41 protein-coding genes and 1 riboswitch (2 of these 42 cut by a window edge) are annotated in these 57,671 nt (G+C 31.7%); of the genes, 33 read left to right on the top strand and 8 right to left on the bottom strand.

Annotated elements, in window-relative coordinates; translation table 11 throughout:
* The 5 genes from ACVBFA_RS03770 to ribH form a co-directional block, all read left to right on the top strand.
* Positions 1-255, top strand: the 3' end of a protein-coding gene (locus ACVBFA_RS03770; RefSeq protein WP_164539685.1) for an FAD/NAD(P)-binding protein. 1,230 nt of this gene lie to the left of the window's left edge; 255 of the gene's 1,485 nt are visible here — the last part of the coding sequence; its start codon lies beyond the left edge, outside the window; the stop codon is at positions 253-255.
* Between the two features lie 148 nt (positions 256-403).
* Positions 404-544, top strand: a riboswitch (FMN riboswitch).
* Positions 545-693: 149 nt separating this feature from the next.
* Entirely contained in the window at positions 694-1,737 is a 1,044-nt protein-coding gene (gene ribD, locus ACVBFA_RS03765) for a bifunctional diaminohydroxyphosphoribosylaminopyrimidine deaminase/5-amino-6-(5-phosphoribosylamino)uracil reductase RibD (RefSeq protein ID WP_002487547.1), read from the top strand.
* A gap of 6 nt (positions 1,738-1,743) precedes the next feature.
* Positions 1,744-2,376, top strand: coding sequence for a riboflavin synthase (locus ACVBFA_RS03760; RefSeq protein ID WP_002457857.1), 633 nt, complete (start codon positions 1,744-1,746; stop codon positions 2,374-2,376).
* A 12-nt stretch (positions 2,377-2,388) separates the two neighbouring features.
* Positions 2,389-3,570 carry a bifunctional 3,4-dihydroxy-2-butanone-4-phosphate synthase/GTP cyclohydrolase II gene (locus ACVBFA_RS03755; protein ID WP_002487544.1) on the top strand — a complete coding sequence of 394 codons (1,182 nt, stop codon included), beginning with the start codon at positions 2,389-2,391 and terminating at the stop codon, positions 3,568-3,570.
* 12 nt (positions 3,571-3,582) lie between these two features.
* Positions 3,583-4,044 carry a 6,7-dimethyl-8-ribityllumazine synthase gene (ribH, locus tag ACVBFA_RS03750; RefSeq protein ID WP_002446718.1) on the top strand — a complete coding sequence of 154 codons (462 nt, stop codon included), beginning with the start codon at positions 3,583-3,585 and terminating at the stop codon, positions 4,042-4,044.
* A 41-nt stretch (positions 4,045-4,085) separates the two neighbouring features.
* Here ribH and ACVBFA_RS03745 read toward each other — a convergent pair whose 3' ends face one another.
* Positions 4,086-5,087 carry a proline dehydrogenase family protein gene (locus ACVBFA_RS03745; protein WP_126122350.1) on the bottom strand — a complete coding sequence of 334 codons (1,002 nt, stop codon included), beginning with the start codon at positions 5,085-5,087 and terminating at the stop codon, positions 4,086-4,088.
* 242 nt (positions 5,088-5,329) lie between these two features.
* Between ACVBFA_RS03745 and ACVBFA_RS03740 the strand changes: the two genes are divergently transcribed.
* Complete coding sequence (locus ACVBFA_RS03740; RefSeq protein ID WP_002446716.1) at positions 5,330-6,157, top strand: alpha/beta fold hydrolase; 828 nt, start codon at positions 5,330-5,332, stop codon at positions 6,155-6,157.
* A gap of 490 nt (positions 6,158-6,647) precedes the next feature.
* Positions 6,648-7,049: a SarA family transcriptional regulator gene (locus ACVBFA_RS03735; RefSeq protein WP_002457854.1), complete on the top strand. Its 402-nt coding sequence runs from the start codon at positions 6,648-6,650 to the stop codon at positions 7,047-7,049.
* Between the two features lie 265 nt (positions 7,050-7,314).
* On the opposite strand, the gene ACVBFA_RS03730 is transcribed toward ACVBFA_RS03735, so the two are convergent.
* Together ACVBFA_RS03730 and ACVBFA_RS03725 are read right to left on the bottom strand one after the other, a co-directional pair.
* A complete protein-coding gene (locus ACVBFA_RS03730) occupies positions 7,315-7,878 on the bottom strand; it encodes a class I SAM-dependent methyltransferase (RefSeq protein WP_046044301.1) in 564 nt (187 codons plus the stop codon).
* Complete coding sequence (locus tag ACVBFA_RS03725) at positions 7,875-8,828, bottom strand: TIGR01212 family radical SAM protein (protein WP_001830802.1); 954 nt, start codon at positions 8,826-8,828, stop codon at positions 7,875-7,877. Before ACVBFA_RS03725 ends, ACVBFA_RS03730 begins: the two co-directional genes overlap by 4 nt.
* A 106-nt stretch (positions 8,829-8,934) precedes the next feature.
* Here ACVBFA_RS03725 and ACVBFA_RS03720 point away from each other — a divergent pair, with 106 nt between their 5' ends.
* The 4 genes from ACVBFA_RS03720 (at position 8,935) to ACVBFA_RS03705 (ending at position 24,676) form a co-directional block, all read left to right on the top strand.
* Complete coding sequence (locus ACVBFA_RS03720; protein WP_002474989.1) at positions 8,935-10,149, top strand: MDR family MFS transporter; 1,215 nt, start codon at positions 8,935-8,937, stop codon at positions 10,147-10,149.
* 288 nt (positions 10,150-10,437) lie between these two features.
* Entirely contained in the window at positions 10,438-12,855 is a 2,418-nt protein-coding gene (gene leuS / locus ACVBFA_RS03715) for a leucine--tRNA ligase (RefSeq protein ID WP_126122351.1), read from the top strand.
* Positions 12,856-12,880: 25 nt separating this feature from the next.
* Positions 12,881-13,192 carry a rhodanese-like domain-containing protein gene (locus ACVBFA_RS03710; protein ID WP_001830891.1) on the top strand — a complete coding sequence of 104 codons (312 nt, stop codon included), beginning with the start codon at positions 12,881-12,883 and terminating at the stop codon, positions 13,190-13,192.
* A gap of 405 nt (positions 13,193-13,597) precedes the next feature.
* Positions 13,598-24,676, top strand: a complete 11,079-nt coding sequence (locus tag ACVBFA_RS03705; protein ID WP_126122352.1) for a SasC/FmtB family protein — start codon at positions 13,598-13,600, stop codon at positions 24,674-24,676.
* Between the two features lie 467 nt (positions 24,677-25,143).
* On the opposite strand, the gene ACVBFA_RS03700 is transcribed toward ACVBFA_RS03705, so the two are convergent.
* Positions 25,144-26,406 (bottom strand): BaiN/RdsA family NAD(P)/FAD-dependent oxidoreductase, encoded by a 1,263-nt coding sequence (locus ACVBFA_RS03700; protein ID WP_126122353.1) that lies wholly within the window; start codon positions 26,404-26,406, stop codon positions 25,144-25,146.
* 271 nt (positions 26,407-26,677) lie between these two features.
* On the opposite strand from ACVBFA_RS03700, the gene ACVBFA_RS03695 reads away from it, so the two are divergent.
* From ACVBFA_RS03695 to trmB, 7 genes are all read left to right on the top strand, one after another.
* Positions 26,678-28,339 carry a putative polysaccharide biosynthesis protein gene (locus ACVBFA_RS03695; protein ID WP_046044296.1) on the top strand — a complete coding sequence of 554 codons (1,662 nt, stop codon included), beginning with the start codon at positions 26,678-26,680 and terminating at the stop codon, positions 28,337-28,339.
* Complete coding sequence (locus tag ACVBFA_RS03690; protein ID WP_002446706.1) at positions 28,336-29,028, top strand: pseudouridine synthase; 693 nt, start codon at positions 28,336-28,338, stop codon at positions 29,026-29,028. The genes ACVBFA_RS03695 and ACVBFA_RS03690 overlap by 4 nt, the downstream gene beginning before the upstream one ends.
* Before the next feature lie 17 nt (positions 29,029-29,045).
* The gene (locus tag ACVBFA_RS03685; protein ID WP_002446705.1) at positions 29,046-29,474 is read left to right on the top strand and encodes a YtxH domain-containing protein; all 429 of its coding nucleotides are present in this window, start codon (positions 29,046-29,048) and stop codon (positions 29,472-29,474) included.
* Positions 29,475-29,776: 302 nt separating this feature from the next.
* Positions 29,777-31,186: a dipeptidase PepV gene (gene pepV, locus ACVBFA_RS03680; protein WP_447158783.1), complete on the top strand. Its 1,410-nt coding sequence runs from the start codon at positions 29,777-29,779 to the stop codon at positions 31,184-31,186.
* Positions 31,187-31,189: 3 nt separating this feature from the next.
* The gene (gene dat, locus ACVBFA_RS03675) at positions 31,190-32,038 is read left to right on the top strand and encodes a D-amino-acid transaminase (RefSeq protein ID WP_002474955.1); all 849 of its coding nucleotides are present in this window, start codon (positions 31,190-31,192) and stop codon (positions 32,036-32,038) included.
* Positions 32,039-32,424: 386 nt separating this feature from the next.
* Complete coding sequence (locus ACVBFA_RS03670) at positions 32,425-33,216, top strand: phosphotransferase family protein (RefSeq protein ID WP_002457844.1); 792 nt, start codon at positions 32,425-32,427, stop codon at positions 33,214-33,216.
* A gap of 13 nt (positions 33,217-33,229) precedes the next feature.
* Positions 33,230-33,877: a tRNA (guanosine(46)-N7)-methyltransferase TrmB gene (gene trmB, locus ACVBFA_RS03665; protein WP_126122355.1), complete on the top strand. Its 648-nt coding sequence runs from the start codon at positions 33,230-33,232 to the stop codon at positions 33,875-33,877.
* Positions 33,878-34,036: 159 nt separating this feature from the next.
* Here trmB and ACVBFA_RS03660 read toward each other — a convergent pair whose 3' ends face one another.
* Positions 34,037-34,351: a PepSY domain-containing protein gene (locus tag ACVBFA_RS03660; RefSeq protein WP_002474691.1), complete on the bottom strand. Its 315-nt coding sequence runs from the start codon at positions 34,349-34,351 to the stop codon at positions 34,037-34,039.
* An 84-nt stretch (positions 34,352-34,435) separates the two neighbouring features.
* Between ACVBFA_RS03660 and ACVBFA_RS03655 the strand changes: the two genes are divergently transcribed.
* The 11 genes from ACVBFA_RS03655 to ACVBFA_RS03605 all read left to right on the top strand — a co-directional run bounded on the left by ACVBFA_RS03655 (position 34,436) and on the right by ACVBFA_RS03605 (position 49,036).
* Positions 34,436-35,521, top strand: a complete 1,086-nt coding sequence (locus ACVBFA_RS03655; RefSeq protein WP_126122356.1) for a M42 family metallopeptidase — start codon at positions 34,436-34,438, stop codon at positions 35,519-35,521.
* Between the two features lie 5 nt (positions 35,522-35,526).
* Positions 35,527-35,838: a thioredoxin family protein gene (locus ACVBFA_RS03650; RefSeq protein ID WP_002446698.1), complete on the top strand. Its 312-nt coding sequence runs from the start codon at positions 35,527-35,529 to the stop codon at positions 35,836-35,838.
* A gap of 137 nt (positions 35,839-35,975) precedes the next feature.
* Positions 35,976-36,830 (top strand): DUF1444 domain-containing protein, encoded by an 855-nt coding sequence (locus ACVBFA_RS03645; protein WP_126122357.1) that lies wholly within the window; start codon positions 35,976-35,978, stop codon positions 36,828-36,830.
* 22 nt (positions 36,831-36,852) lie between these two features.
* Positions 36,853-37,449, top strand: coding sequence for a YtpR family tRNA-binding protein (ytpR, locus tag ACVBFA_RS03640; protein ID WP_002446696.1), 597 nt, complete (start codon positions 36,853-36,855; stop codon positions 37,447-37,449).
* A gap of 20 nt (positions 37,450-37,469) precedes the next feature.
* Positions 37,470-40,979, top strand: a complete 3,510-nt coding sequence (locus tag ACVBFA_RS03635) for a DNA translocase FtsK (protein ID WP_447158782.1) — start codon at positions 37,470-37,472, stop codon at positions 40,977-40,979.
* Between the two features lie 20 nt (positions 40,980-40,999).
* Positions 41,000-42,313: a UDP-N-acetylmuramate--L-alanine ligase gene (gene murC, locus ACVBFA_RS03630; protein ID WP_002457837.1), complete on the top strand. Its 1,314-nt coding sequence runs from the start codon at positions 41,000-41,002 to the stop codon at positions 42,311-42,313.
* A gap of 74 nt (positions 42,314-42,387) precedes the next feature.
* On the top strand, positions 42,388-42,879 hold the full coding sequence (locus ACVBFA_RS03625; protein ID WP_001830868.1) for a DUF948 domain-containing protein: 492 nt from the start codon (positions 42,388-42,390) through the stop codon (positions 42,877-42,879).
* Between the two features lie 77 nt (positions 42,880-42,956).
* A complete protein-coding gene (locus tag ACVBFA_RS03620) occupies positions 42,957-44,180 on the top strand; it encodes a YtxH domain-containing protein (protein WP_164539686.1) in 1,224 nt (407 codons plus the stop codon).
* Between the two features lie 434 nt (positions 44,181-44,614).
* A complete protein-coding gene (locus tag ACVBFA_RS03615) occupies positions 44,615-45,706 on the top strand; it encodes a bifunctional 3-deoxy-7-phosphoheptulonate synthase/chorismate mutase (RefSeq protein ID WP_001830908.1) in 1,092 nt (363 codons plus the stop codon).
* Between the two features lie 255 nt (positions 45,707-45,961).
* Entirely contained in the window at positions 45,962-46,951 is a 990-nt protein-coding gene (gene ccpA, locus ACVBFA_RS03610) for a catabolite control protein A (RefSeq protein WP_002486756.1), read from the top strand.
* A 417-nt stretch (positions 46,952-47,368) separates the two neighbouring features.
* Positions 47,369-49,036 carry a formate--tetrahydrofolate ligase gene (locus ACVBFA_RS03605; RefSeq protein WP_126122361.1) on the top strand — a complete coding sequence of 556 codons (1,668 nt, stop codon included), beginning with the start codon at positions 47,369-47,371 and terminating at the stop codon, positions 49,034-49,036.
* Positions 49,037-49,125: 89 nt separating this feature from the next.
* On the opposite strand, the gene ACVBFA_RS03600 is transcribed toward ACVBFA_RS03605, so the two are convergent.
* The gene (locus ACVBFA_RS03600; RefSeq protein WP_126122362.1) at positions 49,126-50,031 is read right to left on the bottom strand and encodes a transglycosylase domain-containing protein; all 906 of its coding nucleotides are present in this window, start codon (positions 50,029-50,031) and stop codon (positions 49,126-49,128) included.
* A gap of 390 nt (positions 50,032-50,421) precedes the next feature.
* On the opposite strand from ACVBFA_RS03600, the gene tyrS reads away from it, so the two are divergent.
* Entirely contained in the window at positions 50,422-51,687 is a 1,266-nt protein-coding gene (tyrS, locus tag ACVBFA_RS03595) for a tyrosine--tRNA ligase (RefSeq protein ID WP_126122363.1), read from the top strand.
* 190 nt (positions 51,688-51,877) lie between these two features.
* On the opposite strand, the gene ACVBFA_RS03590 is transcribed toward tyrS, so the two are convergent.
* Positions 51,878-53,116: a S1C family serine protease gene (locus ACVBFA_RS03590; protein WP_126122364.1), complete on the bottom strand. Its 1,239-nt coding sequence runs from the start codon at positions 53,114-53,116 to the stop codon at positions 51,878-51,880.
* Positions 53,117-53,395: 279 nt separating this feature from the next.
* On the opposite strand from ACVBFA_RS03590, the gene ACVBFA_RS03585 reads away from it, so the two are divergent.
* The 3 genes from ACVBFA_RS03585 to ACVBFA_RS03575 all read left to right on the top strand — a co-directional run bounded on the left by ACVBFA_RS03585 (position 53,396) and on the right by ACVBFA_RS03575 (position 56,921).
* Positions 53,396-54,019, top strand: a complete 624-nt coding sequence (locus ACVBFA_RS03585) for a lysophospholipid acyltransferase family protein (protein ID WP_002446687.1) — start codon at positions 53,396-53,398, stop codon at positions 54,017-54,019.
* Positions 54,020-54,228: 209 nt separating this feature from the next.
* Positions 54,229-55,701, top strand: a complete 1,473-nt coding sequence (gene nagE, locus ACVBFA_RS03580; RefSeq protein WP_002474999.1) for an N-acetylglucosamine-specific PTS transporter subunit IIBC — start codon at positions 54,229-54,231, stop codon at positions 55,699-55,701.
* A gap of 95 nt (positions 55,702-55,796) precedes the next feature.
* A complete protein-coding gene (locus ACVBFA_RS03575) occupies positions 55,797-56,921 on the top strand; it encodes an HAD family hydrolase (RefSeq protein WP_002474959.1) in 1,125 nt (374 codons plus the stop codon).
* Positions 56,922-57,000: 79 nt separating this feature from the next.
* Here the strand turns inward: ACVBFA_RS03575 and serA are convergent, their stop codons facing one another.
* Positions 57,001-57,671: the final stretch of a phosphoglycerate dehydrogenase gene (serA, locus tag ACVBFA_RS03570; RefSeq protein ID WP_002474988.1), read on the bottom strand. 925 nt of this gene lie beyond the right edge of the window; only the last 671 of its 1,596 coding nucleotides appear in the window; its start codon lies beyond the right edge, outside the window — the gene reads right to left on this strand; its stop codon occupies positions 57,001-57,003.

The following is a 57,671-nucleotide window of genomic DNA, read 5'->3' as shown; positions in this document are numbered from 1 at the left end:
GATGAGGATGATCAATTAATTTTAAACTTAGAAAATAGACAAATTGTCCAACGTCATCCTATGGGTGGCATTCAAATTATCCCAGAAACAAATCAAGTCATAAGTCCTAGATATGGGACCTTAAAAAATGTGATTGCAATTGGACAAATGACCAACGGTGTCAATAAACTTAGAAATGGTGTAAAGATGATTGTTAATCAAGTTGTTGATACAGTATCTCAATTATATATAACACAGGAAAATCGAAATAAGTAATATGCATTTAGCGTGTTTGTGAGTTTAATATATCTTCATAAAATCATTGAATAAAATAAGCTATAAAATTGTATTTTAAATTTAAATATAGTAAGATTTAAAATGTAGTGAAGAACTACTGGACTCAATTAATCATAACAATTTCATATATTTCTTTCGGGGCAGGGTGAAATTCCCAACCGGCAGTAAATTAAGCCTGCGACCCACTAGTATTGTTTTTTTGATGTTAGTGGCTGATCTAGTGTGAATCTAGAGCCGACAGTTAGAGTCTGGATGGGAGAAAGAAGATGAATTATCGACTTACACAAATTCGTGTAGTTATGATAAGCGTATTGTATACTTACGTGCAATTTTAAGTATGCCAATAGGCTTATTTAAAGATATAGATATCTCCTTATGCCTACAGTATAGGTATAAGGTTTTTTTTGAGGTGATCAATTGAGTAGATTTATGGATGATGCTATTCAACTAGCAAAAATGGTAAATGGACAAACAGGTGTTAATCCTCCAGTAGGATCCGTTGTTGTTAAAAATGGTAGGATTGTAGGTTTAGGTGCACATTTAAAAAAGGGAGATAAACATGCTGAAGTACAAGCTATTGAAATGGCAGGTTTAAAAGCCCAAGGTGCTACCATATACGTTTCATTAGAACCATGCACACACCATGGTTCAACGCCACCTTGTGTGGATAAAATTATTGAAGCGGGCATATCAAAGGTCATCTATGCTGTTAAAGATACTACTTTAGTAAGCAAGGGTGACGAGATTCTGAGAGAAGCTGGTATAGAGGTTGAATTTCAATATAATGAAAATGCAGCTACACTATACCGTGACTTTTTTACTGCTAAAAGAAACGAAGTTCCGGAAGTAACTGTAAAGGTCTCATCTAGTTTAGATGGTAAACAAGCAACAGACTTTAATGAAAGTAAGTGGATAACAAACAAAGAAGTTAAAGAAGATGTTTATCAATTAAGACATGAGCATGATGCAGTTATTACTGGGCGTAGAACCATTGAAGCAGACAATCCATTGTATACAACCAGGGTTCCTGATGGAAAACATCCGATTCGTGTTATTCTCTCTAAGACAGGACAACTCGATTTTAATCAACAAATATTTAAAGATACTGCATCGGAGATATGGATTTACACTGAAAATGAAAAATTAAAAACAGATAAAAGTTTTATTAAAATAATAAATATAAGTAATTGTGATACAACGACAATATTACAAGACTTATATCAAAGAGGTATTGGGAAACTGCTAGTCGAGGCAGGCCCAAATATTACTTCGCAATTTCTCCAATCCAAACATCTAAATGAACTCATTTTATATATAGCCCCGAAATTAATTGGTGGTTCTGGCAAACATCAATTTTATAAGACTGACGAAGTGATTGATTTGCCTGAAGCAACTCAATTTGAAATTGTTGATTCCAAGTTAATTAATCAAAATTTAAAATTGAAATTACGAAAGAAGTGAATGTCTATGTTTACAGGTATCATTGAAGAAATAGGTACTGTACAACAAGTTCGCTCTGAGCAATCAGTAAGAACGCTTGAAATTAAAGCACAAAACATTTTAGTTGATATGCATATTGGTGATTCAATAAGTGTTAACGGTGCATGTTTAACTGTGATAGATTTCACTGATTCAAGTTTTTCAGTTCAAGTCATCAAAGGGACTGAAAACAAAACATATCTTGGAAATGTTCAACGTAATACAGAAGTTAATCTCGAAAGAGCCATGAGTGGAAGTGGGAGATTTGGTGGACATTTCGTGTTAGGTCATGTTGATGAGCTTGGAACAATTTCTAAAATCAATGAAACTGCTAACTCAAGAATTATTTCTATTAAAACAACTAAAAATATTTTGAATCAAATGGTCAAGCAAGGTTCTATAACTGTAGACGGAGTTAGTCTTACTGTATTTGATTTACATGATCATACTTTTGATATACATCTTATACCAGAGACACGTCGATCTACTATTCTTTCATCTAAAAAAGTGGGCGACAAAGTGCATTTGGAGTCTGACGTACTATTCAAATATGTTGAAAACATCATGAATCAAAATCAATCGCAGATAACGGAAGAGAAGCTTAGAGCATTTGGTTTTTAGGAGGAATATCACATGCAATTCGATACAATTGAGTTGGCTATAGAGGCTTTAAGAAATGGAGAGAGCATTATTGTAGTTGACGATGAAGATAGAGAAAATGAAGGAGATCTTGTAGCTGTTACGGAATGGATGGATGATAATACCATTAATTTTATGGCTAAAGAGGGTCGTGGTCTGATTTGTGCACCAATTGATAGATCTATAGCTGAAAGATTAAAACTACAATCTATGGAGCAAAATAACACAGATATTTATGGCACACATTTTACTGTAAGTGTTGATCATTATAAAACTACTACAGGAATCAGTGCACATGAACGTACACAAACGGCTAGAGCACTCATAGATGAAAAGACTAATCCTGAAGATTTTCATCGTCCGGGGCACTTATTTCCACTTATAGCAAAAGAAAATGGTGTGTTAACACGTAATGGTCATACTGAAGCTGCCGTAGATTTGGCACGTTTAACAGGAGCACAACCAGCTGGCGTAATCTGCGAAATTATGAATGATGATGGAACAATGGCTAAGGGTGAAGATCTCCAGTCCTTTAAAGAACGTCACCATTTAAAAATGATTACTATAAAAAGTTTGGTTGCCTTTCGTAAGGCTGTTGAACTTAATGTTAATCTCAAGGCAAAGGTCAAGATGCCAACAGATTTTGGTCATTTTGATATGTATGGATTTACAACGGATTATAGCGAAGAAGAAATCGTTGCTATTGTTAAAGGAGATTTAAAAAGCAATCCTAATGTACGTATGCATTCTGCTTGTCTGACTGGGGATATTTTTCATAGTCAAAGATGTGATTGCGGGGCGCAACTTGAAGCGTCAATGAAATATATTGAAGAACATGGTGGAATGATTATTTATTTACCTCAAGAAGGTAGAGGAATAGGGTTAATGAATAAGTTGCGCGCATATGAGTTAATAGAAAAAGGCTATGATACAGTTACTGCAAATCTTGCTCTTGGTTTTGATGAGGATTTGAGGGATTATCATGTTGCAGCTGAAATATTAAAGTATTTTGGTTTAAGTAAAATTAACTTGCTCAGCAATAATCCTAAAAAATTTGAAGGTTTAAAAGATTACGGCATTGAGATCGTAGATAGAATTGAACTTATCGTACCAGAAACGCAACATAACCATAGTTATATGGAAACTAAAAAAAATAAAATGGGACATTTAATATAGGAGGACTCGAAAATGAATTTTGAAGGTAAATTAGTTGGTAAGGATTTAAAAATTGCGATTGTTGTTAGTAGATTTAATGATTTTATTACTACACGTTTACTTGAAGGGGCTAAAGATACACTCATTCGTCATGAAGTAGTAGATACTAATATTGATGTAGCTTATGTGCCTGGTGCATTTGAAATACCACTTGTTGCAAAAAAATTAGCTCAAAAAGGTGAATATGATGCTGTGATTACATTAGGATGTGTGATTAGAGGCGCAACTTCACATTATGACTATGTATGTAATGAAGTAGCTAAAGGTGTTTCTAAAGCAAATGATATTTCAGATACTCCAGTGATTTTTGGAGTTCTAACAACTGAAAGTATTGAGCAAGCAGTAGAAAGAGCTGGTACTAAAGCTGGAAATAAAGGTTCAGAAGCAGCAGTTAGTGCAATCGAAATGGCTAATCTAATTAAGCAAATCAATTAAAAAATAAAGGCATGAAGTAGATATCAAAATACTTCATGCCTTTATTTTTTATGTCTTTTAATGCCAAGGATAAGAGACGTCAATAAAGTTGCAAATATACCGATACCCAAAGTTATCTTTTTTAAGATTTTGGGTTTAGTAAATTCTTTTATAGCTAATGACAAGTTTTGAGGGCGTTCTGCTAGTCTTCTCATAAAGTACGCAAACCAATCATTACCGTATGGTACATAAACTGTAAATAAATAACCTTCATTAGCTATTTTTTGTGCTAATTCCGTGCGGAAACCGTACAACATTTGAAATTCCATTTTATCTTTGCTAATATGATTTTCTTTCATAAATTGTTTGATTTGGTTGATAATTTCATTGTCATGTGTAGCTACAGATGTAAAGTTCTTTGAATTTAGTAGTCGTTTTTTAATAATTCTAATATAATTTGCGTCAATTTCTTCTTTCGATTGATAAGCGATTGATGCATCTTCCTTATAAGCACCTTTCACTAGTCTCAAACGTAATTCAGGATATTTATCAATTAAATCATCGGCTTCATACAGATAGGCTTGAATGACTGTACCCACATTTTTAAATTCACCTTTCAATCTATCAATAATATGTTGAATTTTAGAAAGACTATCGTACTTCTCTGTATCAATATTAATGTGCATCTTTCCATTCTTATCAGCTTTAAGTAAAATTTCTCTCATATTTTCATAAGCAAGATTTAAATCAAATTCACTTCCAAGTTGGCTAATTTTAACTGACATATGTGCCTTAACATTATTGTTATAGATTGCATCAATAATTTCTAAAATCTCTTCTTTAGCTTTAATACTTTCTTCTCTAGTACTAACAAATTCACCCAATGAGTCGACAGTAACTGAAATATTATAATCATTTAAATATTGTATGGTCTCAATTAATTGATGAATCGTATTTCCTGCGACTACACGATTTGCTCCCATTTGAGGTCCCATTTTTTTAGCTATTTTATTAAGATATGTATGATTAGATAACGCAATGAAAAAATCTTTAAATAAGGACATATGCAATACCTCCGTTATACTAAACTATGATATTTTTAAATAGTGTATCATGAAAATTAACATTAAGAAAGCGTTTACATAAAGAGTTTGCACACTTAAAGAGTAATTATACTTTAGGATATATTGGAAGAGTTAAAGAAAACACTTAAATATCTATCAAATTTCACTTAAAATAGCATTCAATATGTTTGATTTGCTATAATTATATTAATAAAGAACATATAAAAAGGGGCAATTAGAAAATGTGGAAGTGGGAAACAGAAAATGACGCAAAAGGCGTTGTTGTCATTGCTCATAATATATTAGAACATACAGGTAGATATGCATATGTTATCACGATGTTAAGAAGAAATGGTTATCACGTTATCATGGGCGATTTACCAGGACAAGGGCAAACTTCACGAGCTCAAAAGGGACAAATAGATGATTTTAATACGTACCATGAGAATATATTAGAGTGGATAAAAATAGCTAATGAATATAAAATTCCAACATTTGTTTTAGGTGTGGGATTAGGTGGTCTCATCATTTTAAATCTGCTTGAGAAAACAGAATTACCTATTGAGGGTATATTATTATTTTCACCTATGTTAGAACTAAAGAAAGACTATAAAGGGCGAAAAAACAAATTGATTTCTAATGTTGGTAAAATTTCTAAAGATACTAGATTTAAAGTTGGTATAACCCCTCATGATTTAACACGTAATGATGAAATTATTGAAGAAACAGCAAATGATGGGCTAATGCTTAAAAAGGTAACATATAGTTGGTATAACCTTATAAATGAAAAGATGAAAGAAACAATGGATCATATCAGAGATATTAAACCTATTTCAGCATTGATAATGTATGGTACCAAAGACAAAATTTTAGAAACTCAATCTATTAATGAAATGAAAGATAAATTAAAGTCGAAAGAGATGTACTTTAAAGTTTGGGATGGATTATATCATGAAATACATAATGAACCTGAACGCGATTTGGTGATGAGATATGTTCTATCATTTTTAAATAATAGTGTAAATACTATGGGTTTTATAGTAAATGAAGAGGAAATTGAAGACATTTAAGTGAGCGAAAGAAAAATGTTATCAATTTGTATACGATTCTATAATGTGAATAAGTAACTCGGTTTTATACCGGGACTATAGTAATGAGTCCGTAGATCCTAAACATCTACGGGCTCTTATAATTCTTAATGATATATTTAGTTTGGTTTAATAAAAAATATATTTAACAATTTGTATAGAAAGTTTTGCCAAAATTATTGCGTTTTAAATGTAGAATTGATATATTTTGATTATATAATTAATTTAATTTTATTATGTATTAACACTAAGTTTTTGGGTTAGAATTTGAGTTGCACTAGATTTAAGATTTGTTTTAAATCTCATTTTTAAATCTTTTTACGGATAAAGTTGATTTTAAGTAGCTCAATCATTGAAATAAAAGGGTATAATTCTAAAGTTTAATAACTTTACCATTTGTAAAATTAAATTTGGGGGAAATGGTTAAGTTAGTTTATAGAATTCACAATTTTTTATTTGGGAGATGTTAATTTTGGCTAATAGTGAAAAGAACAGGGTTTATGGTATTTTACAATTAGAGACATTATTCAAAGAGATTGATTCAATTTTTAATACAATCAAAGAAGAATATGGAATGTCTAAAGAGGAAATTTTGATTTTACTTACACTTTTAGAAAAAGGCTCAATGACTTTAAAGGAAATGGATAAATATGTTCATATTAAGCCGTATAAACGTACACGTACTTATAATAATTTAGTTAATCTTGAGTGGATTTACAAAGAAAGACCTCAAGATGATGAACGTACAGTTATTATTCATTTTAATGACAAGCAAAATTCAAAAAAAGAAGATTTGTTAGAGTTTATTGATGACTCAATTAAAATCAAGTCTGAACCAATGCAATCTAGTTTACAATCTATTTTAGCGGTTTAATTTAACGCGCTTTAAATCTTTAATTGAATAAATTATTTTATTTAAAGCATGAGTACACTTATGAGAATTATTTGTTGAACTATGTATTAAAGAATGTGTTCAAAATTATGATAATCAGTAAACTTAATAGCAATTAAAAGTAAGGTATACTTCATGATGAAATTTATAATTAAAAAAGAACCTGGGACAAAATGTTTGCTTGTCTCAGGTTCTTTTTATGTGCACGTATTCTATGACTGAATTGAAAATATACATGTACAACTTTTTAATTACGCCTTTCAATAGCACAGATAAAAGGAGCGTTATTCTTTTGATTTATGAATTGATATTGCAATATATGAGCTTTATTTTGATCAAAGTTTTGTAAAAATTCAAGTAGTGCTTCTTTTTCTACTTTACCTTCTTCATGACCGTGATATATAACTAATATAATAATTCCTTCAATACTTAAGATATCAAAGATTTCATTAATAGCCATAATTGTTGTTTCAGGTTTAGTGACAATTTCTTTGTTACCTTTCGGTAAATAACCTAAATTAAAAATAGCAGCATCTATGTGGCCATGATATTGGGCAGGAATGTGCAATTTAGCATTTTCATGACCAGATTGGATTAATTTTACATTCGAATAATCTTTTATTTTTTTGTGCGTATTCAAAATTGCTTGTTCTTGTATATCGAATCCATAGACAAATCCATTTGGAACATGTTGAGCAAAATAAGCAGTATCATTCCCATTACCACATGTTGCATCAATTACAATACTATTATGATTAATATGAGAATCAATTAACGATTTAGCGAAGGGTAAAATACGTTCTAGTTTCATGATTGTATACTCTGCTTGTTCATTTTACCTTGATAGGAGTTTCGTCTAGCAAGCTCATTATCAATTTCATTTAATACTTCCCATTTATTAACACTCCACATTGGTCCAACCATTAGATCTATAGGTCCATCTCCAGTGATTCTGTGCACAATCATTTCTGGGGGTAATACTTCAAGTTGATCGCAAACAAGATTAGTATAATCTTGTTGACTCATAAACTCGAGCATACCTTTTTCATATTGTTTAACCATAGGCGTTCCTTTTAGCAAGTGTAATAAATGAATTTTAATACCTTGAACGTCCATCTGAGCGACTTCTTTAGCAGTCTCCATCATCATGTCATAATTTTCACCTGGTAAGCCGTTGATTATGTGTGTACAAACATTTATATTATGCTTGCGTAATTTTGTTACGCCGTCATAGTATGTTTGCATATCATGAGCACGATTTATTAAATCGGAAGTGGACTGATGCACAGTTTGTAAGCCCAATTCTACCCATAAGTAAGTGCGCTGATTAAGTTCAGCTAAATATTCTACAACATCATCAGGCAAACAATCAGGTCTTGTCGCGATTGATAAACCAACGACGCCATCTTCTTTTAATACAGGTTCATATTTTTCTTTTAATACTTCTACAGGTGCATGCGTATTTGTAAACGCCTGAAAGTATGCAATATATTGACCTTCACTCCATTTTTCATGCATTCGTTCTTTTATTTTTTTGAATTGAACTTCAATTGGTTCAGCTCTATTACCTGCAAAGTCACCGCTTCCTGCTGCAGAACAAAATGTGCAACCTCCATGAGCTACAGTACCATCTCTATTTGGGCAATCAAATCCTCCATCTAAAGCGACTTTAAATATTTTTTGACCAAACTTGTTTTTTAAATGATAGTTCCATGTGTGATAGCGTTTATCTTCAAAGGCATACGGGAAATAGTTACCCATAATACATTTTCCTTTCTATTTAAGTTCTAAGTACAGATTTTAACATATTTTAGTGTTATAGTGTCTATTGTAGATTGAGAAAAATATAAAGAGAGGGACTCATGATATGAATATACCTAAATCAGTTTGGTGGCTAGTTATAGGTATGGCACTTAATATAACTGGCGCCAGTTTTTTGTGGCCTTTAAATACAATTTTCATGAAGGAAGAACTTCATAAGAGTTTAACAATTGCAGGTATCGTTTTGATGATTAATTCATTTGGAATGGTTGTAGGTAATTTGTTAGGTGGTTCTTTGTTTGATAAACTTGGCGGTTACAAAACGATTTTAATAGGTACATTTACTTGTTTATGTAGTACAACATTACTCAATTTGTTTCATGGCTGGCCTTGGTACGCAATTTGGTTAGTACTACTTGGATTTGGTGGCGGAATGATAGTTCCTGCTATTTATGCGATGGCAGGTGCCGTTTGGCCTAATGGAGGGAGACAAACTTTTAATGCTATATACTTAGCACAAAATATAGGAGTTGCTTTAGGTGCGGCATTAGGAGGTTTTGTGGCTGAATTTAGTTTCAATTATATTTTTATGGCAAATCTCATTATGTATGTACTTTTTGCCATCGTGGCGATTACACAGTTTAATTTAGAGATTAATGCTAAATTTAAACCACAAGATTCGATAGATTTAAAAAGCAAAGAAAATAAAAAACGATTTACTGCTATGATGCTAGTATGTGCAATGTTTGCAATTTGTTGGATTGCATATATTCAATGGGAAACAACGATAGCTTCATTCACTCAATCAATTAATATTTCAATGTCTCAATATAGTGTATTATGGACAATCAATGGAATAATGATTTTAGTAGCTCAACCGTTAATAAGACCAATTATCATCTTATTAAAAGGTAATTTAAAGCATCAGATGTTTGTAGGTATTTTTATTTTTATGAGTTCTTTCCTAGTAACGAGTTTTGCAAATCACTTTGCAATATTTGTAGTTGGCATGGTCATTTTAACATTTGGAGAAATGTTTGTTTGGCCTGCAGTACCAACTATAGCAAATCAACTTGCACCAGTTGGAAAGCAAGGTCAATACCAAGGATTTGTTAATTCAGCATCTACAGTGGGAAAAGCATTTGGACCTTTTATTGGCGGTATACTTGTAGATACATTTAATATGAGTATGATGTTTATTGGGATGATTATATTATTAAGTTTTGCACTGTTATTTTTAAGTTTCTATGATAAAGTGTTGCCTAAGAATTTTAAAAATCAACATCAATCAAGAGGACGACGAAATCAGAATGGTGTTTAATAATGTAATGATGTTTAATTAACTACTTGCATTCATTGACCATATACAATAATATTAAACACGTATAGTATTAAGCATTTAGAGGCTTTTCTACAGAGAGCTAGTGTTGGTGAGAACTAGTGTTAAGGACTAAATGACTTATTAACATAAACGACATTTAATTAGACATCTCTTACTATTAAAATGAAGTGCGCTAATTGTTAGCGAATAAGGGTGGTAACGCGGCGCAGGTCGTCCCTTTCAAATCATTAATAGTAGGGATGTCTTTTTTATGAATTAGGAGGAAATGTGTTGAATTATAATCATAAGGAAATTGAAAAGAAGTGGCAGAATTACTGGGAAGAAAATAAGACCTTTAAAACGAATGACAATTTAGGACAAAAGAAATTTTATGCATTAGACATGTTTCCTTATCCATCTGGTGCTGGTTTACACGTAGGTCACCCAGAAGGATATACGGCAACAGATATCATCTCACGATATAAAAGAATGCAAGGTTACAATGTATTACATCCTATGGGATGGGACGCTTTTGGTTTACCGGCAGAACAATATGCTTTAGATACCGGTAATGATCCTCGTGAATTTACACAGAAGAATATTCAAACTTTCAAAAGACAAATTCAAGAATTAGGATTTAGTTATGATTGGGATAGAGAAGTGAATACTACAGATCCTGAATATTATAAATGGACGCAGTGGATATTTATTCAGTTGTATAATAAAGGTTTAGCTTATGTTGATGAAGTTGCTGTCAATTGGTGTCCTGCATTAGGTACTGTTTTGTCGAATGAAGAGGTTGTCGATGGGGTATCAGAACGTGGCGGTCATCCTGTTTACCGTAAGCCTATGAAACAATGGGTGCTCAAAATTACAGAATATGCTGATAGATTACTAGAAGATTTAGATGAGTTAGATTGGCCTGAATCAATTAAAGACATGCAACGAAACTGGATTGGACGTTCAGAAGGTGCCAAAGTAACATTTAAAATTGAGCAATCTGACCAAAATATTGAAGTGTTTACGACACGACCAGATACAATCTATGGTACTTCTTTCTTAGTTTTAAGCCCAGAACACCCACTTGTGAATGAAATTACGACAAGTGATAAAGAACAAGAAGTCAAATTGTATCAAAATGAAGCATCAAAAAAATCTGATTTAGAACGTACAGACTTAGCTAAAGAAAAAACAGGTGTGTTTACTGGAGCGTTTGCAATTAATCCGTTCTCTGGCGATAAATTACCTATTTGGATAGCAGATTATGTTTTATCAACTTACGGTACTGGTGCAGTAATGGCTGTGCCTGGACATGATGAGCGAGATCATGAATTTGCTACGAAGTTTAATTTACCAATTATCGAAGTTATAGAGGGTGGCGAAGTTCAAAAAAATGCATACACAGGTGAAGGAAAACACATTAATTCTGGAGAATTAGACGGTCTAGAAAATGAAGCGGCAATAAGTAAAGCGATAGAATTGCTTGAATCTAAAGGTGCTGGTGAGAAAAAAGTCAATTATAAATTACGTGATTGGTTATTTAGTAGGCAACGTTATTGGGGAGAACCAATTCCTATTATACATTGGGAAGATGGATCAATGACTACAGTTCCTGAAGATGAATTGCCTTTATTACTTCCAGAAACAGATGAAATTAAGCCATCAGGTACCGGTGAATCTCCACTTGCAAATATAGATGCGTTCGTAAACGTTATCGATGAAAAGACAGGTATGAAGGGGCGCCGAGAAACCAATACAATGCCTCAATGGGCTGGCAGTTGCTGGTACTATTTACGTTACATTGATCCACATAACGAAAAAATGATAGCGGATCCTGAAAAATTAAAACATTGGCTACCTGTTGATTTATATATTGGAGGCGTGGAACATGCAGTACTTCACTTATTATATGCAAGATTCTGGCATAAAGTGTTATATGACTTAGGTGTTGTACCGACAAAAGAACCATTCCAAAAACTATACAACCAGGGAATGATTTTAGGCGAAGGCAATGAAAAAATGAGTAAGTCTAAAGGCAATGTGATTAATCCAGATGATATTGTTGCATCACATGGTGCTGATACATTACGACTATATGAAATGTTTATGGGACCTTTAGATGCTGCGATCGCATGGAGTGAAAAAGGTTTGGATGGTTCTAGAAGATTCTTAGATCGCATTTGGAGACTTATCATCACTGATGAGAATTCAATCAATAAAAAAATTGTAGATTCTAACGATCATTCACTTGATAAAGTATACAATCAAACAGTGAAAAAAGTAACAGAAGATTTTGATACACTTAGTTTTAATACTGCAATCAGTCAATTAATGGTGTTTATTAATGAGTGTTATAAAACAAATGAAGTTTACAAACCTTATATCGAAGGGTTTGTAAAAATGTTAGCGCCTATTGCACCACACATTGGTGAAGAATTATGGGATCGATTAGGGCATGAAAATACCATTACTTATCAACCATGGCCAACATTTGATGAAAGCTTATTAGTAGATGATGAAGTTGAAATCGTAGTTCAAGTCAATGGTAAAGTTAGAGCAAAAATCAATATACCAAAAGATTTATCTAAAGAAGAAATGCAAACCTTAGCCTTGTCTAACGATAATGTTAAAATGAGTATTGAAGGTAAAGAAGTTAAAAAAATTATTGCTGTACCTCAAAAGCTAGTTAATATAGTTGCTAAATAATATTTTTCTAAAGGAGTGCTATTAAATGGAGTCAATAACAGTAGATGAATTAAAGAAAAAAATATTAGATTCAAATCCAGTTAACATTGTAGATGTTCGCACGAACGAAGAAACTGAAATGGGTGTTATTCCTGGAGCAAAAACAATTCCTATGGATGAAATTCCTGATAATTTGAAAGAATTCAATAAAAATGATACGTATTATATTGTGTGTGCAGCGGGATCACGCAGTGCTAAAGTAGTTTCATATTTAGAAGAACAAGGTGTTCATGCTGTAAATGTCGAAGGTGGAATGAATGCTTGGGGCGATGAAGGTACTGTCATTGATAATATTTAAAGAACTTCGAAGTTGTAGATAACGATAATTCTAAGTTAAAAATTAATACAAATGAGTTTATAATTTATTCTAGGAATTTCTGGAATTAGAATGTATATCACAAATGTGGTCACTGAGTACGATTAAGATTTTGATTTGAAATCTTAATCGTACTTTTTTTGATATAAAAATCATTAAATAATTCAATGTGGATCTCAAAAAACAAATTCTGATATCAATTAAAAATATATTAAGATAAATTTTTATACTACTAGATTTAAAATAATATAGATGATAAAATTAAAAAGACTTTAAATAGTTGTGTTTAATTAAATGAGCGATATTGGGAAGAGTCATTACTTTAAATATTTTTCAAAGTTCATTAGACATACATCATAAAGAATTTACAACTAGGAGGCCAATTTAATGAATCTATTTAGAAAACAGAAATTTAGTATTAGAAAATTTAATATAGGTATTTTTTCAGCATTAATAGCTACAGTCGCATTTTTAGCTCATCCGGGGCAAGCAACAGCTTCAGAACTGGAACCTTCTCAAAATAATGACACTACAGCTCAATCTGATGGAGGGTTAGAAAACACATCTCAGTCTAATCCTATAAGTGAGGAAACAACAAATACATTATCTGAGCAAACAGTACCTTCATCTACTGAAAATAAGCAAACACAAAATGATCCTCATCATAATGCTCAACCAATTGCAATAAATGCTGAAGAAGCTGAATCTGCTCAAACAGCACCTTATACCAATATCTATGAAAATAATGATACGAGTGACAACGGGTTACATGTTAATCAGCCGGTTAAACATCATATTGAAGCCCAATCTGAAGATGTAACAAATCATACGAACTCAAATCATTCAAATTCATCGATTCCGGAAAATAAAGCTACAACAGAATCATCAAGTAAACCTAAAAAGAGAGGGAAAAGATCATTAGATACAAATAGCGGAAATGACGCTACAAGTACAACTCAAAATACGGATCCAAATTTAAGTAATACAGGTCCAAATAGCATTAACACTGTAATTACATTTGATGATTTAGGAATAAAGACAAGTACAAATCGCTCTCGACCTGAAGTAAAGGTAGTTGATAGTCTAAATGGCTTTACAATGGTTAATGGTGGTAAGGTTGGTTTATTAAATAGTGTGTTAGAACGTACAAGTGTGTTTGATAGTGCCGATCCGAAAAATTATCAAGCAGTAGATAATGTCGTAGCCTTAGGACGTATTAAAGGAAATGATCCGAATGATCATGATGGTTTCAACGGTATAGAAAAAGAATTTTCAGTAAATCCTAATTCTGAGATAATATTTTCATTTAATACAATGACTGCTAAAAACAGAAAAGGTGGAACTCAATTAGTTTTAAGAAATGCAGAAAATAATCAAGAAATTGCTTCAACTGATATTCAAGGAGGCGGCGTATATCGTTTATTCAAGTTACCTGATAACGTACATAGGCTAAAAGTTCAATTTCTACCTATGAACGAAATACACTCAGATTTTAAAAGAATTCAACAGCTACATGATGGGTATAGATACTATTCTTTTATAGATACAATTGGTGTTAATTCTGGTTCACATCTATATGTGAAATCAAGACAAGTTAACAAAAATGTAAAGAATGGAAAAGAATTTGAAGTTAATACTCGTATAGAGAATAATGGTAACTTCGCTGCTGCTATAGGTCAAAATGAACTTACTTATAAAGTCACATTACCAGACAATTTCGAATACGTTGATAATTCAACTGAAGTTTCATTTGTTAACGGGAATGTGCCAAATTCTACAGTAAATCCGTTTTCAGTTAATTTCGATAGACAAAATCATACTTTAACATTTTCTAGTAATGGTTTAAATTTAGGAAGAAGTGCTCAGGATGTTGCTAGATTCTTGCCCAATAAAATACTAAATATTAGATACAAGCTTAGACCTGTCAACATCTCAACGCCACGTGAAGTGACTTTCAATGAAGCAATTAAATATAAAACATTTTCTGAATATTACATTAACACTACTGACAATACTGTTACAGGCCAACAAACACCTTTTAGTATTAATGTCATTATGAATAAAGACGATTTATCAGAACAGGTCAATAAGGATATCATCCCATCGAACTATACACTTGCTTCTTATAATAAATATAATAAGTTGAAAGAACGTGCTCAGACTGTTCTGGATGAAGAAACAAACAATACACCTTTTAACCAAAGATACTCTCAAACTCAAATTGATGATTTATTACACGAATTACAAACAACACTAATAAGTCGTGTGAGTGCTTCGAGAGAAATTAATGATAAAGCTCAAGAAATGACTGATGGTGTATATGATAGTACAGAATTAACTACTGAAGAAAAAGATACATTAGTTGATCAAATTGAAAATCATAAAAATGAAATTTCTAATAACATTGATGATGAACTTACAGATGATGGTGTTGAAAGAGTTAAAGAGGCTGGATTACACACTCTAGAAAGTGATACTCCACATCCAGTAACTAAACCAAATGCTCGACAAGTTGTGAATAACAAAGCGGAACAACAAAAGACGCTTATACGTAACAATCATGAGGCAACGACTGAGGAACAAAATGAAGCAATTAGTCAAGTTGAGGCACATTCATCTGATGCTATCGCCAAAATAGGTGAGGCAGAAACAGATACCACTGTGAATGAAGCAAGAGATAATGGTACGAAATTAATAGCAACAGATGTTCCAAATCCAACTAAAAAAGCAGAAGCTAGAGAGGCAGTTACCAACAGTGCAAATTCAAAAATTAAAGATATCAACAATAATACACAAGCTACATTAGACGAAAGAAATGATGCTATCACACTTGTTAATAGATCAAAAGATGAAGCGATTCAAAATATTAACACTGCACAAGGTAATGATGATGTCACTGAAGCACAAAACAATGGAACGAATACGATACAACAAGTACCATTAACTCCAGTGAAAAGACAAAATGCAATAGCAACTATCAATGCTAAAGCGGATGAACAAAAACGTTTAATTCAAGCGAACAATAATGCAACAACTGAAGAAAAGGCAGATGCAGAGCGTAAAGTTAATGAAGCATTATTAACTGCAACTCAAAATATTAGCAATGCACCTACTAATAGAGATGTTGATCAAGCACAAACAATGAGAAGTGGTATCATATCCACAATAAGTCCTGCAACGAAGATTAAAGAGGATGCACGTGCAGCAGTTGAAGCTAAAGCTATTGCACAAAATCAACAAATTAATTCAAATAATATGGCAACAACTGAAGAAAAGCAGGATGCATTAAATCAAGTAGAAGCACATAAGCAAGCTACAATAGCAAATATCAATCAAGCTCAGTCAACTCAACAAGTTTCTGAAGCTAAGAATAATGGCATAAATACTATTAATCAAAATCAACCTAATGCAGTTAAGAAAAATAATACAAAAACATTATTAGAACAAAAAGGAAACGAGAAAAAGTCAGCAATAGCTCAAACACCTGATGCTACGACTGAAGAGAAACAAGAAGCTGTCAGTGTTGTTTCGCAAGCTGTTACCAATGGCAATAATCATATCAACCAAGCAAATTCTAATGATGATGTAGATCAAGCACTTAGTAATGCAGAACAAATTATTACTCATACTGATGTTAATGTTCAAAAAAAACCTCAAGCTAGACAAGCGCTGATTGCTAAAGTAAATGAAAAGCAGAGTGCGATTAATACTGATAATGAAGGCACTATAGAAGAAAAACAAAAAGCAATTCAAAGTTTGAATGATGCTAAAAATTCAGCTGATGAACAAATTACACAGGCTGCTTCTAATCAAAATGTTGATAACGCCTTAAATATAGGTATAAGTAATATCAGTAAAATTCAGACTAATTTCACTAAAAAGCAACAAGCTAGAGATCAAGTAAATCAAAAGTTTCAAGAAAAAGAAGCTGAATTAAATTCAACTCCTCATGCAACTCAAGATGAAAAACAAGATGCGTTAACTAGATTAACACAAGTAAAAGAAAGTACACTCAATGACATAAATCAAGCACAAACAAATCAAAATGTTGATACAGCACTTACTAATGGAATTCAAAATATTCAAAATATACAAGTGGATGTTAGGAAAAAACAAGAAGCCAGAACTACGATTAATGATATTGTTCAACAACATAAACAAACTATACAAAATAATGATGATGCTACAACTGAAGAGAAGGAAGTCGCAAATAATTTAGTTAATGTATCACAGCAAAATGTAATTAGTAAGATTGATAATGCTACAACCAATAACCAAATTGATGGTATTGTGAGTGATGGTAGACAAACCATAAATGCAATCACACCTGATACATCAATTAAAAGAAATGCAAAAAATGATATTGATGGTAAAGCAGCTGATAGGAAAATAAAAATTCAAAGAATAAATGATGCTACAGCTGAGGAAATTCAAGAAGCGAATCGTAAAATTGAAGAAGCTAAAATTGAAGCAAAAGATAATATTCAACACAGTAGCACTAGAGACCAAGTAAATGAAGCGAAAACTAATGGAATAAATAAAATAGAAAATATAACTCCAGCAACTACTGTGAAATCTGAAGCTAGACAAGCAGTACAGAATAAAGCAAATGAACAGATTAATCATATTCAAAACACGCCTGATGCTACTAATGAAGAAAAACAAGAGGCAATAAACAGAGTAAGTGCTGAATTAGCAAGAGTTCAAGCACAAATAAATGCGGAACATACAACCCAAGGTGTTAAAAATATCAAAGACGATGCGATAACTTCTTTATCTCGAATTAATGCGCAAGTTGTTGAGAAAGAGTCGGCAAGAAATGCAATCGAACAAAAGTCAACACAACAAACGCAATTCATTAATGATAATGATAATGCTACAGATGAAGAAAAAGAGGTCGCCAACAATTTAGTTATAGCTAGAAAACAAAATGCGTTAGATAATATTAACTCTTTATCTTCAAATAGTGATATTGAAAATGCTAAAGTAACAGGAATAAATGAAATAGCTAAAGTTTTACCAGCAACCTCTGTTAAGTCTAAAGCAAAAAAAGATATTGATCAAAAACTCGCGCAACAGATTAATCAAATTCAAACACATCAAACTGCTACAATTGAGGAAAAAGAAGCGGCTATTCAATTGGCAAATCAAAAAGCAAATGAAGCAAGAACAGCAATTCAAAATGAACATAGTAACAATGGTGTCGCACAAGCTAAATCTAACGGCATTCATGAAATTGAATTAGTTACGCCAGATGCGCACAAAAAATCTGATGCTAAACAAAGTATCGATGATAAATATAATGAGCAAAGTAATACTATCAACACTACACCAGATGCAACAGATGAAGAAAAGCAAAAAGCATTAGATAAATTAAAAATAGCTAAAGATGCAGGATACAACAAAGTTGATCAAGCGCAAACAAACCAACAAGTATCTGATGCAAAAACTGAGGCTATAGATACGATAACTAATATTCAAGCAAATGTTGCAAAAAAACCATCTGCTCGAATGGAATTAGATTCAAAGTTTGAAGATTTAAAGCGTCAAATCAATGCAACGCCTAATGCTACAGAAGAAGAAAAACAAGATGCAATTCAAAGATTGAATGTTAAAAGAGAAGAAGTTAAGAATCTAATAAATCAAGACAGACGTGACAATGACGTTGAACAGCACAAAAATACTGGACTTCAAGAATTAGAAACGATTCATGCTAATCCAACTAGAAAATCTGACGCGCTTCAAGAGTTACAAACTAAATTTATTTCACAAACAGAGTTAATTAATAATAATAAAGATGCAACTAATGAAGAAAAAGCTGAAGCTAAACGACTTCTGGAGATTAGTAAAAATAAAACTATAACAAATATCAATCAAGCGCAAACTAATAATCAAGTTGATAATGCTAAAGATAACGGCATGAATGAGATTGCTACTATAATACCAGCAACAACAATTAAAACAGATGCTAAAACGGCGATTGATAAAAAAGCTGAGCAACAAGTTACAATCATCAATGGTAATAATGATGCAACAGATGAAGAAAAAGCAGAGGCTAGAAAGCTGGTTGAAAAAGCGAAAACTGAAGTCAAATCTAATATTACAAATAGTGATACTGAAAGGGAAGTTAATAGTGCTAAAACCAATGGGTTAGAAAAAATAAACAATATTCAACCATCAACTCAAACTAAAACAAATGCTAAACAAGAAATAAATGACAAAGCTCAAGAACAGTTGATCCAAATTAACAACACGCCTGATGCAACTGAAGAAGAAAAGCAAGAGGCAACAAATAGAGTCAATGCCGGATTAGCACAAGCAATACAAAATATTAATAATGCACATAGTACTCAAGAAGTAAATGAATCTAAAACAAATAGTATTGCTACAATCAAGAGTGTACTACCCAATGTGATCAAAAAACCGACTGCTATAAATGATTTGACTCAAGAAGCTAATAACCAAAAGACTTTAATAGGTAATGATGGTAATGCTACTGATGATGAAAAAGAGGTTGCAAAACAATTAGTGACCCAAAAATTAAATGAAGAAATTCAAAAAATTCATGAAAGTACACAAGATAATCAAGTTGATAATGTAAAAGCACAAGCTATTACTGCAATTAAATTGATTAATGCAAATGCACATAAAAGACAAGATGCCATCAATATTTTGACTAATCTAGCTGAAAGTAAAAAATCAGATATAAGAGCCAATCAAGATGCAACTACTGAAGAGAAAAATACGGCAATACAATCTATAGATGATACGTTAGCACAAGCACGTAACAATATTAATGGTGCAAATACAAATGCGTTAGTGGATGAGAATTTAGAAGATGGTAAGCAAAAGTTACAACGTATTGAGTTGTCTACCCAAACTAAAACACAAGCTAAAACAGATATTGCCCAAGCAATAGGTCAACAAAGATCGACAATAGATCAGAATCAAAATGCTACAACTGAAGAAAAACAAGAAGCACTTGAGAGACTTAATCAAGACACAAATGGAGTCAATGATAGAATACAAGCAGCTTTAGCAAATCAAAATGTTACAGACGAAAAAAATAATATATTAGAAACAATAAGAAATGTTGAACCTATTGTAGTTGTAAAACCAAAGGCTAATGAAATAATTAGAAAAAAAGCTGCGGAACAAACGACTTTAATAAATCAAAATCAAGATGCGACACTAGAAGAAAAACAAATAGCACTTGGCAAATTAGAAGAAGTAAAGAATGAAGCGTTAAATCAAGTATCACAGGCACACTCAAATAATGATGTGAAAATTGCGGAAAATAATGGAATTGCTAAAGTTTCTGAGGTCCATCCTGAGACTAGTATTAAACGTAATGCTAAACAAGAGATTGAACAAGTTGCGCAAAGTCAAATTGATACTATCAATGCAAATAATAAATCAACTAATGAAGAAAAATCAGCCGCTATAGATAGAGTTAATGTAGCTAAAATTGATGCTATTAATAATATTGCTAATGCTACAACTACGCAATTAGTCAATGATGCTAAAAATAATGGTAACACGAGTATTACCCAAATATTACCAAGTACAGCAGTCAAAACTAATGCATTAGCAGCTCTAGCTACCGACGCTAAAAATAAAAACGCTATAATAGATCAAACGCCAAATGCAACAGCAGAAGAAAAAGAAGAAGCAAATAATAAAGTTGATCGTCTTCAAGAAGAAGCAGATGCTAATATCCTGAAAGCGCACACTACTGAGGAAGTAAATAATATTAAAAATCAAGCTGTTCAAAATATTAACGCTGTTCAAGTTGAAGTTATAAAGAAGCAAAACGTTAAAAACCAATTGAATCAATTCGTTGATAATCAAAAGAAAAATATTGAAAATACGCCTGATGCAACACTAGAAGAAAAAGCTGAAGCTAATAGATTACTTCAAAATGTACTAACGTCCGCATCAGATGAAATTGCTAATGTAGTTCATAACAACGAGGTTGATCAAGCTTTAGATAAAGCTAGACCTAAAATTGAGGCAATTGTACCACAAGTTAGTAAGAAACGTGATGCTTTAAATGCAATCCAAGAAACATTTAATTCACAAACTCAAGAAATACAAGAGAACCAAGAAGCTACGAATGAAGAAAAGACTGAAGCATTAAATAAAATAAACCAATTACTTAATCAGGCTAAAGTAAATATTGATCAAGCACAGTCAAATAAAGATGTAGATAATGCGAAAACACTTAGTATTCAAGATATAGAGCAAATTCAAGCACATCCACAAACAAAAGAAACAGGGCGTCACAGATTAAATGAAAAAGCTAACCAACAACAAAGTACTATTGCAACTCATCCTAATTCAACAATTGAAGAAAGACAGGAAGCAAGTGCAAAACTACAAGAAGTCCTTAAAAAAGCCATAGCTAAAATAGATAAAGGTCAAACGAATGATGATGTAGAAAAGACTGTAGTAAACGGAATAGCTGAAATTGAAAATATATTACCTGCTACTACAGTTAAAGATAAAGCTAAAGCTGATGTAAATGCTGAAAAAGAGCAGAAAAACATACAAATTAATAGTAATGATGAAGCAACGACTGAAGAAAAATTAGTTGCTAGTGACAATTTAAATCACGTTGTCGAGACAACAAATCAAGCTATTGAGGATGCGCCAGATACCAACCAAGTGAATGTAGAAAAGAACAAAGGTATAGGTACAATTAGAGATATTCAACCACTTGTAGTTAAAAAACCTACTGCCAAATCTAAAATTGAAAGCGCAGTAGAAAAAAAGAAAACTGAAATTAATCAAACCCAAAATGCAACTGATGATGAAGTAAGAGAGGGTTTAAATCAGTTAAATCAAATTCATGAAAAAGCCAAAAATGATGTAAATCAATCTCAAACTAATCAGCAAGTTGAAAATGCTGAGCAAAATAGTTTAGATCAAATCAATAACTTCAGACCAGATTTCAGTAAAAAACGTAATGCAGTAGCTGAAATTGTTAAAGCGCAACAAAATAAAATTGATGAAATAGAGCAAGAATTTAGTGCTACACAAGAAGAAAAAGATAATGCGTTACAACATTTAGATGAACAGGTTAAAGAAATCATTAATTCTATAAATCGAGCTAATACAGATAATGAAGTAGATAATGCTAAAATTTCTGGCTTGAATAATATAAATGAATACAGACCAGAATATAATAAAAAGAAAAATGCTATATTGAAATTATATGATGTTTCAGATACTCAAGAAGCTATAATTAATGGTTATCCTGATGCAACTGAAGATGAACTTCAAGAAGCTAATAGTAAGTTAAATAAAATACTTTTAGAGGCAAAAAAACAAATTGGACTTGCACACACAAATAATGAAGTTGATGATATTTATAATGAAGTTTCCCAAAAAATGAAAACTATTTTACCTCGTGTAGATACAAAAGCGGTAGCACGTTCTGTACTTAATGCACTTGCTAAACAATTGATTAAAACTTTTGAAAATACTCCAGATGTTACTCATGAGGAACGTAATGATGCGATTAATCATGTAAAAGAACAATTATCATTAGTATTCAATGCCATTGAAAAAGACCAAAAAGATATACAAGTTGCGCAAGATGAATTATTTGGATTAAATGAATTAAATAGTATATTTATCAACATAACTCAAAAGCCTACTGCCAGAAAAGCAATTAGTGATAAGGCGAGTCAATTAAACAACTCTATCAATAATACGCCATATGCTACAGAAGAAGAACGACAAATTGCACTGAATAAAGTTAAGGCGATTGTTGATGATGCAAATGAAAAAATACGAGAAGCTAACACTGATAGCGAAGTACTTGGAACAAAATCAAACGCAATAACATTATTACAAGCGATCAGTGCGGATGTACAAGTTAAACCGCAAGCATTTGAAGAAATCAACGCACAAGCTGAAATTCAAAGAGAACGTATCAATGGAAATAGTGATGCGACAAGAGAAGAAAAAGAAGAAGCTTTAAAACAAGTTGATACATTAGTAAATCAATCATTTATTACAATTAATAATGTTAATAAAAATCAAGAAGTTTACGATACTAAAAACAAAACGATTGAAGCTATTCATAAAATCAAACCAATAACAATCATCAAACCACAAGCATTAAATGAAATCACTAATCAATTAGACGCTCAACGTGATTTAATAAAGAATAATAATGAGTCTACAGTTGAAGAAAAAGCATCGGCTATCGATAAATTAATTAAAACTGCGGCAAGAATTGCTGAAGCAATAGATAAAGCTCAAACAAATGAAGAAGTTAAAGATATTAAAAAACAAAGTATTGATGAAATTTCTAAAATACTACCTGTTATTGAAATTAAATTAGCTGCAAGAAATGAAATTCATCAAAAAGCTGAAGTTATTCGTGGATTAATTAATAATAATGAAGAAGCGACTAAAGAAGAAAAAGATGTAGCATTAAATCAATTAGACACAACTCTAACACAAGCAAATCTTTCAATTGACCAAGCATTAACTAATGAAGCTGTTAATAGAGCTAAAGAAATAGCAACTTCTGAAATTAATAAAATTTCTGTCATTACCATTAAAAAGCCTGAAGCTATAGCAGAAATTCAAGAACTAGCAGATAAAAAATTAAATAAATTTAAACAAAATCAAGAAGCTACTATTGAAGAAAAGCAATCAGCTATCAATGAATTAGAACAAGCTTTAAAATCAGCTATTAATCATATTCATCAATCTCAAAATAATGAATCAGTGAGCGCTGCATTAAAAGAAAGTATATCTTTAATAGACTCGATTGAAATTCAAGCACATAAAAAATTAGAAGCTAAAGCATATATTGATGGATATAGTGACGATAAAATTAATGACATATCTTCTAGAGCGACTAACGAAGAAAAACAAATATTTGTAAGTAAACTTAAAGCATTAATCAATCATGCACATAAACAGATTGACGAAGCTGAAACATTTGTTTCAGTTGATACAATTGTCCGAAACTTTAAAGTTGAAGTGGATAAATTAAACTCAATTGTACGTAAAAAAGCTAAAGCGTTGAAGGAAATTGAATTAGAAGCAGACCATGTAAAGCAAATGATAAATGCAAATTTAAGTGCTAGTACTAGAGTGAAACAAAATACTCGTACATTGATAAATGAAATTGTTAGTAACGCTTTAAGTCAACTTAATAAAGTAACCACAAATAAAGAAGTTGATGAATTAGTTAACGAGACGATTGAAAAACTTAAGTCAATACAATTAAGAGAAGATAAAATATTGAGTAGTCAACGCTCAACAACATCTATGACAGAAAAATCTAATCAATGTTATAGTTCCGAGAATAATACAATTAAATCTCTACCAGAGACAGGAAATGTTGATAAATCAGTGCCTTTAGCTGGAGTTACTTTAATATCTGGTTTAGCAATCATGTCCTCACGCAAAAAGAAAAAAGATAAAAAAGTGAATGACTAATATTATAAATTTATAAACCACAGAACCGGAGATATCAATTAATAAACTCCCTTCAAAGTAGACATTAATATAATGAAAACTTTGAAGGGAGTATTTTTAGCTATTCAACATAAAATCGTTGCTAATCTATTATTAAACGTTTTTTAAGGATAGCAAAATGTAAATTCTTTTCAATACTATTAAGGTAGTTATTAATATTAACCACCTATATGTGAAATATAATATGGAGTTTAACACCTTTATCATATTTTAATAACAATCGCTATTCAAAGAACAACAAATTAAAAATATAGCATATCATTTTGCTTATATTTGTGGTGGTCATCTTGTGAAAATATGAAGAAATACATTTTATGAATTAGTGTATGTACAATCTAGACGTGTCTAATATAAAAAAATTGCTATAAAGTATTTGATTATTAACAAGTACTTTATAGCTTATGCTAATTTGTATTATATTAATAAAATTATTTGTTTTTATCTATTTTAAATTCACCGGCAAACATTCCAGCAACATGACCCGTAACTAATGCGCTTGTTATATTATAACCTCCAGTGTATCCATGAATATCTAGGACTTCGCCACATAAAAATAATCCTGGCACTAATTTGGACATCATAGTTTTAGGTTCTATTTCTTTTAAAGAAATACCGCCACCTGTCACAAAAGCTTTGTCTAATGGAAGTGTACCATCTACTGTAAAGGTAAAAGTCTTTAGAAGATTAACAAAAGTTTGAAACTGTTGGTTTGATAAATGATGTGCAGTCATTTCATCATTAATACCAGATTGTTCGAGAATAAATAATAAATATCGCTCTTCTATTATTCCACGCAAGCTATTTTTAATATATTTATCTGGTTCTGCTTTAAGTATTTTTCTCACTTTTTGAGATAGTTGATCTACGTTTAGTTCAGGGAAAACATCTAATTGCATATGGATATTTTTCTTTTTTTGATTTTTCTGCTCTTTATAAACAAACTGACTGCATCTAAGAGCAGCAGGACCACTAATTCCAAAATGCGTGAATATCATATCCATTTGATGACTTACTCTTTTTTTATCATTTTTCTTTAAAACTGATAAATTAACATCTTTTAAACTTAACCCTTTTAAGCGATTTGATTTGATAAAAGTTTCTGAAGAAGTGATAGGTACTTCAGTAGGGAATAATTCTGTTATAGAATGACCTAGAGATTTTGCAAATTTGTAACCATCTCCAGTAGAACCAGTTTGAGGCACTGATGTACCTCCTGTAGCAATAATTAAACTGTGACTTTCAAATTCACCTAGTTGTGTTTTAACTTTAAAATTATGGTCATACGAAACACTGACAACTGGTGTTTCTTCCTTAATCTCAACATGATTCTCTTTGAGCTGGTTAATAAGCACATCAACAACATCTTGAGATTTATTTGAAACTGGGAACATTCTACCATGATCTTCTTCTTTAAGTTTGACTCCACGGGTTTCAAAAAAATTTATAATAGAAAGATTATCAAAAACTGAGAAAGGGCTATATAGGAATTTACCATTACCCGGAATATTTTTTATGATTTCATCATACGGAAGTCTATTAGTTACGTTGCAACGACCACCACCTGAGATTTTTAGTTTTCGTCCAAGACCTTTTTTCTTTTCGATTAATAAAACTGATTCATTTTTTTCACTTGCAGCAACTGCAGCCATAGCCCCACTAGGGCCGCCTCCGATAACAATTGTTTGATACATAATGATAACCTCCACACTTTTTTATCTTAATTATTGTAAATGGAATAGGATGACAGAGCTTAAGATAATAATTATAATATAAAACTTGGCAAATAATATTAAAATTGAAGTTGAGAGTCTTTTAAAGTCATATCGATTTTAATTAAAGTTATCTTTATAGGACAAACAACTATTATTTTGTGATATATTTTAAAGTAATGCAAGATAATGTGTTTAACAGTAAAAATAGAACTGACAAGCATTAATAATTATTAAGATAGGAAGATAGGTTATGAGTGAAAGTAAAGAAATGGTTCGTGGAACCTTTTTAATTACAATAAGTATTTTAATTACAAAAGTATTAGGTGTCTTATTTATTATTCCGTTTACTGCTTTAATAGGTGGACAAGCCAACATGGCACCTTTTACTTATGCTTATGCACCATACAATATAGCTATAGCTATAGCAACAGCAGGTGTTCCGCTTGCCGCGTCAAAATATGTTGCTAAATATAATGCACTGGGTGCATATAAGGTCAGTCAGAAGTTTTATAAATCAAGTTTTGTAGTCATGAGTATTACTGGTATTGTAGGTTTCCTAGTTTTATATTTATTAGCACCATACATAGCCGAACTAACTTTATCACGTAATACTCATGGTAAGAATGGGTGGACAGTTGCTGATATCACTTGGATTATTAGAATAATAAGTATGGTAGTTATATTTATTCCAGTTCTCGCAACTTGGAGAGGTATATTTCAAGGATACAAATCGATGGGACCTACTGCAGTATCAGAAGTTACAGAACAAATTGCAAGAATTGTATTTATTTTAGTAGGTAGTTATTTAACGCTCAATGTATTTGGAGGTACAGTTCTTCAGGCAAATGGTATTGCAACGTTTGCAGCGGCAATAGGTGCAATCACAGGAATACTTACATTATGGTATTACTGGATTAAAAGAAGAAATAATATTAAAAAAATGGTCGACTCAGATACAGCAAATTTAAATGTTTCATACGGGAAAATGTACAAAGAAATTATTGCTTATAGCATTCCATTTGTCATAGTAAGTTTGAATTTTCCACTATTTAATTTGGTTGATCAGTTTACTCATAATGGTGCGCTTAACCTTGTAGGTGTCAAACCTGGTTTGCAAGATATATTCTTTAACATGTTAAACATGTCTACAAACAAAATTGTAATGATTCCAACATCATTAAGTGCTGGATTTGCTGTCAGTTTAATACCATTTATAACTAAAACCTATGAAGAAGGTAGATATGCAGAGATGCATCGACAAATTAGAACTTCGATTGGAGTTTTAATGTTCATTACTGTTCCAGCTAGTATTGGGATCATGGCATTAGCGCAACCTTTATTCACAGTATTTTATGGTTTTGATCCAGTTGTTCACGGTCACGATCCAAATTTCGATGGAAGTAGATTATTATTTTACTATGCTCCTGTTGCAATTTTAATTTCATTATTAAGTGTTACAGCATCAATGTTACAGGGTATCGATAAACAAAAATTAACGGTTTTTGTTATTTTAGGATCTGTTTTAATTAAATTAATTCTCAATTATCCTTTAATTATGTTATTACATACACCTGGCGCTGTATTAAGTACAGCAATAGCTTTATTATTTGCAATTTGTTGCAATTTCTATATTCTTAAAAAATACGCAAACTTTAAATTTAGTTACAGTTGGATACATCTAGCTAAGATTATTCTAATTTCAATCATCATGATGATTGGGGTTGAGGTGATTTTCTTCATTTTAAGATTATTCTTGGAACCAACTAGATTTAATTACTTGATTATTGTTGCAATTGGTGTCATTGTAGGAGCAATCATTTATGGAGGTATTACAATCAAGACTAAATTAGCTGATGAATTTTTAGGTGATATTCCCGCTAAAATAAGACGTAAAGTGAAGATATTGCGATGAGATTAGATAAATTTCTAGCTAATATGGGCGTTGGAACGCGATCAGAAGTTAAACAGTTACTCAAAAAAGGAGCTGTTAAGGTCAACCAAAATAAAGTTAAGTCACCTAAACTTCATGTTAATCCTAATTCTGATGAGATAATGGTAAATGATGAAGTAGTAAGTTATATTGACAAAGTGTATATCATGTTAAACAAACCAAAAGGTTATATTTCAGCTACAGAGGATGAGTTGCATCCTACTATTATTGATTTGATACCTGAATACGCACATTTAAATATTTTTCCGGTCGGACGTTTGGACAAAGATACAGAAGGATTACTCCTAGTTACAAATGATGGGCAGTTTAATCATGAAGTAATGAATCCCAATAAGCATGTTTCAAAGACTTATGAAGTCTATTCAAAACACCCAATAACTCAATTTGATATTGATGAATTTAAATCCGGAATAGAATTATCAGATGGAAAATTAAAGCCTGCAATTTTAAAGAAAGTTGATGATTATGTATCACATGTCACCATTTACGAAGGAAAATATCATCAAGTTAAAAGAATGTTTCATAGTATCGAAAATGAGGTATTAGAATTGAAACGCATAAAGATTGCTGAACTAGAACTAGACCATAATTTAGATTTAGGTAGTTATCGTTTGTTAACACAATTGGATTTTGATAACCTTAAAAACTAACAAAGGAGAGATGTAAAATGGGAAAAAGTACTAATTTATTTAAAGTTGCATTAGGCATTGGTGGTGCTATTACTGCTGTAGCATTATCACGTAAAGAAAGTCGAGATAAACTTAAACAAGAATATAATAAATATAAAGAAGATCCTGAATTATATAAATCTAGCGCTAAAGATTTAGCAACTCAAATAAGTAATAAAGCTAATGAAACAATTCAAGAAGTTAAGAAGAACCCTAAAGACTATGTTGAACGTATCAAAAGTAATCCTAAAGAATTTTTAGAAGAAGAAAAGTCTAAAATTATTGGCAAAAATGATCAGACTCAAGATGATATCGAAGAAGGAAAATTCGATGCTGAAGGTGGCGCAACTGCCAATAATAATTTAAGAGTTGTTACTGAAGATGACTTAAAAAATAATAAAAATGCATTACAAGATAAAAAAGAATAGTTATACATTTTAACTTTAGTGGAACAGAATTTGAATTCGTTGTTCCATAGCGATAACAAGGATTAGTTTTAAACATAAGTGTTATAAGTTTATTTTCAATCCGTTTATCGATTGTTAAGAATAAGAGAAGTCTAGGACATTAACTTGTACCTAGGCTTTTTTATATTTTTTAAACTATAAGTTAATCTTTTAGTCGCAACTTATTAATAAAAATTAAGTTATTTTTCTGACATCTTACTGTAGTTTCTTTTAAACATCATGTAAAATGGAACATAACTTAGAAAAAAGGAAGTTGATCTCGAATGTGGAAAGAAAAGGTTCTAGAGTACGAAAATCAAATGATTGAAGATCTTAAAGGCTTACTATCTATAGAAAGCATCAGAGATGATTCTAAAGCCACAGCTGATGCACCTGTGGGACCAGGACCGAGAGAAGCTCTTGATTACATGTACAAGCTAGGTAAAAGAGATGGTTTTTCAGCGCATGATGTTGATCATATAGCTGGTAGAATTGAAGCTGGTAAAGGAGAAGAGGTATTAGGTATTTTATGCCATGTCGATGTAGTACCGGCAGGCGATGGATGGGATTCAAATCCATTCCAACCAGTAGTGACAGACAATGCAATTATAGCCAGAGGGACACTGGATGATAAAGGACCAACCATTGCTGCCTATTATGCAGTTAAAATTTTAAATGAGATGAAGGTAGATTGGAAAAAACGTATACACATTATTATCGGAACTGATGAGGAATCAGATTGGAAATGTACAGACAGATATTTCAAAACAGAAGAAATGCCTGCCTTAGGTTTTGCACCAGATGCAGAATTCCCAGCTATACATGGTGAAAAGGGTATAACAACCTTTGATTTAGTACAAAATGAAGTGACGGAAGATACAGATGAACCTGACTATGAGTTATTAAAATTTGAATCTGGTCAAAGATACAATATGGTTCCTGATTACGCTAAAGCAGAAGTGCTCGTCAAAGAAAATATGACAGATGTCATTCAAAACTTTGAAAACTTTTTACAACAAAATCAACTGCAGGGTGAAAGTACAGTTGACAGTGGTATTTTAATATTAACAGTTGAAGGTAAAGCAGTTCATGGCATGGATCCATCTTTAGGTGTTAATGCAGGATTGTTTTTACTGAAATTTTTAGCAAGTCTTAATCTAAATAAAAGCGCAAAAGATTTCGTAGAATTCAATGAGCGATACTTATTTGAATCTCACTTTGGTGAAAAAATGGGTATGAAGTTCCATACTGATATTATGGGAGATGTCACTACTAATATCGGGGTTATCAGTTATGATAAAGAAAAAGCAGGCCGTTATGGTGTTAATCTAAGATATCCCGAAGGATTTAAATTTGAAGACGCAATTGAAAGATTTAGAAGCGAAATTAATGAACTAGGTTTTAGCTTAGAATTTGGTAAAGTTCAAAAAACGCATTATGTTGATAAAAATGACCCATTTGTAAAAACACTTGTAAACGCATATAGAAATCAAACAGGTGATATGACTGAACCATATACGATTGGTGGAGGAACATATGCGAGAAATTTAGATAAGGGTGTCGCATTTGGTGCGATGTTTGCAGATTCAGAAGATTTAATGCATCAAAAAAATGAGTATATAACTAAAAAGCAATTGATCAATGCAACAAGTATTTATTTAGAAGCTATTTACGCTTTATGTGTGGAGGATTAATTTATGACAAAAGTTTTTATAAATGGTGAATTTGTTAATGAAGAGGATGCTAAGGTTTCATACGAAGATCGAGGATACGTGTTTGGGGACGGAATCTATGAATATATCCGTGCATATGATGGGAAATTGTTTACCGTTAAAGAACATTTTGAAAGATTTTTAAGAAGTGCTGAAGAAATAGGTCTAGATTTAAATTTTACTATCGAGGAATTAATTGAATTAGTACGTCGATTATTAAAAGAAAATAACGTTGTGAATGGCGGTATTTATATACAAGCTACCCGTGGTGCTGCTCCTCGAAATCATTCATTTCCAACACCACCTGTAAAACCTGTTATTATGGCGTTTACGAAAAGTTATGATAGACCTTATGAAGAATTAGAACAAGGTGTTTATGCCATTACAACTGAAGATATTAGATGGTTACGTTGTGATATTAAAAGTTTAAATTTATTAGGTAATGTATTAGCTAAAGAATATGCTGTTAAATATAATGCTGCAGAGGCTATACAACACCGAAGTGATATTGTCACTGAGGGTGCATCTAGTAATGTTTACGCAATTAAAGATGGAGTAATATACACGCATCCTGTCAATAATTTTATATTGAACGGAATTACTCGCCGTGTCATAAAGTGGATAGCAGAGGATGAACAAATACCATTCAAAGAAGAAACATTTACAGTAGAATTTCTTAAAAATGCTGATGAAGTTATCATTTCTAGTACTTCTGCAGAAGTTATGCCAATTACAAAAATTGATGGTGAAAATGTTAAAGATGGACAAGTTGGTACTATAACACGCCAATTACAACAAGGATTTGAAAAGTATATTCAATCACATAGTATTTAGAATTTTTAAATTTATAGTTTGAGGATGAAAATTTAAAATAATTGTCTTATTTCACCGAAAATCTGATCTGATAATGTGTTATAATTTATAATAAAGCGATTTAGAAATCAAAGAGACATTAGACTAGTAAAATGTATCTTTTTGTTTCTGATTTTTAGTTGAAATGTAACCCTAAAAATTATAAAATCTTTTATGAGTGATAAATTATGAACGGACTTAAATAAGTCGAATTAAGATGGGACTAAATATTGACTTAAATAGCTCACATAAACTGTTAACAAATTAAATGTAAAGCGTAAAAAACAAACGCTTTGTAAAAATTAGAATATATGGCTCAGAAAAACTATTTCTTGAGCCATTTTCTAGTTGAAAGTGAGGTGAACGTGTTGGAGCAGTTTTATCAGTTAGGGTGGACACTTGATTCAGCAGGAGGTGCTTCTGGTGAAGCATATATGGCTGAACAAGATGGACAAAAATTATTTTTAAAACGCAATTCAAATCCTTTTATTGCTGCGCTATCTGCAGAAGGTATTGTACCTAAACTTGTTTGGACGAAACGTATTGAAACAGGTGAAGTAGTAACAGCTCAGCATTGGAAAAATGGTAGAGAATTAAATGAAGATGAAATGAATCAAACCAGAGTTGCTGAACTACTACATAAAATTCATGGTTCAAGACCTTTATTAACAATGTTAAAGCGTATGGAGATGGAACCTATTACGCCTGAAATTATGTTGAATAAAATTAACGCATCACTTTCAAGAGAAGTTTTAACGCATCATGTTGTGAGAAGAGCTTTAACCTATCTTGAAGATCATATACCGAATTTAGACGCACGTTTCTTTACTGTTGTACATGGAGATGTTAATCATAACAACTGGTTATTATCAGATCGTGATGAACTTTACCTTGTGGATTGGGAAGGTGCAATGATTGCAGACCCAGCGATTGACATTGGTATGCTGCTTTACAATTACGTTCCTCAAAACAAATGGTCTCAGTGGTTTAAAACTTATGGCGTTGAAGAAAGTGTCAATTTGAATAAACGTATGAAATGGTACACAGTTATTCAAGCAATTGGTCTCATTCAGTGGTATGAAGAACAAAAACGCTATAAAGATATGAATACATGGCTGAAATTTTTAAATGAAGTAATGAATAGTAACTTATTTATATAAGGAGTAATTAATGATGAGAGTTCGTTACAAACCGTGGGCCGAAGATTATTTAAAGAACCATCCTGATTTAGTAGACATGGACGGTGCTCACGCTGGTAAAATGTCTGAGTGGTTCGAAAAAGAACAACCGATTTATATTGAAATTGGTTCAGGAATGGGACAATTTATAACAACATTAGCAGCACAATATCCAGAGATTAATTTTGTATCAATGGAACGTGAAAAAAGTGTGATGTACAAAGTTCTTGATAAAACTAAAGAGGTGGGCCTAAAAAATTTAAAAATGATTTGTAATGATGCTATTGAGCTTAATGAGTATTTTCAAGATAATGAAATATCTAGAATTTACTTAAATTTTTCAGATCCTTGGCCTAAAAAGCGTCATGCAAAAAGACGTCTAACGTATCATACATACCTTGCATTATATAAACAAATACTTAAAGATGACGGTGAAATTCATTTTAAAACTGATAATCGTGGTTTGTTCGCATTTAGTATAGAAAGTATGTCGCAATTTGGAATGTATTTTACTAAAATGAATTTAAATTTACACGATGAAGATGATGAAGATAATATTGTGACAGAATATGAGAAGAAATTCTCTGAAAAGGGATCTCGTATTTATCGAATGGAAGCTAAATTTCATAAATGTTTTGAATAGAATAAGTAACTTATGATTAATATCAAACCAACTTTTATGTTTAAAATTATCATGAAAGTTGGTTTTTTTACAAAAAGCCCCAAATGATTTTAAATATAAATTCATTTGGGGCGAAGTTATTGTGATAGGGTTTTGTTATTATATAATATCAATTTTGACTCAGAGTTCAATAATGTCAATAATTTGTCCTGACACAGCATCTGCATAAAACTCATAATTAATAAGATGGTCATTTTTTAATACTGTGATGCCACCTTGGTATATTGGTTGGTTCTGATTTATATTTTCTAAAACAATTGGTTCTTGCACAATATAGGAACCTTTTACTTCTCTAAAATAAGTTTTGACTTCATTAAGTAATAATTCGGCGTTATACAGTTTTTTCTTCGTCAAAAAAATGAGAGAAAAGATTAATATTAAAAAAGCTGTAGAAAAAAACAATATGGTTATTTTTTTAAAATTAACTGACTTCATCACAAATTCTCCTCTTACATAATTCATATCATTAGTTTACCATATTGAAGATGATATAATTAAGCATAAGGAGTGAGAATTTATATGACTATTGATAACTCAAAAACATTGGAACGAATTAAAATATTAACAGAACTTCATGGAGCACCCGGTTTTGAAGATGAAGTGAGAAGTTATATGAAGAGTGAAATGGAACCGTTCGTGGATAAGTTTATTCAAAATAAGATGGGTGGTTTCTATGGAATAAAAAAATCAAATAAAGAAAACGCACCTCGAGTTATGATAGCAGCACATATGGATGAAATAGGTTTTATGATTACTCATATTAATGATAATGGAATGATTCAATTTACAAATTTAGGTGGCGTAGCTAATGATATTTGGCAAGGGCAAAGGTTAAAGATAAAAAATAGGTGCGGTAAAGAAATTATCGGAGTAGTTGCTAATATTCCTAAACATTTTAGAACAGGAAATGAAAGCATACCTCAAATCAAAGATTTAATGTTAGATATTGGTGCCTCTTCATCAGAAGAAGTACGCAATCGGGGTGTGGAGGTTGGTGATACAATAGTTCCTCACACAATAATGACTCAGTTGTCAAAAAACAGATACAGCGCGAAAGCCTGGGACAATAGATATGGTTGTGTCTTAGCTATTGAGATATTAGAATTATTAAAAGACGTTCAACTAGATGTTGATTTATATGTTGGTGCCAATGTACAAGAAGAAGTTGGTCTTAGAGGAGCTAAAGCTGCCGCAAAGCAAATTGATCCTGATATTGCATTCGTTGTCGATTGTTCCCCTGCAAATGATATCAAAGGTAAACAACAACTTTCTGGTATGTTAGGGGAGGGGACTTTAATTCGTATCAAAGATGGTACTATGATACTTAAACCAATATTTAGAGATTATCTCCTTAAGCTAGCACAAGAAAATCAGATTGCATATCAATATTATATATCACCTGGTGGTACAGATGGTGGGGAGATTCATAAAGCGAATGAAGGTATACCAACAGCTGTTATTGGAGTGTGTGCACGCTATATTCATAGTACAGATGCGGTGTTTGATATTAGAGATTATTTTGCTGCACGTCACTTGTTAAAAGAAAGTATTATTCATTTAACAAGTGAACAAATTCAACAATTACAATATGGAAAGGAAATTTGACATTTATGATTAAACTTGAATCAGAACAACAATTTGAAGAATTAAAAAAAGGGTATACAGTATTTGAATTCACTGCTGAATGGTGTCCAGATTGTAAGGTGATTGAACCGGATTTACCTAAATTAGAGAAAAAATACAGTCAATTACAATTTGTGTCTGTAGATAGAGATCAATTTATAGATATTTGTGTTCAAAATGATATTTTAGGTATTCCTAGTTTTCTTATCTTTAAAGAAGGTCAACTTTTAGGAAGTTATATAGGTAAAGAGAGAAAATCAATTGATCAAATTGATCAATTTTTATCTCAACACATTTAATAATTAGTCAGAAAATGACTCAGCAAATCTACATTAATTTATAATAACAAATTAATGTGATTATCTGAGTTTTTTCTGTTAACTCAACATTATTTATTGTAAACTGTAAAAAGGTGCGAAAATAGGGAGTGTTAATAATGAATGTCTTCCAAATGAGAGATAAATTGAAAGCGCGTTTAAAACAATTAGACGTAGAATTCAAGTTTGATAGAGAAGAAGAAACGTTACGTATTGTAAGAATTGACAATCACAAAGGTGTAACGATTAAACTTAACGCTATCGTCGCAAAATACGAAGAACAAAAAGAAAAGATTATAGATGAAATTTGTTATTATGTCGAGGAAGCAATCGCTCAGATGGGTGATGAAGAGATAAATAATGTTGAGGACATACAAATTATGCCGGTTATAAGAGCTACAAGTTTCGATAAAGAAACTAAAGAAGGTCATGCATTTGTGTTAACAGAACATACTGCTGAAACTAATATATATTACGCTCTTGATTTAGGAAAATCTTATCGGCTAATAGATGAAAATATGTTACAAACATTAAATTTAACTGCTCAACAAGTGAAAGAAATGTCACTATTTAATGTTCGTAAGTTAGAGTGTCGCTATAGTACGGATGAAGTTAAAGGTAATATTTTTTACTTTATCAACACAAATGATGGATATGATGCAAGTCGTATTTTAAATACTTCCTTTTTAAATCATATTCAACACCAATGTGAAGGTGAAATGCTTGTTGGTGTGCCACATCAAGATGTATTAATTCTTGCGGATATTAGAAATAAAACAGGTTATGATGTTATGGCTCATTTGACTATGGAATTCTTTACTAAAGGACTTGTTCCGATTACTTCTTTATCATTTGGTTATGATAACGGATATCTAGAGCCAATATTTATTTTGGGAAAAAATAATAAACAAAAAAGAGACCCTAACGTTATTCAACGTTTAGAAGCTAACAGAAAAAAATTCAAAAAAGATTAATGAAAGAAATGGAGTTTTATGAATGAACTTATTTTACAATCCTAAAGGTGTTGGAGATGTTGCATTTATTCAAATTGAACCTTCAGTTGGCCCTTTTGAATATGAGCAAAAACAGAATGTGGTAGAAATAAAAAAAGAAAATAAGGTCGTAGGTTATAATATATTTCGTGTGTCTAACAATGTGACAATAAATGATAATGGACATATTAAACTAACTACTGAATTAATCAAAGATTTCCAACAACTAATTACTGAAGCAGGTTTTGATTATCAACTTGATACTGATGTATCGCCTAAATTTGTAGTGGGTTACGTAGAAACTAAAGAAAAACACCCTAATGCAGACAAACTAAGTGTGTTAAATGTAAATGTTGGTACTGAAAAACTTCAAATTGTTTGTGGGGCTCCAAATGTAGAATCTGGTCAGAAGGTTGTTGTTGCAAAAGTTGGAGCCGTTATGCCAAGTGGCATGGTAATCAAAGATGCCCAATTACGTGGGGTGGATTCTAGTGGTATGATTTGCTCAATGAAAGAATTAAATTTGCCTAATGCTCCTAAAGAAAAAGGAATTATGGTACTTAATGATGACTATGATATTGGTCAGGCATTTTTTGAATAATTAAGAAAGGTAGTGTAATTATGAGCTGGTTTGATAAATTATTTGGCGATGACAACGGTTCGAATGACGATTTGTTACGCAAAAATAAAAATAGACGTCAGTCTCAGCAATCAAAACAAAATAATCAAGACTCATTACTGCCTCAAAATAATGATATTTATAGTCGACCAAGAGGTAAATTTAGATTCCCTATACAAGTTTCTGAAAATGAATATACGCAAAAAAATGAAAGTTATAATGAACATAGCCAAGAAGAAACAAATGATACGATGAGTTCATATAACCAGCATGATAACCTTGATTTTGATTCTTCTGGTAAAAGACATCGACGCCGTCGCCAAGCGTATTCAAAACACAATCAATCTAAGATTACACAGCAAAAGCAATTTGCAGATAATAATTATACAAATAATAACAGTGTTTTTAATCAAAACGACAATCAGAAATCTTCACAACAACGCAAATCAATACAATCTGAAAATATTAAAAACAAAGCAAACACTAAGAATACGTCGACATCTCCTGAATTTACATATTTAAATCATAGTTTTAAATCAAGTGAGGTACCCTCAGCGATTTTTGGTACAAAAAAACGAAGACCGATTGAAAATGGTGTCATACCACCAGAACATAAGGAATTAAATGATAAAGAGATTGTTCAAAAGGATGAAGTCTCACATTCAACGAAATCAATAGATGCGTCAATAAATGTTTCTAATACTAACGATGATAATGTTGAAAAAAATAAACAGAAAAAACAACAAACAACTGCTCAAACTGAGTCATCATCAGAAAATATTCATAATGTTGAAAAGTCCAATTATCAAACTACTAAGCGTAAAACACCAAATTACTCTAAAGTAGATAATACGATTAATATTGAAAACATCTATGCTTCACAAATTGTAGAAGAAATCAGAAGAGAAAGAGAACGTAAAGTTCTTCAGAAACGACGTTTTAAGAAAGCCTTACAACAAAAACGTCAACAAAATCAACAGTCAGAAGAAGATTCAATTCAAAAAGCTATTGATGAAATGTATGCGAAGCAAGCCCAACATTATACAGGCGAAAGTTCATTGGATTTAGAAAATGAAAGCAATCAAGATTCGTCACCTAATAGCCTTGAGAAACAAACAAACAGCAGCGACATAGACAATAAAGAAGCGAAAAATAATGCACCTTCATTTAACTACGAAGAAATTGACTTAGATGCGACATCAGATGTATATAAAGTTAATGAAGAAGAAACTGAATCTAAAATTGATGAAGATTTAGTATCGTCTAATCATTATCATTCTAATGATGATTCGGAAGTAGAAGATGCCGAATATCACGAATTAGATGATAACCGACAACAAAACCAAAGTAAGTCCCAAGAGGATATAATTAGTTCAGAATCAATTAATTCAAATATGTATGATAATGCAATCAGTGCAAGTGTAGATAATGACACTGAAAGAGCTAAACCAAATGAGGATAAAAATGATACAGAAATTACACACTTAGATGAAACAACAAGTGCAAAAGTTAGTGACGAGAAGACTAAATCTAATACAAACAATGATTTAGAACAAGATAAGAATGTAAAATTAAAAAATGTAAATTCATCAAAATCTTCAAATTCTGATACAGTTCAAACAAGAAAACAACGTTTTGGTGGTAGTAGACCGTTTAATGTTTTAATGACACCGTCAGATAAAAAGAGAATGATGGATCAAAAACACAAAAAAATAAGTGTTCCAGAGCTTACACCTGAAAAAAAAGCGAATGCAAATCATAGAAAAGACAGGGAATCTAATAAATCTGAAGAATTTAAACAAATCAATACTAATAGAAAAACGGATACTAATAGTAATGAAGCTAATGTCATTGAGCATGATATTAATTCAGCAAGTGATAATCGCGTACATGAAACATCATCCAAACAACACGATGAGCAAATACAAAAGCTACAAGATGATTTTCATTTTGAGAACCCAAACCATGCTAAAACTAACATTTCAAATGAAACTGGCAATCAAAGTAATATAAGTCATTCAAAACGGTCGCAATATTCAACAAATGAAAGTGAAAATATTGATACACAAACTTCAAATTCAAGTACATCAAATCAAAATTTTCAACGTATTCGTAAAGGACCGAATATTAAATTGCCGAGCTATCAATTATTGGAAGAACCAGAACCACATGAAAAAGATCAAGATTGGATAGATAATAAAAAGCAAGAATTAAATGACGCATTATATTATTTTAACGTGCCTGCGGAAGTGAAAAATGTAACAGAAGGACCGAGTGTTACTCGATTCGAATTATCTGTTGAAAAAGGTGTTAAAGTATCAAGAATCACTGCATTACAAGATGATATAAAAATGGCTTTAGCTGCTAAAGATATTAGAATTGAAGCACCAATTCCAGGTACAAGTTTAGTAGGTATTGAAGTGCCAAATCAAAATCCTACTAAAGTGAATTTAAGGTCAATTATTGAATCTCCTAAATTTAAAAATACAGAGTCCAAACTTACGGTTGCAATGGGATATCGAATTAATAATGAACCCTTATTGATGGATATCGCTAAAACGCCTCATGCACTTATCGCTGGTGCTACAGGGTCAGGCAAATCAGTATGTATCAATAGTATCTTAATGTCTTTACTTTATAAAAATCATCCAGAAGAATTGCGTTTATTACTCATTGATCCGAAAATGGTAGAACTTGCACCGTATAACGATTTACCACATCTTGTATCACCCGTAATAACAGATGTAAAAGCAGCTACACAAAGTTTAAAATGGGCTGTTGAAGAAATGGAAAAACGTTATAAATTGTTTGCTCAATATCATGTCAGAAATATTACTGCTTTCAATAAAAAAGCACCTTATGAGCAAAGAATGCCTAAAATTGTTATAGTTATTGATGAGTTAGCTGATCTCATGATGATGGCACCACAAGATGTAGAACAATCTATTGCACGTATAGCTCAAAAAGCTCGAGCTTGTGGTATCCATATGTTAGTTGCTACACAACGACCATCAGTGAATGTAATCACTGGTCTTATTAAAGCTAATATACCTACTAGAATTGCATTTATGGTTTCATCGAGTGTTGATTCTAGAACGATTTTAGATAGTGGCGGCGCTGAAAGATTATTAGGTTATGGTGATATGCTTTATCTAGGTAGCGGTATGAATAAACCTATACGTGTTCAAGGTACATTTGTTTCAGATGACGAAATAGATGAAGTTGTTGACTTTATTAAGCAACAGCGTGATCCTGAATATTTATTTGAAGAAAAAGAACTATTAAAGAAAACACAAACTCAAGCACAAGACGATTTATTTGATTATGTATGTGAGTTTATGGTTGAAGAGGGACATATTTCTACTTCTCTTATCCAAAGACATTTCCAAATTGGTTATAACAGAGCGGCAAGAATTATCGATCAGCTAGAACAATTAGGATATATTTCAGGTGCTAATGGTTCTAAACCAAGGGATGTTTATATTACAGAAGCGGATTTAAATAAAGAATAAAATGAGTAAGGAGTATTGAAATGACACACTATCATTTTGTCGGAATTAAAGGCTCAGGCATGAGTTCATTAGCACAAATCATGCATGACCTTGGTCATGAAGTACAAGGTTCAGACATAGAATCTTACGTTTTTACAGAAGTTGCCTTAAGAAATAAAGGGATAAAAATCTTACCCTTTGACGCAAATAATATTACAAAAGAAATGGTTGTCATCCAAGGTAATGCATTTCCTGATAATCATGAAGAAATTGTTAAAGCACATGAATTAAAGCTTGATGTCATTAAGTATCATGACTTTCTTGGTCATGTTATAAATCAATATACATCTGTTGCTGTTACAGGTGCACACGGTAAAACGTCTACAACTGGTTTGTTATCACATGTGATGAATGGAGATAAAAAGACCTCATTCCTAATCGGTGATGGTACAGGTATGGGACTACCAGGAAGTGACTATTTTGCTTTTGAGGCTTGTGAATACCGTAGGCACTTCTTAAGTTATCATCCTGATTATGCAATTATGACTAATATTGATTTTGACCATCCAGATTATTTTAAAAATATCGATGATGTTTATGATGCATTCCAACATATGGCGTTAAATGTTAAAAAAGGAATTATTGCTTGGGGTGATGATGAATATTTACGTAAATTAGATGTGGATATTCCGGTTTATTATTATGGCTTTAAAGAAACAGATGACATCTATGCTAAAAATATTCAAATTACTGAAAAGGGTACGCAATTTGATGTATATATTCAAGGTGAATTTTATGATCAATTCTTATCCCCACAATTTGGAAATCACAACATTCTAAACGCACTTGCTGTAATAGCAATTAGTTATTTAGAAGACATGAATGTAGAGAATATTAAAGAAGCCCTGATAACATTTGGTGGTGTAAAACGTCGTTTTAATGAAACAAAAGTATCAAATCAAGTATTAGTAGACGATTATGCACACCATCCAAGAGAAATTAGTGCTACAATTGAGACAGCGCGAAAAAAATATCCACAAAAAGATGTTGTTGCCGTTTTTCAACCACATACGTTCTCAAGAACTCAAGCATTTTTAAACGAATTTGCTGAGAGTTTAAGTAAGGCAGACCAAGTATTTTTATGTGAAATATTCGGTTCAATAAGAGAAAATACGGGAGATTTAACTATAAAAGATTTAATCAATCGTATTGACGGCTCGACGCTTATAGATGAAAATAGTATTGACGTATTAGAAAAATTTGATAACGCTGTAATTTTATTTATGGGCGCAGGTGACATTCAAAAGTTACTAAAAGCTTATTTTGAAAAATTAGGCGTAAAAAATGATTTTTAATATGTTTATATAAAAGCATCATGGGTATTAAATATTAATGACTTTTATTTTATGGTAATTAGGAGGCGTTTTTAATGGATTGGATTTTACCAATTGCAGGAATCATCGCTGCGATAGCGTTTTTAATTCTATGTATCGGTATCGTCGTGGTACTTATTTCTGTTAAAAAGAATTTAGACTATGTGGCTAAAACACTGGATGGTGTTGAAGGCCAAGTTCAAGGTATTACTCGTGAAACTACTGATTTACTTCATAAAGTGAATCGCTTAACTGAAGATATTCAAGGTAAAGTTGATCGTTTAAATTCTGTAGTTGATGCTGTTAAGGGCATTGGAGACTCAGTACAAAACTTAAATGGATCTGTAGATAGAGTTACAAACTCAATTACGCACAATATTTCTCAAAATGAAGATAAAATTTCTCAAGTTGTACAGTGGTCAAATGTTGCAATGGAGATTGCTGACAAATGGCAAAACAGATACAATCGTAGAGGAAGTGCAAACTACAAAACAAACACTGTAGCAGATGATGCAAATCATAGCTACAATTCTCGTGTTAATAAATAATTAATACTATTTAATGACAAATGCACTTAAATGAGGCTTTTACTTATTTAAGTGCTTTTGTTTTAGGAGGAAAGTTTATGGAACATTATAATCGTGATAATTTCGAGAAAAGCCATACAAGCGAAGAATTGTATCATCGCTCATCTCGTTCACAATCTAACTCATTGAAACGTAAGGATTTCGTAGTTAGTTTCATAGCAAGTGCGATAGTAGGTTCTGCTGTTGGATTGTACTATAAAAATAAAATATATAAAAAAACGGATGAATTGAAAGAAAAAGAACAAGATTTACGCAGTAAAGTTGAAGACTATAAACAACGAGCGGAAGATACAATGTTTTCTGTTAAATCTAAAGTTGAGCAATTAAAAAATGATTCCAAAGATAATATACATGCAGATGAATTACAAGCTCAAAAAGCTGCGATACAACGCGAAACGCATTTAGCGGATGAATCACCGGAAGCTCAGGCAATTCAAGAAGCAAAAAAAGAAACAAAAAAAGCGGATGGTGTGAGACCATCAGCAACAGAATTAGCAGCTCAACAAAATGCGATACAACGCGAAACGCATTTAGCGGATGAATCACCAGAAGCTCAGGCCATTCAAGAAGCTAAAAGTGAAGTTGATTCAAACAATAAAACATCTATGACACACATAGATAGTGAGAAAGAACCTTCTGCTGAAGAAATTGCAATTGCTCAAACGGCAGTTAAAGAAGAAGCACGTAGCCATAATTTAGCAAACCCATCTGCAAGTGTAGAAGATACTAAAAGTAAGTCAGAAACTGAAACAGAAAAATTAGCTGCAGCGGCAAAAGCAAAAAGAGATAAAATAAATAACAATAATAAAGTTGCTAGTAACACGAAAAACCTAATGCAAGAAGAATCTATAAAACATTCAAATAACTCTGATGTTCCAAATCTTGTAACTAATTTAAATCAATCTCAAGCATCAGGTACTAATTTAGATGCTTATCGCTTAGCACAGGCAGCAAAAGAGAAAAAATCTAAGCTCACAAATGGTTCTAAAGAAACACAACTTACAGAATCATTGTTAAAAGAACCATCAATTGCGAAAGCTCAAACAAAATTGAAGCGTATCCCTACACTTATTACTGAATCTAAACAACATTCAAATAATCTACACATCCAAAAAAATGCGAATCAGACTAAGAACATTACAGCAACTAAAGAGGATTCCGAAGGTAAACAGCAACATACACCTAATCAAAACAAACGCAATAAACAACAAAAAGTAGAAAAAACTAGTAGCAAAATTGAAAAACGAACATTTAATGATTAATCTCGAGTTTTAAATATTCACAATGATAAAGAGTACAATGAAGTGTATTGAACATTATAAAAGTTATATTCTTTATCTACTTAACACGATTTATAAACTATTGTAATTATTATGTTAAATTTTAAATGTAAGTCATTAATTTAAGAGATTATTTCACTTTAATATTAGAAATTTAAATAATATCAGACATCTAGAGGTAGGACGACGAATTTATATTCAGTTCGTTCCTATCTCTTTTATCATTTTAATAATATTAGAATGTCATTATTTAATAAATTATTATTTACATAAATTTACAGAAGATTTAGTATTTTCTGTAAATTAACGCTTGAACTATAAATGTGAAATTGTTAAAATTAGATTTGAATATTTTTAATTTTATCGCTTTAAAGTAACATACTTTATGCGGAACTATATCTTAGAGGTGAGTAGAAATGACGAATAAACTAGAACAGTATAGAGAAGAAATTGTTTCCTTAAATGATCAAATATTAGAATTACTATCGAAGCGAGGAGAATTAGCACAGAAAATTGGTGAAGAAAAAATTAAGCAAGGTACACGAGTATATGATCCTCAGCGTGAAAAGGAAATGATTAATCAGCTATTAGATAAAAATAAAGGTCCATTTAACGACAATGTGATTAAGCAATTATTTAAAGAAATTTTTAAAGCCTCTACAGATTTACAAAAATCAGAAAATGAAAAACATCTTTATGTATCACGTAAATTGAAACCTGAAGATACGATTGTTAAATTTGATAATGGCGGAATCATTGGTGATGGTAATAAATCATTTGTATTTGGTCCTTGTTCTGTAGAATCACAAGAACAAGTTGATGCTGTAGCACAAGATTTGCAGGCTAAAGGTGAGAAATTTATTCGTGGTGGAGCGTTTAAGCCTAGAACTTCTCCTTATGATTTCCAAGGTCTTGGAGTAGAAGGTCTTAAAATTTTGAAAAATGTTAAAGATAAATATAACTTAAATGTAGTAAGTGAAATAGTTAATCCAAATGATTTCGAAATCGCTTCAGATTATTTGGATGTTTTCCAAATTGGTGCTAGAAACATGCAAAATTTTGAGTTGCTTAAAGAAGCTGGTCGTACAGACAAACCTATTTTATTGAAACGTGGTTTATCAGCAACGATAGAAGAATTTATCTATGCAGCTGAATATATTGCTTCACAAGGTAACCGAAATATTATTTTATGTGAGAGAGGTATTCGTACATACGAAAAAGCAACTAGAAATACATTAGATATCTCAGCTGTACCTATTTTAAAGCAAGGAACACATTTACCTGTTATGGTTGATGTAACGCATAGTACAGGTAGAAAAGATATTATGTTACCGACAGCGAAAGCGGCTTTAGCCGTTGGTGCTGATGGAGTTATGGCCGAAGTTCATCCAGATCCTTCTGTTGCTTTAAGTGATGCTGGTCAACAAATGGATCTTAATGAATTCAATCAATTTTATCATGAATTAAAACCACTTGCTGATATGTACAATTCGAAGAAACTGAAATAGTAGATCAATGTATCGTTATACAATTAAATAAGTAATAATTTCCCATAGTTCTATATATTTTGAGCTATGGGAAATTTTATTTATACCAACTCATTAATAAAAAATCACATAAAAAATATTAAATGTAACGAAGTTTTTAACAGAATTGTGACAAAAACATAAAATGATTTCACAAACTATACAAATATGATAAACTTTGAAAATGATATGAAAACACGTTATAATAACAAATAAAACGTTTACAAGGAGGAAATTATGACAGTTACAATATATGATGTAGCCCGAGAGGCCAGGGTATCAATGGCAACTGTTTCACGTGTAGTAAATGGAAACCAGAATGTTAAACCAGAAACACGTAATAAAGTAAATGAAGTCATTAAAAGGTTAAACTATCGACCTAACGCAGTTGCAAGAGGTCTTGCAAGTAAACGTACAACGACGGTCGGAGTTATTATTCCAGATATTTCAAATGTTTATTACTCTCAACTTGCAAGAGGTTTAGAAGATATTGCAACAATGTACAAATATCACTCAATTATCTCAAACTCAGATAATGATCCAGAAAAAGAAAAAGAAATTTTTAATAATTTATTAAGTAAACAAGTCGACGGAATTATTTTCTTAGGTGGAACTATTTCTGAAGAAATTAAAAGTCTTATTAATCAATCATCTGTACCAGTCGTAGTTTCTGGAACGGATGGTAAGGATGATCATATTGCATCTGTAAATATCGATTTTAAACAAGCAGCCGAAGAAGCAACACAATATCTTATAGAGAAGGGTGCTAAAACTTTTTCTTTAATAGGTGGAGAATATTCTATAAAGGCACAAGATGATGTCTTAGAGGGTCTTAAAAATGTTTTAAGTCAGCATCAACTAAAATTAGACGATACATTACATTTATCTGGCAATGAAAGTTACAAATCAGGTATAAAAACATTTGAACAATTACATTCGAATTTACCAGATGCTGTTCTTTGTATCAGTGATGAGCAAGCAATTGGTATATTGCATAGTGCACAAGATGCTGGTGTAAAAGTACCTGAAGACTTACAGATTATTAGCTTTAACAATACACGTTTAGTTGAAATGGTGAGACCACAGTTATCTAGTGTTATTCAACCATTGTATGATATTGGTGCTGTTGGAATGAGATTACTGACTAAATACATGAATGATGAAGAAATTGAAAATCCTAATGTCATATTGCCTCATAGAATAGAATATCGTGGGACAACTCAGTAAAAATAATGAGTGACATATAAGAAATCTAGATTAATGCTCTATAGTGAAAAAATATTTTCATTATAGAGTGTTTTTCATATTCTTTTATTGTATCTAAATCATTCAATTTTTCTATATAAATTCACTTTAACAGATATTACTAAGGAATAGCTTTGTAATTGTTTTTGTTATTACAATTAAATATTTAGTAATTTTATGGATGAATATGATTATCATATTATCAACGAATTACAAATTTTGTGATTCGTGTAACTTTTGCAAAAATTTCTTATGTATCCAGAATACGAATAGCATGAGTATTTCTTAAATAACGAACTTTTAGTACTAAATACATTAAAATATTCGACATTTAAATGTAAGTCGGTTATCATGATTCATATAACTCGTTAATTATTTATAATCAAGGGGCTGAATATTTTGGCACATTTATCAGATTTAGAAATAGCAAACTTATCAAAACTTAAACCAATAAGTGAAATTGCAAAAAAAGTAGGAATTACTGAGGATGCTTTAGAACCATACGGCCACTATAAAGCTAAAATAGATATTAATCAGATACAAGAACAGGAGAAAAAAGGGAAAGTCGTATTAGTAACTGCTATGAGCCCAACACCTGCTGGAGAAGGAAAATCCACAGTAACTGTAGGTTTAGCTGATGCATTTAACAAGTTGAATCATAATGTTACCGTTGCATTACGAGAACCTGCCTTAGGACCAACTTTTGGTATTAAAGGAGGCGCAACTGGTGGTGGTTATGCTCAAGTACTTCCTATGGAAGATATTAATTTACATTTTAATGGTGATTTTCATGCAATTACTACTGCAAACAATGCACTTTCTGCATTTATCGACAACCACCTACATCAAGGAAATGAATTAGGAATTGATCAAAGAAGAATTGAATGGAAACGTGTTTTAGATATGAATGATCGTGCGTTACGTCATGTTAACGTAGGATTAGGTGGTCCAACTCACGGAGTACCTAGAGAAGATGGTTTTAATATAACAGTTGCGTCAGAGATAATGGCCATTTTATGTCTAAGCCGAAATATCAAAGACTTAAAAGAAAAAATAAGTCGAATTACCATTGGTTATACACGTCATCACAAACCGATAACAGTTTCTGATTTGAAAGTAGAAGGTGCATTAACTTTAATACTTAAAGATGCGATTAAACCAAATTTGGTTCAAACAATTGAGGGAACTCCAGCTCTTGTTCACGGAGGCCCTTTTGCCAATATTGCTCATGGTTGTAACTCTATATTAGCAACTGAAACTGCTAGAAACTTATCAGATATTGTTGTTACAGAAGCAGGATTTGGTTCTGATTTAGGTGCCGAAAAGTTTATGAACATTAAAGCTCGCGAAGCAGGTTTCGATCCTTCAGCAGTTGTTGTTGTAGCAACAATTCGTGCTTTAAAAATGCATGGTGGTGTTGCAAAAGACCAACTTCAACATGAGAACATAGAGGCAGTTGAAGCGGGACTCGTTAATCTTGAAAGACATGTGAATAATATTAAAAAATACGGTGTCGAACCCATAGTAGCTTTAAATGTATTTATTCATGATACACCTTCTGAAACAGCGTGTGTGAAACAATGGGCTAAAGATAATCAAGTACGTATTGCTTTAACAGAAGTATGGGAAAAAGGTGGAGAAGGTGGAATTGAACTTGCTAACCAAGTATTCGATGTAATGCAGGAACCTCAAAACTTTAAGCCTTTATATGAGTTAAAACAACCACTCGAAGCTAAAATTGAAACGATTGTTAAAGAAATTTATGGAGGTTCAAAAGTAAATTTCAGTAGTAAAGCACAAAAGCAATTAAAGCAATTTAAAGAGAATGGCTGGGATGAATATCCGATTTGTATGGCTAAAACTCAATATTCATTTAGTGATGATCAGACATTGTTAGGTGCCCCAAATGATTTTGAAATAACAATTAGAGAACTTGAAGCTAAAACGGGCGCTGGATTCATCGTTGCATTAACTGGTGCTATAATGATTATGCCTGGTTTACCGAAGAAACCAGCTGCACTAAATATGGATGTTACTGATGATGGGAAAGCAATAGGTCTTTTCTAAGAAAATAAAAAAGAGAGTGAGTCAGTGTTGTTAATAAATATTGCTCGCTCTCTTTTCATTTCAAAAATTTTGAAAAATATATTTGATTTTTATTCGTCTTTCGATTGTTTCAGCAAGTGCTGTTTAATATTGTATTTTTCAGCATTTTTGTATTGTTGTTTAGAAATTTTTCCTTCAACACGCATACGTTTAAGTACGTATTGTTGACGTTTCATGCTCAATTTTAAAAGATGGTGAGGCTTTATTTTGCCATGTTCGTCATAAGGCGTATAGCCATATGGACTTTGCAGTAAGCCAATGAGATACGCTGATTGTGCAACATTCAAATCTTTTGCAGGTATACCAAACAGACTATATGAAGCGGAAGAAATACCAGTTATATTGGCACCGTTGTAGTCATGACCAAAAGGAACGATATTTAAATACGTATATATGATTTCATCTTTTGATAATAAAGTTTCGACCCGTGTAGCCAAGATAATTTCATTTGCTTTACGACTATAAGTTTTTTTGTTTGAGAGCACTTGATTTTTTACTAATTGTTGCGTGATCGTACTACCACCAGAAGATTGGTTTGAATTTGTGATATCTTGAAGCATCGCTCTTAAAAGTGCTTTAGGCATGATACCGTTATGTTTATAAAATAATGTATCTTCAGAGGCTGTAAGTGCATGTATAATATTTGAATTTACATGGTTCGGTCCAACTATAAGTGTATTTTGTGAATGATCATATTCTTCCAAAATTTGATTATTATGATTTATTAGCTCATCGCCAGGTATATTAAGGATTTTTGCTTTCAAATCTTTATCACTTATTGACGAAGCATCTTTAGTTAATTGTTGGAAGTAAAATACTAATGACAACAGTATGATAAAACCAATCAAAAAAAACACCAAAAAAATCATGACACATATATGTTTGACTTTTTTATATAAATGTTCAAATTTAGTATATTTATCTGTAGTTAGTATTTGATACTTGTTGAAATGCATTAGATACCTCCTAAAGTTAGATATAGTATACCACATCTTGAAATTTGACTTTTAAAATAATGTTAACTATAATAATATTCAATTCAATATGTTTTGAATATAAAGGACAAGTAACTTTTGAGAAAGCTTAAAGAGAACTAGTGGTGGCTGTGAACTAGTAGTTTCTTATTGGTGAATACACCTTGCTATTTTTATTATTCAACGTTTTATTAATGAACGTATCATTAAGAGAGATATTTATGAGTAACGAACTCTATCTAAGTATGGTGGTACCGTGCATAAGCACCCTTACATTTTTGTAGGGGCGCTTTTTAATAGGTTTGAATAAATCACTATATTTATTAAATATCTTTAACTTTTTTAATTTAAAAAATTAGGAGGATTTTATCAATGGCTAATGCTTTAATAGAAGATTTAAAATGGAGAGGGTTAATTTATCAACAAACAGATGAAGAAGGTATCGAAGAATTATTAAATAAGGAACAGGTCACTTTATATTGCGGTGCAGACCCTACAGCTGATAGTTTACATATTGGTCACTTGTTACCTTTTTTAACATTAAGACGATTCCAAGAACATGGGCATCGTCCTATCGTCTTAATTGGGGGAGGTACTGGTATGATAGGTGATCCTTCTGGAAAGTCTGAAGAGCGTGTGTTACAAACAGAATCACAAGTTGAAGCTAACGTCAAAGGCCTGTCTAATCAAATGCATCGGTTATTTGAATTTGACAGTGATAAAGGGGCACAATTAGTCAATAATAAAGATTGGCTTGGTCAAATTTCGTTGATTAGTTTTCTTAGAGATTATGGTAAACATGTAGGCGTTAACTATATGCTAGGAAAAGATTCTATTCAAACTCGTTTAGAACATGGTATCTCTTATACAGAATTTACTTATACGATTTTACAAGCTATTGATTTTGGTTATTTAAATCGTGAGTTAAATTGTAAAATTCAAGTAGGCGGTTCTGATCAATGGGGTAATATTACAAGTGGTATTGAATTAATGCGACGAATGTATGGACAAACTGAGGCATATGGACTAACAATCCCATTAGTAACTAAATCGGATGGGAAGAAATTTGGTAAATCAGAGTCTGGAGCTGTGTGGTTAGATCCTGAAAAGACAAGCCCATATGAATTTTATCAATTTTGGATTAATCAATCTGACGAAGACGTAATTAAATTCTTAAAATATTTTACTTTTTTAGAAAAAGAAGAAATTAATCGATTAGAACAATCAAAAAATGAAGCGCCTCACTTACGTGAAGCACAGAAAGCACTAGCTGAAAATGTGACGAAATTTATTCATGGAGAAGCAGCTTTAAAAGACGCTATACGCATTTCGAAAGCACTGTTTAGTGGAGATTTAAAATCGTTATCTGCTAAAGAACTTAAAGAAGGGTTTAAAGATGTACCTCAAGTAACGCTATCTACAACAACGACAAATATAATTGAAGCACTTATTGAAACAGGTATTGCTTCATCTAAACGTCAAGCTCGTGAAGATGTAAACAACGGTGCAATATATATTAATGGTGAACGTCAACAATCAGTAGATTATGAGTTAAGTAGTAAAGACCTCATTGAAGATGAAATTACAATAATTCGACGAGGAAAGAAAAAATATTTCATGGTTAATTACCAATCATAAATGACAAAAAATTATTTGATTATTTAACAATATTTTATGTATATTGTAAAAATTAAAAGATTTATTTAAAAAGGAATAACTATAAAAGTAAAACTCTGAGTATCTCTTACAATGAAGTATACTCAGAGTTTTTATTTAAAATCGGTCAACTAAAATAGCTTAAAATCAATAAGTATAAAGTGAAAATATTTTATTGAGCAAATTGACTTGGTGATTGAGATGATTCAGGTGCAGATGCTTGTTTTTTTAATTTCACATTAATATCTTGTGTCTTACCATCTCTGATAACTTTTAGAGTAACCGTTTCACCTGGTTTTTTGCTTTCGTATAAATAAGTTCTTAAATCTGTATCATCTTTTATTTGTTTACCATCTATTCCAGTAATAATATCACCTTTTTTAATGGCATTATCACTGTCCACTTTAGCTACATAAACACCTTTGTCTTTATGAGTATGTAGTTCTTTACGATAGTTTTCAGGAATATCACTTAAGTTTATAAGACCTATACCGATTGAAGGTCGTTCAATTTTACCATGCTTAACGAGTTGTTCAATGGTCACTCTAACTTCATTACTAGGTATAGCAAAACCTATACCTTCTACTTGTGCTGCCGCAATTTTCATGGAATTGATACCAACGAGATTTCCGTTAATATCTACTAATGCACCACCTGAATTACCAGGATTTATTGCAGCGTCTGTTTGTAAAACATTAACTTTAGTATTACCAGCAGAAGTATTGGCATCAATTGTACGTTCGTTAGCTGAGATAATTCCTGATGTAACAGAATTTGCAAATTCTAATCCTAGTGGATTACCCATTGCAAAAACACTATCGCCAGTTTGAACTTTTGATGAATTAGCAAATTGAATTGATTTTATTCCTTTTGTATCCTTTATTTTTAGAACAGCAATATCTGTTAGGGCATCTTTACCTATTAATTTGGCATCTACTTGTTTTGTATTATGTAGTTGAACTTTAATTTCCGAAGCACCATCAACAACGTGATTATTTGTAACGATATATGCGGAACCATCACTTATTTGATAAATCACGCCGGAACCAATCCCCGCTTCTTTTGATTTAGATGCCTTACCATTGAATAGATCATCAAGGTTTGTAGATTTTTGCATGTTTATCACGCCGACAATTGCGGGAGAAACGTCTTTAATCATGTCATGTACTGATTTGTATTGGTTACTTTTACCATCTAACTGATTGCCACCATGACTATTTGAAACTTGATGAACAGTAGCACCTTCATTGTTAAAACCAGTTTTATTAAGGAGTTTACCAATACCTAAGACGAGAAGTGCTCCAATAATTCCAGCGATTATTGCAACAATAATTGTTTTAATCCATGGAAAAGTGTGTCGCTTCTGTGAAGAATTTCGATAGTGGTGTTGATTCTTTTCTTGTTCTGACATTTGTTACCTCCATAATTTGTAGTCTGTATTACTATTATGTATCGTTTGTATAAAATTTGCTAGCAATCAACTATACGACTTTAGGAGTATTATCATAAATGCTATTGTTGTCTTTAAGATTTGGAAGAATCAATGCTTGATAAAAATAACTTTGTAGTCATATTGTTATTTATTTCAGTGCTATAGTTATCAAATGACTAAAGAAAACATGTGTTGTATTGTTCTATGAATTTGATAGTGATAAAATCATTATGATAAAGAAAATAAGCAGGTGACATTATGTACAATTTTATAAGTAAGATTTTAGATGTTATTTTAGTGAAAATGTCTAAATCATTATATGTTATTGGTAAGGAAAATATACCTAAAGATAGTAAATATGTTGTAACTTGTACGCATGAAAGTTATAACGAAGTAATCATGTTAGGAATGGCATTACTCCCTAATCAAATCCATTACATGGCTAAAAAAGAATTATTTAGGAATCAGTGGGCTGGCAAATTTTTGAAATCACTAAATGCATTTCCAGTTGATAGAGAAAATCCTGGTCCAAGTACATTAAAAAAACCAGTGAATTTACTTAAAGAACATAAAACTATAGGTATTTTCCCGACTGGTCATCGTACTTCAGTAGAGGGAGCCCCATTAAAACGTGGTGCAGCTACTATAGCAATGCTAGGGAAGGCGCCTATCTTACCAGCGGCTTATGTGGGTCCCAAAAAAATTCATGGTTTGATTACAGGTCAAGCATTAATCAAAATCGGTAAACCAATTGAGATGGATGATATTCCAAAGGATTTGAAACGTAATGAGAAAGTAGATTTCCTAACCAAAGAAATCGAAAGACGCACAACTCAATTACAAAAAGAACTAAATGAAATTTCACGTAGTTTAAAGAAATAGAGTAATATAGATATCATTACTATTGAGGAACGTCGTACATTTAAATGATTTGTATAGACGTTCTTTCTTTTGGAGTATAATTAAGCGTTTACATTAAAGTGGATAATTATTTTTCTAGAGTAAATAATTTGACTTTAATGTATGGTATAGAAAACGATTTTGCATTGCAGTGTTTTAACGTTTGATAATAAAAATAAGGGATGATATAAATGTATAAATTTTTGCAACATTTGGGTAGGTCTCTCATGTTACCTGTAGCAGTTCTGCCAGCAGCCGCAATAATTGTAGGTATAGGTCATACTTTAGATGCTTTAAATATACTGCCTCAAGCTGCTCTCTTTTTTACAAGTGTTGGGACCACTATATTAGAGCAATTAGGTATATTATTTGCTATTGGTGTAGCTATCGGTATGGCTAAGAAGAACGATGGCGCAGTAGCATTAGCAGCAGCGTTAGGTTTTTTTATAGTTACGGTAGTACTATCTCCAGAAAAATTAGCAACTTTGTTACAAATTAAAGAATCTAAGATTGATTTAGCATTTAGTCAAATGAATAATGGAAATGTGTTTGTAGGAATTATTATAGGTTTGATTGCTGCATATAGTTATAACAAATTTAGTGAAACGAATTTACCTATGGCCTTATCATTCTTCAGTGGGAAACGACTTGTTCCAATCATGACAGCATTCTTTTGTACAATTTTAGCGGTTATTTTATTATTGATTTGGCCTCCAGTTTTTAATGGCATAGTTACTTTTGGTAAGTGGATTGTTGGTATGGGGCCATTCGGTGCATTATTATATGGTTTTTTTAATAGATTGTTAATACCTACTGGGTTGCATCATGCGCTCAACAATGTATTTTGGTTTGATACTGCTGGAATAAATGACATAGGTAAATTTCAAAGTGGTAAAAATGCTATTAAGGGAATTACTGGCAGATACCAAGCAGGATTTTTCCCAGTTATGATGTTTGGTATACCGGCAGCAGCTTTGGCGATGTATCATACTGCGAAGACGAATCAAAAAAAACAAGTTTACGCTTGGTTTTTAGCAAGTTCAGTTTCGGCATTCTTTGTGGGTGTAACAGAACCCATAGAGTTTGCATTCATGTTTGTAGCTCCAGTTTTATTTGTTATTCACGCAGTTTTAACTGGATTATCATTATTTATAGCAGCAATGTTTCAATGGACAGCAGGTTTTTCATTTAGTGCAGGTCTTATAGATTATGTGCTTTCATTAGTTAATCCGATATCTAATCACCCTTGGATGTTATTGTTGCAGGGTGTAGTCTTTTTTATTGTCTATTACGTTATCTTTAGAGTTGTCATACAAGTCTTTAATTTAAATACTATAGGAAGGGGAGATAATGAACTTATCGATCCAACATCAAATGATACTTCTGAAATGGAAGTATTACAGAACAAAACCACTACAAGTAAATATTATCAAAATGCTAAACGTATTTTAGATGGATTAGGTGGTAAAGAAAATATTATTAGTTTAAATCATTGTGCAACAAGGCTTAGATTGGAGCTTAAAGACAATTCAATTATAGATGAGCAGAAAATTAAAAATGCTGGAGCTATTGGTATAACTCAAAATGGACAGCATTATACCCAAGTGATTATTGGAACACACGTACAACAAGTTGCCAATGAAATGGATCGCCAAATGAATTAGTATGTGAAAGGGCTGGCTTGTAATGAGTTTGCCCTTTTTAATTGAACCATGTAATATAGTTATATCAGAATTTTCTGAAATGAAAGGGGTAAGGCATGAAGGCTATATTATTTGATGTAGATGGCGTATTTTTAAGTGAGGAACGATGTTTTGATGTTTCAGCAATTACTGTAGCTGAACTTTTATTGAGTCCAGATTTCTTAAATTGTGGTATAGATATTCATTTTGATGGTAATTTAACTGAAAACGATATAAACAAAATACGTAGAAACGTATTCAATCATGACCGAATACTAAATCAACTAAAGTCACTAGGTTTAAATTCAAATTGGGATATGCTATTTATTGTATTTAGTACTCATTTAATTGATAAAGCTAAACAATTAAAACCATCATTACGAGAGCAATTACTTGATGAATCTTTGTTTACAAAAGATACTTTAAAGGAAATAGCAAAGTATTTAACTGATAAAACGATAAATTATAGCTTACCTTATGATGTGATAGCTTCGTTTAGAAATGGTAAAGATGCTATTTACGAAGATTTGGAAGTTTACGCTAAAAATCAATTAGAACTTAACAACACTAGTTTATTTAAATTGAAAAGTCCCTTATGGACATTAGCAAAAGATATATATCAAGAATGGTATTTAGGAAAAGCTTTATTTAATCAAGTTGAATATAAAAAAGATATTCAAGATTTTAAGAAAGGTTTCATTTATGATGAGGTCATTCTTAAACCTATAGATGAAATTCAATTATTACTTCAAAATCTAATAGAAGCGGGATATCAAATTGCGATAGCAACTGGAAGACCACGAACTGAAACAATAATTCCATTTCAATCATTGGGATTAAAATCTTATTTTAAAGATGAACATATCGTAACGGCAAGTGAGGTGTTGCTAGCTGAGAAGCAATTTCCTCAATATCAACCTTTAGGAAAACCTAACCCATTTAGTTACATCGCTACTTTAAATGGAAATTATAACGACCAATATGAACGATATGCGACAAATCAAGAAGATATCGTAAATAAAGATGAGGTATACATAGTAGGTGACTCTTTAGCTGATTTATTAAGTGCGAAGAAGATAGGGGCAACGTTCATTGGTACTTTGACTGGTTTAAAAGGTAAAGCTGCTCACGCTGAATTAGTTGCAAATGGAGCAGATTATGTAGTAGAAGATATAACTAAGATTCGAAAAATTTTATTATAGACAAAAAATGACCTCAGATTGTATATTAATTTCAATCTGAGGCATTTTTATTGGTTTATAAAAAGACGAAAGTAATTAATTAAATTGTTAACTTAGTGCTAATAATTTTGTTAAATCCGCTTGTTTCATTTAAAATTTTTATAACTTCCTCACTTGCTTGTTGATCAATAGAAAGAATCATTAAAGCATCTCCACCAGCATCGTTACGTCCTAAAGTCATTGACGCAATATTGATTCCGTGACTTCCCAATAGGTTTCCTGTTTGGCCTACTATACCAGGTTTGTCTTTATGGCATGTCACTAATTGATATTGGTTAGGCTTAAAATCAAGTGAGTAATCATTAATACGTACTATTCTTGGCCCAAAACCTGCGAATACCGTTGCGCCAATTTTAATTTTATCTTGATCATTAACTAGTTCTAGCTCAATGTAACTACTAAAGCCAGAATGTTTCTTTTGTTTTTCTATATTATAGGTGACACCCTGTTGGTTAAGTATTGCTAATGCATTAATAATATTGACTTCATTACCTAAATCTTCTTTCAAGATGTTCGTTATAATTGTTCTTGTAATTAAACTAGTGTCATTTTGAGCTACGTCACCAGCATATTTAACTTTAATTTCACTTGGAGCACCATCGAGGAGCTGAATAGCTAACTCACCAATAGTTGTACTTAAACCTATAAAGCTTTGCGTTGTTTCATCAACTTTACTTAAATCCATTTTTGGAGCATTCACGGCATGCTCCA

The organism is Staphylococcus sp. MSU001, from assembly GCF_052976705.1.
This window is presented reverse-complemented; position numbering and strand designations above follow the sequence as displayed.

Bases quoted from the DNA above. Each gene is read 5' to 3' on its own strand.
- ACVBFA_RS03760 (WP_002457857.1), top strand. From the start codon at position 1,744: ATGTTTACAGGTATCATTGAAGAAATAGGTACTGTACAACAAGTTCGC.
- ACVBFA_RS03755 (WP_002487544.1), top strand. From the start codon at position 2,389: ATGCAATTCGATACAATTGAGTTGGCTATAGAGGCTTTAAGAAATGGA.
- ribH (WP_002446718.1), top strand. From the start codon at position 3,583: ATGAATTTTGAAGGTAAATTAGTTGGTAAGGATTTAAAAATTGCGATT.
- ACVBFA_RS03745 (WP_126122350.1), bottom strand. From the start codon at position 5,087: ATGTCCTTATTTAAAGATTTTTTCATTGCGTTATCTAATCATACATAT.
- ACVBFA_RS03740 (WP_002446716.1), top strand. From the start codon at position 5,330: ATGTGGAAGTGGGAAACAGAAAATGACGCAAAAGGCGTTGTTGTCATT.
- ACVBFA_RS03730 (WP_046044301.1), bottom strand. From the start codon at position 7,878: ATGAAACTAGAACGTATTTTACCCTTCGCTAAATCGTTAATTGATTCT.
- ACVBFA_RS03725 (WP_001830802.1), bottom strand. From the start codon at position 8,828: ATGGGTAACTATTTCCCGTATGCCTTTGAAGATAAACGCTATCACACA.
- ACVBFA_RS03720 (WP_002474989.1), top strand. From the start codon at position 8,935: ATGAATATACCTAAATCAGTTTGGTGGCTAGTTATAGGTATGGCACTT.
- ACVBFA_RS03710 (WP_001830891.1), top strand. From the start codon at position 12,881: ATGGAGTCAATAACAGTAGATGAATTAAAGAAAAAAATATTAGATTCA.
- ACVBFA_RS03705 (WP_126122352.1), top strand. From the start codon at position 13,598: ATGAATCTATTTAGAAAACAGAAATTTAGTATTAGAAAATTTAATATA.
- ACVBFA_RS03700 (WP_126122353.1), bottom strand. From the start codon at position 26,406: ATGTATCAAACAATTGTTATCGGAGGCGGCCCTAGTGGGGCTATGGCT.
- ACVBFA_RS03695 (WP_046044296.1), top strand. From the start codon at position 26,678: ATGAGTGAAAGTAAAGAAATGGTTCGTGGAACCTTTTTAATTACAATA.
- ACVBFA_RS03690 (WP_002446706.1), top strand. From the start codon at position 28,336: ATGAGATTAGATAAATTTCTAGCTAATATGGGCGTTGGAACGCGATCA.
- ACVBFA_RS03685 (WP_002446705.1), top strand. From the start codon at position 29,046: ATGGGAAAAAGTACTAATTTATTTAAAGTTGCATTAGGCATTGGTGGT.
- pepV (WP_447158783.1), top strand. From the start codon at position 29,777: ATGTGGAAAGAAAAGGTTCTAGAGTACGAAAATCAAATGATTGAAGAT.
- dat (WP_002474955.1), top strand. From the start codon at position 31,190: ATGACAAAAGTTTTTATAAATGGTGAATTTGTTAATGAAGAGGATGCT.
- trmB (WP_126122355.1), top strand. From the start codon at position 33,230: ATGAGAGTTCGTTACAAACCGTGGGCCGAAGATTATTTAAAGAACCAT.
- ACVBFA_RS03660 (WP_002474691.1), bottom strand. From the start codon at position 34,351: ATGAAGTCAGTTAATTTTAAAAAAATAACCATATTGTTTTTTTCTACA.
- ACVBFA_RS03655 (WP_126122356.1), top strand. From the start codon at position 34,436: ATGACTATTGATAACTCAAAAACATTGGAACGAATTAAAATATTAACA.
- ACVBFA_RS03650 (WP_002446698.1), top strand. From the start codon at position 35,527: ATGATTAAACTTGAATCAGAACAACAATTTGAAGAATTAAAAAAAGGG.
- ACVBFA_RS03645 (WP_126122357.1), top strand. From the start codon at position 35,976: ATGAATGTCTTCCAAATGAGAGATAAATTGAAAGCGCGTTTAAAACAA.
- ytpR (WP_002446696.1), top strand. From the start codon at position 36,853: ATGAACTTATTTTACAATCCTAAAGGTGTTGGAGATGTTGCATTTATT.
- ACVBFA_RS03635 (WP_447158782.1), top strand. From the start codon at position 37,470: ATGAGCTGGTTTGATAAATTATTTGGCGATGACAACGGTTCGAATGAC.
- murC (WP_002457837.1), top strand. From the start codon at position 41,000: ATGACACACTATCATTTTGTCGGAATTAAAGGCTCAGGCATGAGTTCA.
- ACVBFA_RS03625 (WP_001830868.1), top strand. From the start codon at position 42,388: ATGGATTGGATTTTACCAATTGCAGGAATCATCGCTGCGATAGCGTTT.
- ACVBFA_RS03620 (WP_164539686.1), top strand. From the start codon at position 42,957: ATGGAACATTATAATCGTGATAATTTCGAGAAAAGCCATACAAGCGAA.
- ACVBFA_RS03615 (WP_001830908.1), top strand. From the start codon at position 44,615: ATGACGAATAAACTAGAACAGTATAGAGAAGAAATTGTTTCCTTAAAT.
- ccpA (WP_002486756.1), top strand. From the start codon at position 45,962: ATGACAGTTACAATATATGATGTAGCCCGAGAGGCCAGGGTATCAATG.
- ACVBFA_RS03600 (WP_126122362.1), bottom strand. From the start codon at position 50,031: ATGCATTTCAACAAGTATCAAATACTAACTACAGATAAATATACTAAA.
- tyrS (WP_126122363.1), top strand. From the start codon at position 50,422: ATGGCTAATGCTTTAATAGAAGATTTAAAATGGAGAGGGTTAATTTAT.
- ACVBFA_RS03590 (WP_126122364.1), bottom strand. From the start codon at position 53,116: ATGTCAGAACAAGAAAAGAATCAACACCACTATCGAAATTCTTCACAG.
- ACVBFA_RS03585 (WP_002446687.1), top strand. From the start codon at position 53,396: ATGTACAATTTTATAAGTAAGATTTTAGATGTTATTTTAGTGAAAATG.
- nagE (WP_002474999.1), top strand. From the start codon at position 54,229: ATGTATAAATTTTTGCAACATTTGGGTAGGTCTCTCATGTTACCTGTA.
- ACVBFA_RS03575 (WP_002474959.1), top strand. From the start codon at position 55,797: ATGAAGGCTATATTATTTGATGTAGATGGCGTATTTTTAAGTGAGGAA.